The 48,989-nt window shown below is 70.5% G+C and carries 49 protein-coding genes, 1 tRNA gene and 2 pseudogenes (1 of these 52 running past the window's edge); 27 read left to right on the forward strand and 25 right to left on the reverse strand.

The features are described from left to right. Window positions 1-93, reverse strand: partial view of a hypothetical protein gene (locus tag HHX35_RS12110; RefSeq protein WP_139578541.1) — the start only. The gene continues 102 nt to the left of window position 1, outside the view; 93 of the gene's 195 nt are visible here — the first part of the coding sequence; the start codon lies at window positions 91-93; its stop codon lies beyond the left edge, outside the window. A gap of 274 nt (window positions 94-367) precedes the next feature. After that, window positions 368-961: a hemerythrin domain-containing protein gene (locus HHX35_RS12115; protein ID WP_240809291.1), complete on the reverse strand. Its 594-nt coding sequence runs from the start codon at window positions 959-961 to the stop codon at window positions 368-370. 199 nt (window positions 962-1,160) lie between these two features. On the opposite strand from HHX35_RS12115, the gene HHX35_RS12120 reads away from it, so the two are divergent. The 3 genes from HHX35_RS12120 to HHX35_RS12130 are packed head-to-tail and all read left to right on the forward strand — an operon-like array spanning window position 1,161 to window position 7,103. Then, complete coding sequence (locus HHX35_RS12120) at window positions 1,161-1,850, forward strand: response regulator transcription factor (RefSeq protein WP_182898896.1); 690 nt, start codon at window positions 1,161-1,163, stop codon at window positions 1,848-1,850. Window positions 1,851-1,874: 24 nt separating this feature from the next. Next, window positions 1,875-5,510, forward strand: a complete 3,636-nt coding sequence (locus HHX35_RS12125; protein ID WP_182898897.1) for a DUF4153 domain-containing protein — start codon at window positions 1,875-1,877, stop codon at window positions 5,508-5,510. Between the two features lie 12 nt (window positions 5,511-5,522). Next, window positions 5,523-7,103 (forward strand): amidohydrolase family protein, encoded by a 1,581-nt coding sequence (locus HHX35_RS12130; RefSeq protein WP_182898898.1) that lies wholly within the window; start codon window positions 5,523-5,525, stop codon window positions 7,101-7,103. 101 nt (window positions 7,104-7,204) lie between these two features. Here the strand turns inward: HHX35_RS12130 and HHX35_RS12135 are convergent, their stop codons facing one another. Next, window positions 7,205-7,885: a response regulator transcription factor gene (locus HHX35_RS12135; RefSeq protein ID WP_182898899.1), complete on the reverse strand. Its 681-nt coding sequence runs from the start codon at window positions 7,883-7,885 to the stop codon at window positions 7,205-7,207. A 4-nt stretch (window positions 7,886-7,889) separates the two neighbouring features. Next, a complete protein-coding gene (locus tag HHX35_RS12140; RefSeq protein ID WP_182898900.1) occupies window positions 7,890-9,023 on the reverse strand; it encodes a sensor histidine kinase in 1,134 nt (377 codons plus the stop codon). Window positions 9,024-9,253: 230 nt separating this feature from the next. On the opposite strand from HHX35_RS12140, the gene HHX35_RS12145 reads away from it, so the two are divergent. Further along, window positions 9,254-10,780: a nitrilase-related carbon-nitrogen hydrolase gene (locus HHX35_RS12145; protein WP_182898901.1), complete on the forward strand. Its 1,527-nt coding sequence runs from the start codon at window positions 9,254-9,256 to the stop codon at window positions 10,778-10,780. 119 nt (window positions 10,781-10,899) lie between these two features. Here the strand turns inward: HHX35_RS12145 and HHX35_RS12150 are convergent, their stop codons facing one another. Both HHX35_RS12150 and HHX35_RS12155 read right to left on the reverse strand, forming a co-directional pair. Further along, window positions 10,900-11,766, reverse strand: coding sequence for an alpha/beta fold hydrolase (locus tag HHX35_RS12150; protein ID WP_182898902.1), 867 nt, complete (start codon window positions 11,764-11,766; stop codon window positions 10,900-10,902). A gap of 117 nt (window positions 11,767-11,883) precedes the next feature. Then, window positions 11,884-12,573, reverse strand: a complete 690-nt coding sequence (locus tag HHX35_RS12155; protein ID WP_182898903.1) for a tetratricopeptide repeat protein — start codon at window positions 12,571-12,573, stop codon at window positions 11,884-11,886. Between the two features lie 107 nt (window positions 12,574-12,680). On the opposite strand from HHX35_RS12155, the gene HHX35_RS12160 reads away from it, so the two are divergent. From HHX35_RS12160 to HHX35_RS12170, 3 genes are read left to right on the forward strand one after another with little or no spacing between them, the layout of a single operon-like run. Further along, on the forward strand, window positions 12,681-13,940 hold the full coding sequence (locus HHX35_RS12160; RefSeq protein ID WP_182898904.1) for an alanine racemase: 1,260 nt from the start codon (window positions 12,681-12,683) through the stop codon (window positions 13,938-13,940). 13 nt (window positions 13,941-13,953) lie between these two features. Further along, window positions 13,954-14,340, forward strand: coding sequence for a Rid family detoxifying hydrolase (locus tag HHX35_RS12165; protein WP_182898905.1), 387 nt, complete (start codon window positions 13,954-13,956; stop codon window positions 14,338-14,340). 2 nt (window positions 14,341-14,342) lie between these two features. Continuing rightward, window positions 14,343-15,539: a hypothetical protein gene (locus HHX35_RS12170; RefSeq protein WP_182898906.1), complete on the forward strand. Its 1,197-nt coding sequence runs from the start codon at window positions 14,343-14,345 to the stop codon at window positions 15,537-15,539. A gap of 157 nt (window positions 15,540-15,696) precedes the next feature. Here HHX35_RS12170 and HHX35_RS12175 read toward each other — a convergent pair whose 3' ends face one another. Further along, window positions 15,697-16,335, reverse strand: coding sequence for a TetR/AcrR family transcriptional regulator (locus tag HHX35_RS12175; RefSeq protein WP_182898907.1), 639 nt, complete (start codon window positions 16,333-16,335; stop codon window positions 15,697-15,699). Window positions 16,336-16,371: 36 nt separating this feature from the next. Here HHX35_RS12175 and HHX35_RS12180 point away from each other — a divergent pair, with 36 nt between their 5' ends. After that, window positions 16,372-16,710 (forward strand): rhodanese-like domain-containing protein, encoded by a 339-nt coding sequence (locus HHX35_RS12180; RefSeq protein ID WP_182898908.1) that lies wholly within the window; start codon window positions 16,372-16,374, stop codon window positions 16,708-16,710. 13 nt (window positions 16,711-16,723) lie between these two features. On the opposite strand, the gene HHX35_RS12185 is transcribed toward HHX35_RS12180, so the two are convergent. From HHX35_RS12185 to HHX35_RS12205, 5 genes are all read right to left on the reverse strand, one after another. Continuing rightward, window positions 16,724-17,719: a LacI family DNA-binding transcriptional regulator gene (locus HHX35_RS12185; protein ID WP_182898909.1), complete on the reverse strand. Its 996-nt coding sequence runs from the start codon at window positions 17,717-17,719 to the stop codon at window positions 16,724-16,726. Beyond that, window positions 17,720-19,135 (reverse strand): GH1 family beta-glucosidase, encoded by a 1,416-nt coding sequence (locus HHX35_RS12190; protein ID WP_182898910.1) that lies wholly within the window; start codon window positions 19,133-19,135, stop codon window positions 17,720-17,722. Beyond that, entirely contained in the window at window positions 19,132-19,974 is an 843-nt protein-coding gene (locus HHX35_RS12195; RefSeq protein ID WP_182898911.1) for a carbohydrate ABC transporter permease, read from the reverse strand. The genes HHX35_RS12190 and HHX35_RS12195 overlap by 4 nt, the downstream gene beginning before the upstream one ends. Next, window positions 19,967-20,989 carry a carbohydrate ABC transporter permease gene (locus HHX35_RS12200; protein WP_182898912.1) on the reverse strand — a complete coding sequence of 341 codons (1,023 nt, stop codon included), beginning with the start codon at window positions 20,987-20,989 and terminating at the stop codon, window positions 19,967-19,969. The genes HHX35_RS12195 and HHX35_RS12200 overlap by 8 nt, the downstream gene beginning before the upstream one ends. A 63-nt stretch (window positions 20,990-21,052) precedes the next feature. Continuing rightward, entirely contained in the window at window positions 21,053-22,354 is a 1,302-nt protein-coding gene (locus HHX35_RS12205) for an ABC transporter substrate-binding protein (RefSeq protein WP_182898913.1), read from the reverse strand. A gap of 1,391 nt (window positions 22,355-23,745) precedes the next feature. Between HHX35_RS12205 and HHX35_RS45110 the strand changes: the two are divergent. Next, window positions 23,746-24,771: pseudogene (locus HHX35_RS45110) on the forward strand (glycosyl hydrolase); the annotation flags it as partial. A 65-nt stretch (window positions 24,772-24,836) separates the two neighbouring features. Here HHX35_RS45110 and HHX35_RS45115 read toward each other — a convergent pair. Then, window positions 24,837-25,307, reverse strand: coding sequence for a hypothetical protein (locus HHX35_RS45115; RefSeq protein WP_396780096.1), 471 nt, complete (start codon window positions 25,305-25,307; stop codon window positions 24,837-24,839). Here HHX35_RS45115 and HHX35_RS45120 point away from each other — a divergent pair. After that, window positions 25,204-25,617: a carbohydrate-binding protein gene (locus HHX35_RS45120; protein ID WP_396780097.1), complete on the forward strand. Its 414-nt coding sequence runs from the start codon at window positions 25,204-25,206 to the stop codon at window positions 25,615-25,617. The genes HHX35_RS45115 and HHX35_RS45120 overlap by 104 nt on opposite strands. A gap of 48 nt (window positions 25,618-25,665) precedes the next feature. On the opposite strand, the gene HHX35_RS12215 is transcribed toward HHX35_RS45120, so the two are convergent. Then, complete coding sequence (locus HHX35_RS12215) at window positions 25,666-26,634, reverse strand: AraC family transcriptional regulator (RefSeq protein ID WP_182898915.1); 969 nt, start codon at window positions 26,632-26,634, stop codon at window positions 25,666-25,668. Window positions 26,635-26,783: 149 nt separating this feature from the next. Here HHX35_RS12215 and HHX35_RS12220 point away from each other — a divergent pair, with 149 nt between their 5' ends. From HHX35_RS12220 to HHX35_RS12230, 3 genes are all read left to right on the forward strand, one after another. Beyond that, window positions 26,784-27,290 carry an anthrone oxygenase family protein gene (locus HHX35_RS12220; RefSeq protein ID WP_182898916.1) on the forward strand — a complete coding sequence of 169 codons (507 nt, stop codon included), beginning with the start codon at window positions 26,784-26,786 and terminating at the stop codon, window positions 27,288-27,290. A 25-nt stretch (window positions 27,291-27,315) separates the two neighbouring features. Continuing rightward, the gene (locus tag HHX35_RS12225) at window positions 27,316-27,876 is read left to right on the forward strand and encodes a hypothetical protein (protein WP_182898917.1); all 561 of its coding nucleotides are present in this window, start codon (window positions 27,316-27,318) and stop codon (window positions 27,874-27,876) included. Between the two features lie 316 nt (window positions 27,877-28,192). After that, window positions 28,193-29,581: a glycoside hydrolase family 16 protein gene (locus tag HHX35_RS12230; protein ID WP_182898918.1), complete on the forward strand. Its 1,389-nt coding sequence runs from the start codon at window positions 28,193-28,195 to the stop codon at window positions 29,579-29,581. Between the two features lie 57 nt (window positions 29,582-29,638). On the opposite strand, the gene HHX35_RS12235 is transcribed toward HHX35_RS12230, so the two are convergent. Together HHX35_RS12235 and HHX35_RS12240 are read right to left on the reverse strand one after the other, a co-directional pair. After that, window positions 29,639-30,223 (reverse strand): DUF5666 domain-containing protein, encoded by a 585-nt coding sequence (locus tag HHX35_RS12235; RefSeq protein ID WP_182898919.1) that lies wholly within the window; start codon window positions 30,221-30,223, stop codon window positions 29,639-29,641. A gap of 287 nt (window positions 30,224-30,510) precedes the next feature. After that, window positions 30,511-31,104 carry a TetR/AcrR family transcriptional regulator gene (locus HHX35_RS12240; RefSeq protein ID WP_182898920.1) on the reverse strand — a complete coding sequence of 198 codons (594 nt, stop codon included), beginning with the start codon at window positions 31,102-31,104 and terminating at the stop codon, window positions 30,511-30,513. A gap of 82 nt (window positions 31,105-31,186) precedes the next feature. Between HHX35_RS12240 and HHX35_RS12245 the strand changes: the two genes are divergently transcribed. After that, window positions 31,187-31,894, forward strand: coding sequence for an alpha/beta fold hydrolase (locus HHX35_RS12245; protein ID WP_259404965.1), 708 nt, complete (start codon window positions 31,187-31,189; stop codon window positions 31,892-31,894). Here HHX35_RS12245 and HHX35_RS12250 read toward each other — a convergent pair whose 3' ends face one another. Both HHX35_RS12250 and HHX35_RS12255 read right to left on the reverse strand, forming a co-directional pair. Beyond that, window positions 31,895-32,515, reverse strand: coding sequence for a LysE family translocator (locus HHX35_RS12250; protein WP_139578458.1), 621 nt, complete (start codon window positions 32,513-32,515; stop codon window positions 31,895-31,897). 74 nt (window positions 32,516-32,589) lie between these two features. After that, entirely contained in the window at window positions 32,590-32,958 is a 369-nt protein-coding gene (locus HHX35_RS12255; protein ID WP_139578658.1) for a response regulator transcription factor, read from the reverse strand. Window positions 32,959-33,107: 149 nt separating this feature from the next. Here HHX35_RS12255 and HHX35_RS12260 point away from each other — a divergent pair. The 5 genes from HHX35_RS12260 to HHX35_RS12280 all read left to right on the forward strand — a co-directional run bounded on the left by HHX35_RS12260 (window position 33,108) and on the right by HHX35_RS12280 (window position 37,451). After that, window positions 33,108-33,182 (forward strand) — tRNA-Arg (locus HHX35_RS12260). Window positions 33,183-33,569: 387 nt separating this feature from the next. After that, entirely contained in the window at window positions 33,570-34,733 is a 1,164-nt protein-coding gene (locus HHX35_RS12265) for a sensor histidine kinase (RefSeq protein WP_182898921.1), read from the forward strand. Next, window positions 34,730-35,395, forward strand: coding sequence for a response regulator transcription factor (locus HHX35_RS12270; RefSeq protein WP_182898922.1), 666 nt, complete (start codon window positions 34,730-34,732; stop codon window positions 35,393-35,395). The genes HHX35_RS12265 and HHX35_RS12270 overlap by 4 nt, the downstream gene beginning before the upstream one ends. Window positions 35,396-35,473: 78 nt before the next feature. Continuing rightward, window positions 35,474-36,607, forward strand: coding sequence for an alpha/beta hydrolase (locus HHX35_RS12275; RefSeq protein WP_182898923.1), 1,134 nt, complete (start codon window positions 35,474-35,476; stop codon window positions 36,605-36,607). Window positions 36,608-36,659: 52 nt separating this feature from the next. After that, window positions 36,660-37,451, forward strand: a complete 792-nt coding sequence (locus HHX35_RS12280; RefSeq protein WP_182898924.1) for a DUF4386 family protein — start codon at window positions 36,660-36,662, stop codon at window positions 37,449-37,451. A 295-nt stretch (window positions 37,452-37,746) separates the two neighbouring features. Here the strand turns inward: HHX35_RS12280 and HHX35_RS12285 are convergent, their stop codons facing one another. Continuing rightward, entirely contained in the window at window positions 37,747-38,352 is a 606-nt protein-coding gene (locus tag HHX35_RS12285) for a TetR/AcrR family transcriptional regulator (protein WP_182898925.1), read from the reverse strand. A 632-nt stretch (window positions 38,353-38,984) separates the two neighbouring features. Here HHX35_RS12285 and HHX35_RS12290 point away from each other — a divergent pair. The 6 genes from HHX35_RS12290 to HHX35_RS12315 all read left to right on the forward strand — a co-directional run bounded on the left by HHX35_RS12290 (window position 38,985) and on the right by HHX35_RS12315 (window position 43,235). Next, window positions 38,985-40,412, forward strand: a complete 1,428-nt coding sequence (locus HHX35_RS12290) for a hypothetical protein (protein WP_182898926.1) — start codon at window positions 38,985-38,987, stop codon at window positions 40,410-40,412. 12 nt (window positions 40,413-40,424) lie between these two features. Continuing rightward, the gene (locus HHX35_RS12295; RefSeq protein WP_182898927.1) at window positions 40,425-41,060 is read left to right on the forward strand and encodes a VC0807 family protein; all 636 of its coding nucleotides are present in this window, start codon (window positions 40,425-40,427) and stop codon (window positions 41,058-41,060) included. A 100-nt stretch (window positions 41,061-41,160) separates the two neighbouring features. Further along, a complete protein-coding gene (locus tag HHX35_RS12300; RefSeq protein WP_182898928.1) occupies window positions 41,161-41,595 on the forward strand; it encodes a serine hydrolase domain-containing protein in 435 nt (144 codons plus the stop codon). Next, window positions 41,592-42,224 carry a LysE family transporter gene (locus HHX35_RS12305; RefSeq protein WP_182898929.1) on the forward strand — a complete coding sequence of 211 codons (633 nt, stop codon included), beginning with the start codon at window positions 41,592-41,594 and terminating at the stop codon, window positions 42,222-42,224. The genes HHX35_RS12300 and HHX35_RS12305 overlap by 4 nt, the downstream gene beginning before the upstream one ends. Before the next feature lie 190 nt (window positions 42,225-42,414). After that, window positions 42,415-42,585 carry a hypothetical protein gene (locus HHX35_RS12310; RefSeq protein WP_182898930.1) on the forward strand — a complete coding sequence of 57 codons (171 nt, stop codon included), beginning with the start codon at window positions 42,415-42,417 and terminating at the stop codon, window positions 42,583-42,585. Between the two features lie 98 nt (window positions 42,586-42,683). After that, window positions 42,684-43,235, forward strand: a complete 552-nt coding sequence (locus tag HHX35_RS12315; RefSeq protein ID WP_182898931.1) for a TIGR00730 family Rossman fold protein — start codon at window positions 42,684-42,686, stop codon at window positions 43,233-43,235. 34 nt (window positions 43,236-43,269) lie between these two features. Here the strand turns inward: HHX35_RS12315 and HHX35_RS12320 are convergent. The 5 genes and pseudogenes from HHX35_RS12320 to HHX35_RS42575 form a co-directional block, all read right to left on the reverse strand. Then, window positions 43,270-43,602 (reverse strand): annotated as a pseudogene (locus HHX35_RS12320) (GNAT family N-acetyltransferase); the annotation flags it as partial. Window positions 43,603-43,675: 73 nt separating this feature from the next. After that, window positions 43,676-44,257, reverse strand: a complete 582-nt coding sequence (locus tag HHX35_RS12325) for a helix-turn-helix domain-containing protein (protein ID WP_259404966.1) — start codon at window positions 44,255-44,257, stop codon at window positions 43,676-43,678. Between the two features lie 279 nt (window positions 44,258-44,536). After that, window positions 44,537-45,418: a hypothetical protein gene (locus tag HHX35_RS12330; protein WP_182898933.1), complete on the reverse strand. Its 882-nt coding sequence runs from the start codon at window positions 45,416-45,418 to the stop codon at window positions 44,537-44,539. Between the two features lie 306 nt (window positions 45,419-45,724). After that, window positions 45,725-46,192 carry a hypothetical protein gene (locus HHX35_RS12335; RefSeq protein WP_220505271.1) on the reverse strand — a complete coding sequence of 156 codons (468 nt, stop codon included), beginning with the start codon at window positions 46,190-46,192 and terminating at the stop codon, window positions 45,725-45,727. Beyond that, window positions 46,189-46,365 (reverse strand): hypothetical protein, encoded by a 177-nt coding sequence (locus HHX35_RS42575; RefSeq protein WP_220505272.1) that lies wholly within the window; start codon window positions 46,363-46,365, stop codon window positions 46,189-46,191. Before HHX35_RS42575 ends, HHX35_RS12335 begins: the two co-directional genes overlap by 4 nt. Window positions 46,366-46,575: 210 nt before the next feature. Here HHX35_RS42575 and HHX35_RS12340 point away from each other — a divergent pair, with 210 nt between their 5' ends. Further along, window positions 46,576-46,914 carry an Imm51 family immunity protein gene (locus HHX35_RS12340; protein WP_182898934.1) on the forward strand — a complete coding sequence of 113 codons (339 nt, stop codon included), beginning with the start codon at window positions 46,576-46,578 and terminating at the stop codon, window positions 46,912-46,914. A 128-nt stretch (window positions 46,915-47,042) separates the two neighbouring features. Beyond that, complete coding sequence (locus HHX35_RS12345; protein WP_182898935.1) at window positions 47,043-48,110, forward strand: hypothetical protein; 1,068 nt, start codon at window positions 47,043-47,045, stop codon at window positions 48,108-48,110. 72 nt (window positions 48,111-48,182) lie between these two features. On the opposite strand, the gene HHX35_RS12350 is transcribed toward HHX35_RS12345, so the two are convergent. After that, window positions 48,183-48,512, reverse strand: a complete 330-nt coding sequence (locus HHX35_RS12350) for a hypothetical protein (RefSeq protein ID WP_182898936.1) — start codon at window positions 48,510-48,512, stop codon at window positions 48,183-48,185. Window positions 48,513-48,989 lie beyond the last annotated feature (477 nt).

Genomic DNA, 48,989 nt, shown 5'->3' on the forward strand with positions numbered 1-48,989 from the left:
GATCAGCCAGGCCAGGAGCGTCGGCACCGGAAGGATGAAGACCAGCACGGCCACCACCGCCGCGCCCACGTAGTACTTGCCCAGTGGCGACATCGTCAGGCCTTTCGTGTCGGGTCCCGTGCGGGACGTCGTCCCGCGTCGCCTGGGAGAACGTCCGAAGTCCCGGCGGAGTTCCGCGAACGCCCGCGGGGAGACGCCCGGTCCCGGTCGGCTCTCTTCCGCGCCGCGGCGCCGCGGCGCCCGGGAGACGAGTCACCGTCTCCGCCCGGCTCCGCGACGCCGCGCACGCTCCCCGGTCTCCGGCATGGGCCGCGCTCCCGATCTGGACGGGACGATCTCCGTTCCGTACGGCGGCCCGCCCGGGGACTCAGCCTTCGCCGGACTCCGACTTGCCCATCGCCTTGCGGATCAGGTCGCGGGCGCGATCCATGATCGCGACCGGCGTCCCCACCAGGATGTTCGCCGTCGCCGATTCGACCCCGGGGTGCGGGTGCGTGGGAGCCATCGCCTCGGCTGCCTTGACGCCCACGGCCATCGCCCTGCGCTCGCCCTCGGACGTGCTCGCCTTGAGCTCGGAGAACTCGTAGCGCTCCTCGGCGGCGGCGTGGGCGAACACCGCGGCCCGCAGTCTCTCCAGCTCCTGGGAGAACTCCGGCGTGGTCACGTCCATGTCGTCGAGGCGGCTGAGCATCTCCTTCGCCTCTTCCTCCTCCTGGAGGCGGTTGTCCACGATCGTGTCGCCGCCGACCAGCTTGCGCCGCGCGTAGGGGTGGACGATCTCCTCCTCCGCCGTCTCGTGGACGGCGAGCAGGCGGACAAGGCGGCTGAAGGCCTCCCTGCGCTGCTCCCCCTGGCATCTGTCGACCTCGTCGAACAGGTCCCGGATGAGAACGTGCTGCTGCGTCAGGAGATCGATCACGTCGTTCTCCCGCATGGTCTCCGGCCTTGACTGGCGGTCCATTAGCGCCTCCTTTCTGGTCATATCGGGGCTACCCGTAACCGGGGAGCGAAACCCCTGACCTGCGATTTCGGCTCACGGGGGCGGCGGCACGGCTTGCGGTCACGACACGCCCGGCGCGGGCGGCCGGCGTTCACCGATGCACGGGATCTGCACATTTCCGGACGACGGCTCTGCACAGAGGGCATCTACGCTTCCCTCCATGGCTACCCCTCAGCAACGTCGCGTCCTCGTGGTCGAGGACGACGACACCATCGCGAACGCCGTACGGCTCCGGCTCGCGGCGGAGGGCTTCGACGTACGTGTCGCGAGCGACGGCGAGGGGGCGCTCGCGGCCTACGCGAAGGCGGAGCCCGACGTCGTCGTCCTCGACCGGCTGCTGCCCGGCCTGGACGGGCTCGAGGTGTGCCGCAGGATGCAGGCCGCCCGGCCGGTGCCGGTGCTGATGCTCACCGCGCTCGGCGAGGAGACGGATGTGCTGGTCGGCCTGGGGGTGGGGGCCGACGACTACATCACCAAGCCGTTCAGCATGCGGGAGCTCGTCGCGAGGATCCACGCGCTGCTGCGGCGGGTGGAGCGGGCCAGTCTGCTGGCCCACGAGGACACGGTGATCCGGGTCGGCGACGTGGAGATCGACACGGCCGAGCGCCGCGTGTTCGTCCGCGGGGCCGAGGCCCAGCTCACCCGGACCGAGTTCGACCTGCTGCGGCGTCTCGCCGAGCGGCCCGGCCAGGTCTTCGAGCGAGAACGGCTGCTGTCGGACATCTGGGGCTTCTCGGAGGCCGCCGCGACCCGGACCGTGGACAGCCACGTCCGCGCGCTGCGCCGCAAGCTCGGCCCGGAGGTCGTCCGCACCGTCCATGGCGTGGGATACGCGCTCGTCCGCCCGTGACGCTTCAGTAAGGAGAGCCAGGCGTTGAGGCCGCTCGACTTCCTCGGCCGGATCAAGGTCAAGCTCGGCATCGTGATCGTGCTCGCCGTGGTCGCGGCGTTCGTCGTCAACGAGGTCGGCATCAACGGCGGCCTGTCCCGGGACCTCAGGATCGCGATCGCCGTCGTGCTCGCGCTGATCATGGTGCAGCTCCTCGCCCGCGGCATGACCCGGCCGCTGCGCGAGATGGCCGCCGCCGCGCAGACGATCGCCAAGGGCCGCTATGGCCTGCGCGTGAGCGCGACGTCCCGGGACGAGGTGGGGGAGTTGGCGCGGGCCTTCAACGCCATGGCGGCCGACCTCGCCGAGGTCGATCGCCAACGGCGCGAACTCGTGGCCAACGTCAGCCACGAGTTGCGCACGCCGATCACCGGCCTGCAGGCGGTGCTGGAGAACATCGTGGACGGTGTCACGCCGCCCGACCTCGACACCCTGGGCACGGCCCTCGCCCAGACGCAGCGGCTCGGCCGCCTGGTGGCCCAGCTTCTCGACCTGTCGCGGCTCGACTCGGGAGCGCGGCTGATCGAGCTGGAGGAGCTGGACCTGGCGTCGTTGTGCCGCCAGGCGGTCTCCGAGGCGGCTCTCGCGCGTGACGACGTCACGGTGGCGAGTGCGGTCACGCCGGGGACGGTGCTGTCCGCCGACGCGGCCCTGCTCGCCCAGGTGCTGGCCAACCTGCTCGACAACGCCGTACGGCACAGCCCGCCCGGCGGGACGGTCCGGGTGGAGGCGCGGCAGGCCGGGCCGAACCTGGAGATCAGCGTGACCGACGACGGACCCGGCATCCCGGCGGCGGAGCGGGCCCGGGTGTTCGAACGCTTCTCGCGGCTCGACGCCGGACGGGCCGCCGACGCGGGCGGGGCCGGGCTCGGGCTCGCCATCGCCAAGGAGATCGTCGAGTTGCACGGCGGGTCGATCGCGGTGTCGGACCCGGTCCCGGCCGCGATTCCCGCCGCGTTCACCGCCGCGAGACGGGCCGCAGGGGGAGGCCGGAGGACGGCCCCGGGGTGCCGGATGGTCGTCGTGCTGCCGCGTCACGGGGAGGCCGCGGCCGGGGAGAGCGCGGACGGACCCGTCCACGCAGGAAGGGGAGACATGGACGTCCGGAAAGCGGGCGCGGGCCGCACCGCCGGTCGGCCCGGCGGGAACGACTCAGCCGGGGACGAGGGTGCCGACCTGAGCAAAGGCGCCCTCGTCGCGGCCGAGGGGCCGGGGGAGACCGGTGCCGCGGTCGATCGGGCAGGCGGGGACGCGGAGCGGCACGCACACGGCACGCGGGACGAGGATGCCCGGCCGTCCGGGGCCCCGGACGGTGGTGAGCGACCGGAGGACAGCCAGGGGGAGAGACCGGAGCCCCTCGAACCGGAGCTCCTCAGGTCGGAGCCTCTCAGGTCGGAGCCCTTTCACGAGGGCTGGGCTCCGTCCCCGGGGACCGAGAGCGCGGAGACGGCTGCCTCCCAGTTCGGCGACCACGGCGGCTCTCCGGACGGCCCCGGTGCCGTCGGCGACGGCGAGGACCTGAAGGAGTCCCGGCGGCCCGACCTCGTCCACGCACGAGCCGACCAGCCGTACGCGGCCGCGCCGGCCGACGGTGCCGGCCCGCGGATGCCCGCGTCACATATGCCCGCGCCGCACATGCCCGCGCCGCACATGCCCGCGCCGCACATGCCCGCGTCACACATGCCCGCGTCACATCCCGGCTACGACCGTGCCGGGCACCTGGCGCGGACGGCGCTGGGCGCGGGCCTCGGCATGTTCGCCGGATTCCTCACCGGGCTGATCGTCTCGGTCATCCTCGGCTTGGGCGTCATGACGCTGCTGCTTTTCACCGTCGCCGGCACGATCGCGGGAGTGGTGCGCGGCTCGTCATCGGCCCAGCGAGCCGCGGCGGCGGGCGTGCCGCCGTCGCCCTGGCACGCCCCTGTGCCGACGCCTGTGCCGACGTCCGTGCCGACGCCCGCGCCGGTCGCTCGTATGGGCTCCGCCGGGGCCGTCGCCCAGGGCGTGGGCGACTCCCCGCCGCCCGCGGTGCTCACCGCCCCGGCATCCGCGGAGCAGCGGCCGGTCTCCCCGGAGCCGCCCATGACCGGCCCGCAGGGGCCGGGGCGATACCCGCCGCCGCCCGCGTACGTTCCGCCGCCGCTGTTCCCGCGGCCGGAGCTGCCGGACGCGCCCCGGTGGCTGCTGCCGGCCGCCGCGGCGGCCGGCCTGGTCGCCGCCGTCGCCCTGCCGTACGCGTCGCCCGGGCTGGGATTCGCGCTGACGGCGGTCGCGATGGGGGCGGCGGCGTTCCCGGCGGTGCTGCCGCTCCGGCGTGGCCGGATCACGCCGTGGACGGTGGCCTTCGGCCTCCTGGCGTACGCGCTGGTCTCCGTGGCGCTCTTCCGCGACGCCGACTGGCTGGTCGGGCCGGTGCTGCTGGCCGCGTTCGGAGTCGGGTCCCTCGCCGTGTCGGGCGGCGGACGGGGCTGGCTCGCGGTGATCAGGGGAGGGGTCTCGGTCGCGTTCGCGGTGCTGCCGTTGCCGTGGTTCCTGGCCGGGCCGCTCCGGACCCTGACGCGGCGGCGGCGGATGCTGCCCACGCTGGTCAGCGCCGTCGTGACCGTCGTCCTGCTGGCCGTCTTCGGCCTGCTGTTCTCCTCCGCCGACGCCGTCTTCTCGGCCTTCCTCAGCGACCTGCTGCGGACGCCGGACTGGGCGCAGAGCCTGCCCTACCGGGTCTTCGTGTTCTGCGTGTTCGCGGCGGCGGCCGGGGCGGCGGTGCTGGTGGGCCTGCGGCCGGTGGCCGAGCCCGCCGCGCCCGACCTGCGGATGTCTCTCGGCCGCCAGGTGTGGGTGATCCCGCTGCTCGGGCTGAACCTGCTGTTCGCGGCGTTCGTGACCGTGCAGATCACGGTGTTGTTCGGCGGCAGCCGCAGGGTGCTGACGACGGCGGGTCTCACCTACGCGCAGTACGCGAGGTCGGGCTTCTTCGAACTCGTCACGGTCAGCCTCTTCGTGCTCGGCGTCGTGGCGGGCGCGGTCGCCCTGCTGCGCCGTGAGAGCCGGGCCGACCGCTGGCTGCTCGCCGTGCTGCTCGGCCTGCTGTGCGCGTTCACGCTGGTCATCCTCGCCTCGGCGCTGCACCGGCTCGGCCTCTACACCGACGCGTACGGCCTGTCGCGGCTGCGGGCCTCGGTGGAGGCGACGATCTGGTGGCTCGGCGCGGTGTTCGTGCTGGTCCTGGCGGTGGGAGCGGTGCGCCTGTCCGGCGGCGGCACGTCCTGGTTCTTCCGCGCGCTCGTGCTGCTCACCGGGGTGTCGCTGCTGGCGTTCGCGGTGTGGGACCCCGACGCGCGGGTGGCCGAGACCCAGCTGACGGTCCGGGGTGTGGAGCGGCTCGACCACGGCTACCTGAGCGAGCTGGGCGCGGAGGCCGTGCCGATCCTCGACCGCCTGCCCGAGCCGGACCGCAGCTGCGTGCTGAGCGACGTGGTGGCGGTCAACGACCTGTCCACGCCGGACCCCTGGAACGGCTGGAACCTCGCCAGGGCCCGCGCCCGCGAGGTGCTGGAGCGGCGGCCCGTCGTGCGGCCCGACGACTGCCCCGGCTCGTCGCGTGTGCCCGGTCCGTACGACTGATCTAATCGAGACGTGACCTTCGATGTGCTGATCACCGGTGGCCGCGTCGTGGACGGCACCGGAGCCCCCGCGTTCCGCGCCGACGTCGGCGTGCGCGGGGGCCGGGTCGAGGCGGTGGGCCGCCTCGGCGCGGCCGAGGCGGCGGTGCGGATCGACGCGGCGGGCAAACTCGTGCTGCCGGGCCTGGTCGACTGCCACGCGCACGGCGACGCGGCCGTGTTCGACCCTTTCGTGCAGCACGCCGCGCTGAGGCAGGGGGTCACGACGTTCGTGCTGGGACAGGACGGGCTGTCGTTCGCGCCGACCACATCCCCGGCCGCCTTCGCCTACGCGAGCCGCTACTTCGCGGCGGTCAACGGCCCGCACCCGCACGTCGACGGGCCGGTGAGCGTCGCCGGCCTGCTCGCCGGATACGACGGCAGGGCCGCGCTCAACACCGTCTACCTGCTGCCGCACGCGACGATCCGGTTCGACGCGATGGGCCCCGCGGACCGCGCCGCGGACGGGGACGAACTGCGCGCCATGCTGCGCGCGGTCGAGACGGGCCTGGCCGAAGGGGCGGCCGGACTGTCGTCGGGCCTGGAATACGCCCCCGGCCGGTACGCCGACGCCGCCGAACTGGCGGCGTTGTGCGCGCCGCTGGGCGGCCTGCCGTACGTGACCCACATGCGCGCCTACGGCGCGTCCGCGTCGGTGGGGATGACGGAGGTCGTGGAGATCGCCCGGCGCTCCGGCGCGGCCGTGCACGTATCGCACCTCCACGGCCCGGCGTCCATCCTGCTACCGCTGGTCGAGGACGCCCGGCGGCAGGACGTCGACCTGACCTTCGACACCTATCCCTACCTGCGCGCCAGCACGATCCTGGCGATGGTGACGCTGCCGCCGTGGGTGCCCGCCGCCGACCCCGACCGCGCCGTGGCGATGCTGTCCTCCGAGCCGTCCTCCGAGCCGTCCTCAGAACTGTCCTCAGAACGCGAACGTCTCGCCGGGGAGTGGGCCGGGCGCGACGACCTGTGGCCGCGGATCACCCTCTCGCACGCCCCCGGTTTCGAGTGGGCCGAGGGGATGACCCTGCCCGCCGCCGCGGCCGAGTACGGCGTCACCCCCGCGGAGTTCTGCCGGGTGCTGCTGGTGAAGACCCGGCTCCAGGCGGGCTGCGTGCGGGCCCGCCCCGACGAGGGCCCGGCGGGGGAGGAGTCGGTGCGCGCCGTCATGCGCGACCCCGGGCACACCGGCGGCTCCGACGGCATCTACGTGGGCGGCCATCCGCACCCGCGCGGCTTCGGCGCGTTCGCCCGCTACCTGGGCCGGCACGTACGCGAACTCGGCGACCTCACCTGGGAACAGGCCGCCGTGCACCTGGCCTCACATCCGGCGCGCCGCTTCCGGCTGCCCGACCGCGGCCTCGTACGGCGTGGCCAGGTCGCGGACCTGGTCGTCGTCGACCCGGCCACTGTGGCCGACACGGCGACCTACGAGAAGCCCCGATCGCTCGCCGTGGGCGTGGACGACGTGCTCGTCGGCGGCGTGCCGGTGCTGCGCGGCGGCGAACTCACCGGCGCCACCCCCGGCCGCGCGCTGCGCCCCGCCTGAAGGCCCGCACCCTGCCCGCCCTCTGCCCGCCCTCTGCCCGTCCCCTGCTGCCCCCTGCTGCCCCCTGCCCGCCGCACTGCCGCTGCCTGGGCGCCGACTCGTCATCGTCGATCGGTGCAGGACACGTCCTGGTCACCGGCCACGACCAGGCCGGATTCGTACGCGAAGACGACGGCCTGGGCGCGGTCGCGCAGGTCCAGTTTCGTCAGCAGGTTGCTCACGTGACTTTTGACCGTGTGCTCGGTGACCACCAGATCCGCGGCGATCTCGGCGTTGGACCGGCCGCGTGCGAGCAGCCGCAGCGTATCCATCTCCCGGTCGGTCAGCTCACCGAGTCGCTGCCGCAGCCGGGGCCGGGCATGTCCACGCCCGACGAACTCGGCGATCAGGCGCTGGGTGATCGCAGGGGCCAGCAGTGACTCCCCCTTGGCGACCAGGCGGACGGCGCGTACGAGGTCGTCCCGCCGTACGTCCTTGAGCAGGAAGCCGCTGGCCCCGGCGCGCAGGGCGTCGTAGACGTACTCGTCGACGTCGTACATCGTCAGGACCAGCACCTTCGCGCCGGTCCTGCGGCACACCTGGGCGGTGGCCTCGACGCCGTCCACGCCGGGCATCCGGATGTCCATGAGCACCACGTCCGGCTCCAGTTCGACCGCCTTGGTGACGGCCTCGGCGCCGTCGGCCGCCTCGCCGACCACGGTGATGTCGTCATGGGCGTTGAGGATCATCGCGAAGCCGCCGCGGAACAGGTCCTGGTCGTCGGCGACGAGTACGCGCAGCATGCCGTCAGCCGATCGGCAGGGTCGCGATGACGGTGAGACCCGGGTTCCCCGGCCGGACGGCAAGCCGGCCGCCGCACGCCGTGACCCGCTCCCGCATGCCGATCATGCCGTGTCCTTCCCGTAGCTCCCGCCCGCCCCGGCCGTCGTCGGCGACCTCGACGTCCAGGGTGTCACCGGACCAGCGGAGCCCTACACGGACGGTGCTCGCTCCGGCATGCCGGATCGTATTCGTCAGCGCCTCCTGGATGATCCGGTACGCGGCGATGTCCACGTCGGAGGGAAGGCGCCGCGGCTCGCCACGCACGTCGGCGGAGACGTCCAGGCCCGCCCGGCGGGCGTTGTCCAACAGGCCGGACAGGGCGTCGAGCCCGGGCTGCGGCCCCCGGGCCGGAGCCGGACCACCGGGCGCCTCGCTTCCGCGCAGCGCGCCGAGGATCAGGCGGAGCTGGCCGATCGCGTCCCGCCCGGCCGCTGCGATCGCCTCGAAGACCGCATCGGCCTTGTCCGGTTGATCGCGCACCACCAGCGGGCCGGTCTCCGCCTGGATCACCATGAGGCCGACCGAGTGGGTCACGATGTCGTGCATGTCGCGGGCGATCCGGGTGCGTTCGCGTGCGACCGCGGCGGCGCGTTCCTCGCGGATGCGGGCTTCGCGCTCCCGTTCGGCGTCCCGGCCGGCCCTCCGGGCCCGTGCGCCGGCGCCTACGGCGTACGCGGCGACGATCGCGGTGAGGAGGTAACGGTAGGTCTCCAGATTCTCGTGCGGGACGACGAGCGACACGGCCACGCCGGCGACGAGCCCCGCGATGCCCCCGGCGCGCCGCACCCGGGTGAGATCCGCCGCCGCGAACGTGTAGGTGCACACCAGCACGCCGTATGGCAGCAGCAGCACCAGAGCCCCGGAGTGTGGCAGCGACTTCGCCGCGATCGCCAGGAGCGTCGTGGCGCAACCCACGACCGCCCCGACGGGGAGGACGGCGCGGCGCCGCCACAGCACGGGCACCGACATCAGGACGGCGAGCGCCACGGCCCACCACGGCTGCCGGTATGGGACGAGGACGGGCGTCACCGTCATCACGGTGACGACGACGGCGATCGCGACGTCGGCCCTTGATGGACTGAGGATGCTCGCCCGCATGACCGGCTCCGGGGGTGTCAGAGGGAACCCGGCAAGACTATGCGCGCGGCGCCCGCCGTCGCCTCCACCGCTCGGCTGATGGCCGTCTCACTCCTTCGAGTGAAACCCGGTGCCGCGACTCTCCGAGAGGTCCCGGTCCCTGCGAGTGATACCCGGATCGCTCCCGCCGGTGATGTGTGTCAAGGCCGGATGCCTGGAGGGTCGAGGCGGCTGGAGAAGGAGGCTGCACGATGAACTCACCGATTCGGCGTCTGGCCGTGGCGCTCGCCGCCACGGCGCTGTCGGCGACGCTGTTCCATTTCGGCACCGGGCTCACGCCGGTGCCCTGGCTCACCTGGCTCGCACCGCTGCCGGTGCTCGTCCTCGCTCACCATGTCGGCGCCCGCGCCGCGTTCCTCGCGGCGTCGGCCGCGTGGCTCGGCGGTGAGACGACGATGTGGGGCTACTTCCTTGACACGGTGCGGATCCCGCCGCCGATGGCCGTGTCGATGATCGTCGGGTCGGCCCTGCTGTTCGGGCTGGCCGTCCTGTTGTCACGGGCGCTGGTGCTGAGGGGACGTCCGCTGGCGGCCGCCGCCGTCGTGCCGGCGGCCTGGGTCGCCGTCGAGTACGCGTTGTCGGTGCTGTCACCGAACGGGGCATGGTGGAGCCTGGCCTACACCCAGGCCGACGTCCTTCCGGTCCTGCAGACCGCCTCGGTCACCGGACCGTGGGGAATCACCTTCCTGGTCCTCGGGGTTCCCGCGGCCACCGCCGTGTTCTTCGCACCGCGGGCGGCCGGGCGGCTGCGGGTGGCGGTCTCTGCCGCGACCATCCTGGCCCTGGCGCTGGGGTACGGCGCCTGGCGGCTGCGCGCGCCGTACGGTGAGGGCTCGGAGAAGGTGGCGCTGCTCGCCACCGACCGGATGAAGGACGGCTGGGTCCCTGCCGCCTCGGCGGAGGGACGTGACCTCCTCGGGCGGTACACGGCGCGGATCCCGGGCCTCGCCGCACGCGGCGCGCGGGTCGTGGTCATGCCGGAGAAGGTCTTCATCGCCGACGACGCGACGCTGCCCGTCCTGGCGGCGCCGCTGGCGCGGCTCGCCGCCGACCATCACGTCGACATCATCGTCGGGCTGATCCTCAAGCGGTCCGGCAGCCTCCGCAACGCGGCTGTCGACTTCCCCGCCGACGGGAGCCGGCCGGTCGAGTACTTCAAGCACCACCTCATCCCCGGACTGGAAAGCGACTTCCAACCCGGGAACCGCAAGGCCTTCGTGCCCGGTTCGGGCTCCCGCTGGGGGATCGCGATCTGTTTCGACCTGGACCTGCCCGGTCTGGTGCGCGACTACCGCAGGAGCGGCGCCACGACGATCTTCGTGCCCGCCTGGGACTTCGACCGGGACCGCTGGCTGCACGGCAGGATGGCGGTCACCCGGGGCGTCGAGACCGGGCTCACCGTGGCGCGCGCGGCGCGGGACGGCGACCTGGTCGTGAGCGACGCCAACGGCCGGATCCGGACCGAGGCGCACAGCGCGGACGCGCCGTTCGTGACCGCCCTCACCACGCTGCCCAGCGGCTCGGCCGACACGCTCTACACAAGGTTCGGCGACTGGTTCGCCTGGGCCTGCGCGCTCCTGCTGTTGCTCGCACTCGCATCCACGGCCCGCACCCGGGGTGCGGCAGGCGCCCGGCCTGCGCCGGTCGTAGGCGCCGCCGCGCCGGGCCACCGCGCCCCGTCCGGCGGTGGTCAGCGCGGCCACGGCGACGGCGGCTGACAGGGCCGGGGCGGACAAGGCGCGCGGGCTCATGGACGTTGGACGCCTAATCTCCTGGTGCAGTTCGCCGCCCAGCCCGGTTCTGCTCGCCCGGCGCCGTACGGCCGATCGCCTCCGGCCTACTCGGCCAGGACCTGGCGCAGCGTGACGGCGAAGTTGTCCGGGTCGCCCGGCGTGCCGAACGTGTCGTCGAGGAACCCGCCGTGGTTGCTGGGGAAGATCACGGGCTTGGCGCCGAGCCGCTCGGCGACCGCCTCGCCCGCGCGGCGGGCCATCTGCCCCTCCGACTCGACGCCGACGCCGACGACGATGCGGGTCGGGGCCGCGCGGAGCGCCTCGAAGTCGGGCTCGAAGTGTGTGCAGGTCATGAGGTTCTGCTCGAACATCACGTCGCCACGCGCACCGTCGTCCTCCGCCGGCAGCCCGAACTCGGCCGGGCTCCGCATGGGCTGATCGGCGAAGTCCGCCGGGATCTCGCCCTGGTGGCCGACGACCGCGATGAACTTCACCATCGCCGGGCCGAAACCCTCCCGGTCGTACGTCCGCCGGATGTCGGCCACGGCGGCCAGCGCCTGCTCCCGGTCCGGCAGCACCTGGGCGGCGGGCGGCTCGTGCGCCACGAGCGTGCGCACCTGCTCGGGATGCCGGGCGACGAGCGCGAGCCCGTTGACCGCGCCTCCGCTGCTGGCGAAGATGTCCACCGGCCCGCCTCCGAGCGCGTCGATCAGGCGGTGCAGGTCGTCGGCGTGCAGGTCGGGAGTCGACTCGGTGGTGCCGTCGGTCCGCGTGCTCCGGTCGCTTCCGCGCGGGTCGTAGGTGACCACCGTGCGGTCCTGGAAGTGCCGCGCAAGGGCGGCGAACCCGGCGGCGCCCATCGGCGATCCGATCAGCAGCAGGATCGGCTCGGTGGTTCCCTCGGCCTCGCGCACGTCGTAGTGGAGAACGCAGCCGGGCACCTCAAGGGTGTGGGTTTTGGGCTCGGTCATGGGGTCGCTCCTCTTCGACGCGTGTGAGGCAGCCCACCCTATCTCGAACGTGTCATCGAATGCCGGCCGACTCGCGGAACCGGCGTGGCGATGCGACGCGCCGCCGACCGGCCGTGGTCACATGGCCGTACGCGCCTGTTCCACGTGCCGCGCGATGCCCAGGGCCCCGCTCGCCTCGGCGAGGGCGGCCGCCTCGTCGAGCAGCCGCAGGGCGTCGTCCCGCCGGTCCTCGGCGGCGGCGATGTAGGCCAGCCCGACCAGGTTGGCCGCGACACCCGGATCGAAACCGAGCTCCCGGCGCAGCCGGACCGATTCCTCCAGCCGTTCCCGCGCCGCCTCCAGCCGTCCGGCCTTGTGCTCGGCGATGCCCAGGTGCCTGAGCGCGTAGGACATCGTCAGCCTGTCGCCGGCCCTCGCGGCGAGTTCGTACGACCGCCGCAGCGCGGGCCCGGCCGCCTCGTCGTCGTGCCGCACGACCTGATGGAAACAGCCGATCCAGAAGAGCGCCTCGCCCTCGCCGCGTCCGTCGCCGAGCCGCCGATAGAGATCGGCGGCCCGCTCGAACAGCTCGAGCTCGCGGGGGTCCTCCTCACGGTGTTCGAGGAACCGCGCGTGGACGACCCGGCCGCGGGCCAGTGCGAGCCCGGCCTCGACCGCGCCGATGTCCCGTCCCGTCCCCGCCGTGGCCAGGTCGGCCTCCACCGCGTCCAGCTCCCGGTCGGCCTCGGCGAGAGCCGAGGCGTCGCCGCGGAAGACCGCCTGCTCGTAGAGAGCCCCGGCCCGTTCGAGTCGTACGTCGCCGCTCATCCCGATCCCATCGTGATCACCGCGCTGAGAGGTCGCGAGTCTACCTCCGAGGCGGTGGTCCAGTACGATCCACGAGGTGATCTGAACCGGGACGACGAGGGGGCGGCGTGGGTTTCGCGGACGTCTCCCCACAGGACGGCGCGGAGCGTCCGCCGGCGTGGCCGCGAGGACTCCCGGAGATCGTCGTCGACGCGCGCACGCGTGGTTTCCTGTGGCCGGGCGAGCCGATCGGCGGACGGGAGTTCGCCGAGGCCCGGCACTCCCTGTTCGACGGCGCGTTCACCTGGCCGGTGATGACGGCGAGGCGCTCGGCCCTCGACCACAACATCGCGACGCTGGCGCGCTTCGCCGACCGGCACGGGCTGGCCTTCGCGCCGCACGCCAAGACCACGATGTCGCCGCAGCTCGTGCGGGCCCAGCTCGACGCCGGGGCCTGGGGGATCACCGCCGCCACGCCGGGCCAGGTGCTCGTCCACCGCTCCTTCGGCGTCCCCCGCGTGCTGCTGGCCAACGAGATCTTCGACCGCGGCGCGCTGCGCTGGCTGGCCGGCGAGATCGGGCGCTTCGACTTCCTCTGCTACGTCGACTCGGTCGAGGGCGTGCGCGTGCTCGACGAGATGGCCGGCGACGTGCCGTTCCGCGTGCTGGTCGAGCTGGGCCACCCGGGTGGCCGGACCGGCTGCCGCGGCCAGGACGAGCTGCTGGCGGTGGCCCGCGCGGCGCGGGAGGCCCGGGGAACCGAGCCGGCCGGGGTCGCCGGATACGAGGGGACCCACCACGAGGCCGCCGAGGTGCGCGGGTTCCTGCGCGACCTGGCCCGCGCGGCCCGGACGCTCGCTCCGGAGGTGGCCGGCCCCATGGTGGTCTCCGCAGGGGGCAGCTCGTGGTTCGACCTGGTGGCCGAGGAGCTCGCGCCGCTGACCGGGGAGCTGGGCGCCACCGTGGTGCTGCGCAGCGGCGCCTACATCGCCCACGACGACGGCTACTACCGGGAGCGCACGCCGTACAACCGGCTGGAGGGCGAGCTGCGGCCGGCGCTGGAGGTCTGGGCCCAGGTCCTGTCCGTGCCTGAGCCCGGTCTCGTGCTGGTCGGGATGGGCAAGCGGGACGTTCCGCACGACATCCACCTGCCGTTTCCCAGGGCCGTACGGCGCGGAGGCCGGGGTCCGGCCGAGCCGCTGACCGGGGTGACGGTCGTCAAGGTGCAGGACCAGCACGCCTATCTCGACGGCGACGCCGGGCTGCGCCCGGGAGACCTGGTGTCGTTCGGGCTGTCCCATCCGTGTACGGCCTTCGACAAATGGCGCGTCATCCCCGTGGTGGACGACGACGACATCGTGATTGATTTGATCAATACGTGTTTCTGATGGAGCGGTGACAATGGCTGGCAAGCAGGAGATCCGTACGACCGCCGGGGCCCCGCCGATCGGCGCGTACTCCCAGGGGCTCGTGGTGGGCGACTTCCTCTACACCTCCGGCATGGGGCCGCTCGACCCCGAGACCGGCGAGGTCGTGGGCGACGACGTGGCCGCCCAGACGCACCGGACCATGCGCAACCTCGGGGCGGTGCTGGAGGCTCGCGGCCTGACGTTCGACGACGTGGTGAAGGCGACGGTCCACCTGCAGAACCTCAAGGAGGACTTCGCCGCGTTCAACGAGGTCTACCAGTCCTACTTCACCCGGCCCTACCCGGTGCGCACCACCGTGGGCTCCGATCTCATGGACATCCTCGTCGAGATCGACTTCGTGGCGTACGCGGGCCGCTGACGATGGACAGCGCCCTGTACGTCTTCGTCGAGGACCTGCGCGCCGAGGGCGTGCGGGGGCTGCTCGACCGGGCCTCGGCGTACGGCGTGCGAGGCGTCGCGGTGGCCGCGGCCTACCACCAGGCCAGGGACGTGACCCCGCACGGCGCGTCGCGGCTGACGCTGCGTCGCGACGGCGTCCACTTCCCGCCTCCGGACGACCTGTTCGACGGGCTGCGCCTGACCCCGCCCGTGCAGCCGGGGGCACAGGACCGGCCGATCGACGAGCTCCGCCGCGCCTGCGCCGACCGGGGGATGCGGCTGCACGGCTGGACCGTGTTCCTGCACAACGCAACCCTCGGCCTGGCTCACCCCGACGTGACGGTGGAGAACTGCTTCGGCGACCACGGCTCCCCGTCCGACCTGTGCCCCTCGCATCCCGACGTGCGGGCGTACGCGGTGGCGCTGGCCCGGGCCGTCGCCCGTCAGGGGGTGGACACGGTCGTCGCGGAGTCGCTGCACTTCGGGGCCTTCGCATACGAGCGGTGCTTCGTGGCGCTCGGCCCGATGGACGCCTTCCTGTTCGGCCTGTGCTTCTGCGCCCACTGCATGCGCCGGGCCGCCGACCTCGGGGTGAACGCCGAGGTGGCCAGGCAGGAGTGCGCAAGGATCGTCGGGGGCGTGCTCGACGGCGATCCTCCCGCGGAGGGCGAGGTCACGCGGGCGGCCCTGACGGCCTACGCCGGCCCGGAGGCGGTGGCGTACGCGCGGGCCCGCTCCGAGAGCGTCACGTCGCTGGTGGGGGAGGTCGCGGCGGCGGTGACGGCCGAAGGCGCGCGGCTGACGTTCATGGACGCGACGGGCGCGGCCAAGGGCTACGCCCACGGGCTGCCCTCTGCCGGCCTGGCCGCGCACGACTCCTGGCAGCTCGGGATCGACCTGGTGGCGCTCGGCGACCTGGTTCCGTCGTTCGCGGTCCTCGGGTATGCCAGGGACCCCGCCAGGGTGGCCGACGACGTCGCGGCCTACCGCCGCTCCGTGGGCAAGAACCCGGAGCTCAGGGTCGTGCTGCGCCCGGGCGGCCCGGACACCGACTCCGCCGACCGGCTGGTCGCCAAGGTGCGCGCGGCCCGTACGGCCGGGGCCGGGGCCGCCGACTTCTACGCGTACGGCCTGGTGCCCTTCGAGGCGCTCGGCCGCATCACCGAGGCGCTCGCCTGAGCACGGGCTTCTCACCACGCGCGCCTGCTTTCTGAGCTGAGCACCGGCCGGACCTGCCCGCCTTCGCCGCCGCCACGGCCTGTGGTCACGGTCTTGTGGGTCACGGTCTTGTGGGTCACGGTCTTGTGGGTCACGGTCTTGTGGTCAGGGTCTTGGGTCACGGCTGGTCGGCGACCAGGGCGTCCGCGAGGACGGCCAGACCTGCGGCGACCCGTGCGGCGTCGCACTCGCGCAGCACGGCGGTGACGTGCTCGGCGGCCAGCGGGGCGAGCAGCGCGTGGGCGAGGTAGTCGGCGTCGGCGCCGGGCCGCGCCTCGGCCAGCAGGATCGCCAGGTGGCGGTGCCAGAAGCGATAGGAGCCGATCCGATATCGGGCTCCGGGGCTCGCGGTCTCTGAGACGCGCAGCAGGTCGAGGTGTGCGAAGAGGTAGTCGGCGTAGGCCGCGACGAACGCCCGCACCCGATCGCCCGGTAAGGCGCCGGGCCCCAGCGGCGGCGGCCCGGACAGGATCCGCTCCTGGAGTTCCCGTTCCTTGTCGTCGAGCAGGGCCGCCACGAGCCCCGACTTGTCTCCGAACCGGCGGAAGAGCGTGCCCTTGCCCACCCCGGCCGCCGCCGCCACCGTGTCCATCGAGACGGCTTCGACACCGTGCTCCCGGAACAGCTTCGCCGCCGCCTCCAGCACCCGTCGCCGATTACGGGCGGCGTCCGCGCGTTCACGGGGCGGGTCTGCCAGCAGGGAGGCGAGCTCTCTTGACGATCCGGACTGCGGTCCGGTAAGTTCCGAGCTGTTCACACAAACGGACTGTAGTCCACTTACTTGGAGGACGCAATGACCGCTCTCATCAGCAGGGACGAGCTCAAGGCCGCCATCGAGGCCGGCGCCGTCACCGTCGTCGACGCGCTGGGCGGCGACTACTACGCGCAGCAGCACCTTCCGGGAGCGATCCCGCTGACGGAGGCCGAGGTGGCCGAGCGGGCCGCCGAACTGCTGCCGGACAAGAACGCCGCGATCGTCACCTACTGCTCGAATCCCTCCTGCCCCAACAGTCAGGCCGTGGCCAACCGCCTGACCGCGCTCGGGTACACCGACGTGCGCAAGTATCGGGAGGGCATCCAGGACTGGGTCGAGGCCGGCCTGCCGGTCGAGTCGCTGACCACGGCGTCCTGATCGTTCCGGCCGCTCAGGCGGAGCCCCGGACGACGAGCTCGGTGGGGAGGATCACCGGGTCGGCCGGGCCGTCCTTGAACAGGCCCAGCAGCAGCCGGACCATCGCGGCGGCCTGCTCGATGATCGGGTGTCTGATCGTGGTCAGCGGGGGCTCGGTGTAGCGGGCCGCCTCGATGTCGTCGAACCCGACGACCGCCACGTCGTCCGGCACCCGGCGGCCCGCCTGGCGCAGGGTCTGCAGCGCCCCGATGGCCATGAGGTCGTTGGCGACGAAGACGGCGTCCAGGTCCGGGTCGTCCTGCAGCAGGTGGCGCATGGCGACGGCGCCGGACTCCCGGGTGAAGTCCCCGACGGCGACGATCGACCGCCGGTCGGACTCGCGCAGCGCGTCGCGGTAGCCCTTGAGCCGGTCCTGGCCGCCGATCATGTCCTGTGGCCCGGCGATCGTGGCGATGCGCCGCCGTCCGCTGTCCAGCAGGTGGCGCACCGCCTTCTCCGCACCACCCACGTTGTCGTTGTCCACGTACGGCAGGCGCACCGGCACGGCCGGCCTGCCGTACGAGACGACGGGGACGCCCATCCGCGCGATGGCGGAGGGCAGCGGGTCGGCGCCGTGCATCGAGATCAGCATGACGCCGTCGACGTGGCCGCTGGCGATGTAGCGCTCGATCCTCGCGTGGCTCTGGGCCGAGCCGCCGAGCATGAGCACGACCTGCTTGTCGGCGGCCTCGAGTTCCAGGCTGGCCGAGCGGATGACCGTGGAGAACATCGGGTCCTCGGAGAAGACCCTGGTCGGCGGCTCCGACACGACCAGCGCGATCGAGTCGGTCCGCTGGGTGACGAGGCTGCGCGCCGCCGAGTTGGGAACGTATCCCAGCTCGTCCACGGCGCGCATCACGGCATCCCTGATCTGCGGTGTCACCGTCATCTGCCCGTTGACGACCCGGGAGACGGTGGCGCGGGACACCCCTGCCCGCGCCGCGACCGCCTCCAGAGTGGGTCGCTTCATTCATTCCCCCATAAGCCCGTTGCGTTTGATGACGTCTCGATACCACAGCGCGCTGTCCTTGGGAACGCGTCGCTGGGTCTCGAAGTCGATGTACACGATGCCGAATCTCTTGTGGTAGCCGTAGGCCCACTCGAAATTGTCCAGGAGCGACCATACGAGATAACCCCTCAGGTCCGCACCGGCGGAGATCGCGGCGTGCGCCGCTCGCAGGTGGCCGTCGAGGTAGCCGATCCGGTCGTCGTCGTGCACTCTGTCCTTGGCGACGTCCCCGTCGACGTCACCGGTGAGGCGGTCGTCGAAGGCGGCCCCGTTCTCCGTGACGAGCAGCCCGACCTCGGGGTAGTCGCGCGACAGCCGTACGAGCAGGGTCTCCAGGCCGGACGGCTCGATGGGCCAGTCCATCGCGGTCGTCGGGCCGGTCGGCGGCTCGAACCGGACGCCCTCCGTGCCGGGGAAGGCGGGGTTGGCCGGTTCGCCGGGCGCGGCCGACACGAAGGACGGGTTGTAGTAGTTGATGCCGAGCAGGTCGATCGGCTGGTGGATGACGGCCAGGTCGCCGTCCCGGATGTGGTCGAGGCCGCCGTGGCGGGCGGCGATCTCCAGCACCTCCTCCGGGTAGCGGCCCCGCAGCGCCGGGTCGAGGAACTGCCGGTTCATCAGCGCGTCCACCCGTGCGGCCTCCTCGTGGCCGTCGTCCGTCTGGACGACCGGCGCGAGGTTGAGGGTGAGCGCGACCTCGGCGGCCCCGGCCGCGCGCAGGGCCCGCGCCGCCAGCCCGTGGCCGAGCAGCAGGTGGTGGGCGGCGCGGAAGGCGGCGGCCGGGTCGCGCCTGCCCGGGGCGTGGACGCCGGAGCAGTAGCCGAGGAAGGCGGCCACCCACGGCTCGTTCAGCGTCGTCCAGGTGCCGACGCGGTCGCCGAGCCGTTCGTGCACGACGGCCGCGAAGTCGGCGAAGCGCGCGGCGGTGTCGCGTACGGCCCAGCCGCCGGCGTCCTCCAGCGCCTGCGGCAGGTCCCAGTGGTACAGCGTCGGGTAGGGCGTGATGCCGTGGGCGAGCAGCTCGTCGACCAGGCGGTCGTAGAAGTCGAGGCCCGCGGCGTTGACCTGCCCCGCCCCGGCGGGCAGGATTCGCGGCCAGGCCACCGAGAACCGGTAGGCCGCCAGGCCCAGGCCGGCCATGAGCCGCACGTCCTCCGCGTAGCGGTGGTAGTGGTCGCAGGCGAAGCCGCCGGTGTGGCCGTCGGCCACGTTGCCGGGGACCTCGGAGAACGTGTCCCAGATCGAGGGGCCCCTGCCGTCCTCGGCGACGGCGCCCTCGATCTGGTAGGCCGCCGTGGCGGCGCCCCAGACGAAGCCGTCAGGGAAGACCATCTTCGACGATCCGGTCCCCCGAGTAGCCGTGGTCGTCGCCGTCATCCCTTGACCGCCCCTTGCATGATGCCTCCGATGATCTGTTTGCCGAGCAGGACGAAGATGAGCACCAGCGGCAGGGTCGCCACCGCCGTGCCCGTGAGGCCGAGCGTGAAGTCCCGCACGTAGCCGCTGGCGAGCTGCGACAGCGCGACCTGCACAGTGGGATTGTCCGGGGTGAGGACCACCAATGGCCAGAAGTAGTCGTTCCACGCCGTCATGAACGTGAGCATGCCGAGCACCGCCGCCGCCGGTCTGGCGGCCGGGATCACGACGTGCCAGAACAGCCGGGCCGTGCTGCACCCGTCGATCCGGCCCGCCTCAAGCAGCTCGGTCGGCAGCGCGCGGCTCAGGTATTGCGTCATGAAGAACACGCCGAAGGCGTTGACCAGCGCCGGGACGATCACGGCGTACATCGTGCCGGTCCACTCCAGCTTGATCATCAGCATGTAGAGCGGGATGATGCCGAGCTGCGTCGGGACCATCATCGTCACGACGGTCATCAGCAGGAGCACGTTGCGCCCGCGGAAGCGCAGCTTGGCGAACGCGAAGCCGGCCAGGGTGGAGAAGAACATCACCGACACGGTGATCGTCCCGGCGACGACGAACGAGTTGAGCAGCGCCAGCGCGAACGGCGCGGTGTCGAAGACCCGCTGCACGTTGGCGAAGAAGTTGCCGCCGGGCAGCAGCGGCGGAGGCACCTCGGCCAGCGCCGCGTTGTCGTGCGAGGCGACGATCACGCTCCAGTAGACCGGGAACGCCGAGAAGAACGCCACCGCCACGAGAGTGAGATAGGTGAGCGGATGCCCGCGCAGCGCCTTGACGACCGTCCGGGCCCTAGACATCGAGTCCTCCACGCATGCGCCGTACGACGAGGTAGTTGAACGCCACGACCACGACCACGAGCAGGAACATCATCCACGCCGCCGCCGAGGCGTAGCCGAACTCGAAGCTGCGGAAGCCCTTCTCGTACAGGTAGAGGGCCAGGGTCTGGAACTGGCGGTCGGTGCCGCCCGTGGCCGCCGCGCCGTTGCTGACCTGCGCGCCGAACAGCAGCGGCTCGGCGATGATCTGCATCGACCCGATCGTGGTGACGATGACCGTGAAGATGACGGTCGGCCGGATCATCGGGAGCGTGATGCCCCACAGCTGCTTCAGGCTGGACGCGCCGTCGAGGGTCGCCGCCTCGTAGATCTCCTTGGGCACGGCCTGCATGGCGGCGAGGTAGATGAGCGCGTTGTAGCCGGTCCACCGCCACATGATCATTACGGCGATGGCGACGTGCGAGGTGGCCACGCCCGCCTGCCAGTTGATCCGGCCGAATCCGAGCCAGTCGAGCACCATGTTGATCAGCCCGAAGTCGCGCCCGAAGAGCTGGCTGAAGATGACCACCACGGCCACGACGCTGGTCACGTTGGGCAGCAGGAGCGTGATGCGGAACAGCGTCTGCGCCCGCAGCGGCCGGTTCAGCAGGTGTGCCAGCACGAGCGCGAGCAGCAGCTGGGGCACCGCGGACAGGACGCCGATCGACAGCGTGTTGAACGCCGCGTTCCAGAAGTAGCCGTCGGCGAACAGGGCCTTGTAGTTGTCCAGGCCGATGAAGGGGTTGTCGCTGCTCAGCAGGTTCCAGTCGTGCAGCGACACCCAGGCCGTGTAGATGAGGGGGAAGACGCCGAAGGCCGCGAAGAGCAGGAAGAACGGCGCGACGTACGCGTACGGCGAGCCCTGCCGGTCCAGCCGGTGCAGGCGGGAGCGCCAGCCCGACGCCGCTCGCGCGTGCGCCGGCGGGCGCAGGGCGGACGGGGGGCCGCCGGGGGAGGGCGCCACGGTCCGCAGGGACCCGCCCGGGGGTGATGCCATGGGAGATCCTCCTTCGGGCAGGGCCCCCGGAGCGGATCGCCCGGGGGCCCTGGCTGCGACGGACTACTTGATGCCTTCCACGTCCTTGAGGACCTGGGCCCACGCCTCGTCGGGCGACTGCTTGCCCTGCTCGACCCGGCCGATGCCGTTGCCGACCGCCGTGCGCACGTCGCCCTCGCGGGGACCGAGGTGCTGCGGCTTGAGGTTCTTCGCGGCGTCGGAGTAGATCTTGCCGACGGGGGCGTCGTTGAAGAAGTCCTTCGTGAAGTTCTGGATGTCCGGCTGGTCGTACAGCGAGGGGATCGACGGGAAGTTGCCGATCGCCTTGAACACCGCGGCCTGGTTCTGCGCCGAGGTCAGGAAGTCGATCAGCTCGGCCGCCTCCTTGGGGTGCTTGCTCTGCTTGGGCACCGTGAGGTGGGAGCCGCCGGAGTTGCCCGCGCCGCCGGGGACGGTGGCGATGTCCCACTTGCCGGCCGCGTTCTTGGCCTGGTCCTGGATGTAGGCGGTCATCCACGCGGGGCAGATTACGGTCGCGAACGAGCCCTTGGCGAAGCCGGTGTTCCACTCCGGCGTGAACGCGCCGATCTTGGCGGAAAGGCCGGCGTCGATCATCTGGACCGACAGGTCCCACGCCTTCTTCACGTCGGGGTTGGTGGCGACGACGATGTTGTTCTGCGCGTCGTACACGCCGACCGGGGCCTGGGCGATGATGGCCCGGAAGATCTCGCCGGGGCTGTCGAAGAACTTGGCGTCCTTGGGCGCCTTGGCGGCGAACTTCCTGCCGGCCTCGATGTACTGCTCCCAGGTGGGCCACAGGGCCGACACCTCGTCGCGCTTGCTCGGCAGGCCGGCCTTCTCGAACAGGTCGGTGCGGTAGCACATGGCCAGGCCGCCGACGTCGGTGCCGAGGCCGATGAGCGCGCTGTCGGGGGCGAGGCCCTGCTGCCACTTCCAGTCGAGGTACTCGCCCTGGCGCTTGTCGAGGCCGTACTGCTTCAGGTCGTAGAACTTGTCGGGCTGCGAGGTGAACTGGCTGATGTAGCCGACCTCGATCGCCTCGACGTCCGCGGCGCCCGCTCCGGTGGCGAGGTGTGCGGCGAGGTTGGTGTGGTGGTCGGCGTACGCCGCCTGGCGCTCCTCGATCTCGACGTTCGGGTGCGTCTTCTTGAACTCCTCGTAGAGCGGCTTGAAGCCGAAGTCGCCGAAGAGCCCGACGCTGAGCTTGATCTTCTCCGTGGACTGGCCGCCACCGGTCTTGGTGTCGGATCCGCCCCCGCCGCACGCCGTGAGGGTGAGCAGGGAGGCGGCGAGCATGGGGGCGACGAACCGGACGTACCGGCGGCCCGCGTGGGGAGTGCCCATGAACCCTCCTTGGGTTCCGCATATGAAATCGATCTTGAAGAGAGCGCTCTCGCACAAGAGTGGGAGTCGGTCGTGAGGCCGTCAAGGGGCGGATCAGTAACGATTCCCGTTATGTCGAAAGGACGTAACCGCTGGTGAGAGCGCTCCCACGGGCATCGGCGCAGCGTGGGAGGGGCGTCGCGCCGGGCGTGGGGGAGTCGGGCGGAGTCTCGCCGGAGAGTCGGAATCGTGAGAGCGAGCCCTGAAAGAGAGCGCTCTCGCGATCTTCGAGAAACTTTCTCTTCGCGTTGACACGGAGTTGTATCCCGCTTAGCGTCAGCGGCGCTGAGAGCGCTTCCAGCGTCGCTGCCGGGTTACGGACCGGCAGAAGTTCCGCCTCCCGCAGTCGTTAACCCCCCCAGCGGAGGTCGCACATGCCACTCCGTCCTGTCAGGATCCTCGGCCTCGCCGTCCTGACCGCCCTCACTCTGTCCCTGCCCGCGCTGCCCGCCCTGCCCGCCGACGCCGCCGTGGTCCCCGTCGGCGCGGGTGGCTACACCACCGACCTGCCCGCCGGAGCGAGCGGTCCCGCCAACTCCGACGGCGCCCCGGTCACGCCCAAGGTCACCTCGAACGTCACCCGCAAGGTGCCCACCAACGACTGGTGGTCGTCGCTCGCCTTCCAGCGGTACGCCGGAAACCCGTATTCCGAGAACATGTACGGCCACCCGCTGGCCTTCCACGCGGCGGCCGGCGGGCTGGAGGTCAGCTACCCCACCACCCCGCTGATCAGCGGAGACGGCCGTATGTACGAGTTCCCGCACGCCCGCGACCTCACGCTGGGCGTCACCGGCCTCAACTCGCCCGACACCAAGGTGGACGACTGGTCCGACTGGACCGTCACGCCATACTGGTCGGACGGCGCGCGCTCGCTGAAGGCCACCATCGGGCACGGCCTGCCGTACGTCTACGCGACGCCGAGCGGCGGGGACGCCCGGGTCGCGTTCGTGGCCACGCCGGCGGTCTGGGCCGACCGGGGCAACGTCCTCGGCGTCACCGTCAACGGCCACCACTACGGGATCTTCGGGCCGTCCGGCACCGACTGGAGCCTCGCCGGCACGGTGGCGACCGACGCCCTCGGCGGGAAGAACTACTTCTCCGTCGCCGTGCTCCCCGACGCGTCCGCCGCGACGCTGGACCTGTTCGCCAAGTACGCCTTCAGCTTCGTCACGGGCACGAGGGTGACCTGGTCGTACGACGAGCCGTCGGCGCGGCTCACCACGACCTACACGGCGACCACCACGGCCAGGGAGGGCACGCAGACCGGCACGCTGCTGGCGCTCTACCGCCACCAGTGGCTGGCCACGAGCAGCACGCTGACGTCGTACACCTACGTCTCGCCCCGGGGCACGATGAAGCTGCGCGAGGGCACGTCGTTCAGCACCGTCCAGACGTTCCACGGTGTGCTGCCGTCGCTGCCCGACCTCGGCGCGTACGACAGGACGAGGCTCGGGAACTACGTGAGGCAGGAGGCGGACGCCGCCGACCCGTGGAAGGGCGCGACCGACACCTACTGGACCGGCAAGGCCCTCGGCCGCCTGGCCCAGCTCGTGCCCATCGCCGACCAGCTCGGCGACACGACCTCACGCGACAAGCTGCTCGGCCTGCTGAAGGGCAAGCTGGAGAGCTGGTTCACGGCCGGGGGAGCCGAGCAGTTCCGCTACGACTCCACCTGGGGCGTGCTCACCGGCTACCCGGCCTCGTACGGCAGCGACACCGAGGTCAACGACCACCACTTCCACTACGGCTACTACCTGATGGCCGCGGCGACCGTGGCGAGGTACGACTCGGCCTGGGCGGCGAACTGGGCGCCGATGGCGAAACTCCTGGCCGCCGACGCGAACAACGGGGACAGATCGGAGACCCGGTTCCCGTTCCTGCGCAACTTCGACCCGTACGCCGGCAACGGCTGGGCCTCCGGCCACCAGGGGTTCGCGGCGGGCAACAACGAGGAGTCGTCGTCGGAGGGGATGAACTTCGCGACCGGGGCGATACTCCTCGGCGCGGCCACGGGCGACACCGCCCTGCGCGACCTCGGCGTCTACCTCTACACGACCCAGTCGTCGGCCATCGCGCAGTACTGGTTCGACAAGGACGACGCGGTCTTCCCTGCCGGGTTCGGGCACGACACCGCCGGCATGATCTGGGGCGACGGCGCGGCGTACTCCACCTGGTGGACCGCCAACCCCGAGGAGATCCACGGGATCAACATGCTGCCGATCACCGGCGGGTCGCTCTACCACGGGCTCTACCAGGCCGACGTGAAGCAGAACCTGTCCGAGATGGAGGCGAACAACGGCGGCCCGGCGGTCGAATGGAAGGACGTCATCTGGGAGTTCCGGGCACTCGCCGACCCGGCGGCGGCGAAGAGCGCGTGGGACGCCGGATACGCGGCGCTGGCGCCCGAGTCGGGAGAGTCGCTCGCGCACGTCTACCACTGGATCTACAACCTGGCCAGGATGGGCACGGTCGACCCCGGTGTGACCGCCGACAGCCCGACCGCCGCCGTCTTCGTGAACGGCTCCGCCCGGACGTACGTCGCGCACAACTTCGGCTCGTCGGCCAGGCTGGTGACGTTCTCGGACGGCAGGACCCTGACCGTGCCGGCCCGGTCCACGGCGACCAGCGCGGGCGCGTCTCCGTCGCCGTCGCCGTCTCCGTCTCCGTCTCCGTCTCCGTCTCCGTCTCCGTCCCCGTCTCCGTCTCCGTCTCCGTCTCCGTCCCCGTCTCCGTCCCCGTCTCCGTCCCCGTCTCCGTCCCCGTCGTCCTCGCCGTCCCCGTCCCCGTCTCCGTCGCCCACTTCCGGTGGGGTGGACGCGCGCTCGACCATCCAGGCCGAGGCGTACCAGGCGCAGAGCGGCACGCAGGTGGAGACGACCCAGGACGTCGGAGGCGGGCAGAACGTCGCCCACATCGGCAACGGCGACTGGCTGCGGTACGACGACGTCGATTTCGGCGCGACGGCGGCGCGGCAGTTCAAGGCCAGGGTCGCCTCCGGCGCGGCGGGCGGGGCGAGCGGTCTGGTGCAGGTGCGGCTCGACAGCCTCACCGCCGCCCCGATCGGCGACTTCGCCGTCGGCGACACGGGCGGCTGGCAGAGCTGGCGGACGATCCCCGCGAACATCACGGGCGTCACCGGCAGGCACACCGTCTATGTCACCTTCAGCAGCGGCCAGCCGGCCGACTTCGTCAACCTCAACTGGTTCACGTTCGCCACCTCCTGACCGGCGGCCCACGGTGGGCGGCACGTCGTCGACGGCGTGCCGCTCCACTCACGCGTACGTGGAGTCGTCCCGAACGGATTTCCGGCTCAGGCCCTCGCGGTACCGCTGGGGGCTCACGCCGCGTTCCCGCTTGAAGGCCGAGCTCAGCGCGAACGCGGTGCCGTAGCCGACCCGCCGGGCCACGGCCTCCAGCGTCGCGTCCGTCTCGCGCAGCAGGTCGGCCGCCTGTGCCAGCCGCAGCCCGGTCAGGTAGGCCATCGGCGGCTCGCCGACCAGTTTCGCGAACCGCTGTGCCAGCGCGGCGCGGGAGACTCCCGTCCGGCCCGCCAGCTCGGCGACCGTCCACGGGTGGGCCGGGTCGGCGTGCAGCATCCGCAGCGCCGGCCCGACCACCGCATCGCCGTGCGCCCGATACCAGCCCGGGGCCTGCGCGTCGGGGCGGGAGAACCACGTCCGCAGCACGGCGATCAGCAGCAGGTCCAGCAGGCGGTCGAGCACCACCTCCTGGCCGGGTTCGTCCTTGACGATCTCTCTGCCGAGCAGCGTGACGAGGGAGCCGTCCCAGGAGTCGCCGCGCAGCACCAGCAGCGTGGGCAGCGCCGCCAGCAGCCGCTGGGTGACCGCGCCGCGCATCTGGTAGGTGCCGATGAGCATCACGGCCGACCCGTCCGGGTCGTTGCCCCAGTTGCGGATGCCCAAGTCCATCTCCGCCGACAGGGCGCGGCCGTCCGGCGTGGTGCAGACCTGCCCGGGGTGGATCACGACCTGCGGGGCGGTCGCCGGGTCGTCGGCGACCGTGTAGTGAGCGGGACCGCGCACGACCGCCACGTCGCCGGGCCCCACCCGTACGGCCCGGTCCTCGTCCGGGGTGATCCACGCCTCGTCGCGCACCATCGCCACCAGGCACAGCGGCGCCTCGTCCTGGATCCGGACCGACCAGGGCGGGCTCAGGGTCGCCCGCAGCAGGAAGGCCCCCCGCGCCCGGGGCCCGTCCAGAAGATCGGCCAGCGCGTCCATGCCCAGATCGTAGACGGCCGGATATGCGGTCGAGCGTCTCGGCGATGTCGCCCGGAGCGGTCCGCCGGTTGACTGATCGCCATGACGACGACAGCGCACATTCTGGTCACCACCGCCGGCATCGGCGCCCGGGCCGCGGCGGAGGCGTCATGACATATCTTCTGGCCGCTGTCGCGGCGGCCCTGTCCATGCTCATGACCGCCGGGATGGCGGGCACCTTCTTCGGGTTCTCTGTCGGGGTCATGCCGGGCCTGAACGCGGCGTCGGCCTCCTCGGCGATCGACGCGATGAACGCCGTCAACGTGAAAATCCAGAACCCGGTGTTCCTGGCGGCGTTCGTCCTCGCCCCGGTCGCCGCCGCCGGGGCGGGGGGCCTGTTGCTGGCCACCCCTCGCTCGGGCGCGGCCTGGCCGTTCTTCGCGGCGGCCGCGGTGTACGTCGTCGGCGTGATCCTGATCACGGCCGCGGTGAACGTGCCGATGAACGACGCCCTGGCCGCCGCGGCGGCCCACGGCGACCCGGCCGGGGCCGCCGCCCGGATCTGGTCGGACTACTCGGCCCGGTGGACCACGTGGAACTCCTGGCGGGCCGTGGCCGGCGCGGTGAGCCTGCTGCTGATGGGTTACGGCGTCTACCGGTGGGGCCGGGGCTCCTGACCCCACGCCGTCCCGTCCGTGCGCAGTGAGCCCCGACGCCGGCGCGCTGATCTGCTGCAGAGCCCTGCAGGGCCTGGGCGGCGCACCACTCGTGCCGCTGGCGATCGGCCTGCTCATCGGGGAGGGCGGAGCCGCGACGGGCTCGAGTGGCAGGGTGCCGCTCGCCGCGGGTCTCGAGTTCTTCGCGGCGCCCGCGCTCGGCGTCTTCCTGGGCGGCCTGCTGATCGGCGCGTACGGCTGGCGCTCGATCTTCCTGATCAACCTGCCGATCGGGCTGCTCGCCCTGTCCGGTGCGTTCGCGGCGTACCGGGCCGGTCTGGGCGTCCGGGGCGACCGCGCCGTACGCCCGGACCTGCCGGACGCCAACACGCTGTTCAGCGTGGCGCAGCGGCTCGCGGGATCGTTCGGGATCGCGCTGCTCGTCACGTTCTTCACCACCCGCGGCGCGGCGACGGGCTCGCCGCTCACGGGCTTCCGCGAGACCGCCCTGGTCCTGGCCGCGACCGCACTGCTTGGAACGCTGGGCGCGACGGGGCTCCGCCTGGCGTCGGCGACCGGACGCAGGGTGGGACCGGACTCCACCTGACGCCGGCGAGGGGGTGCCGAGGCCCGGGCCGGGGCTCCCCCTCCGGCGCCAGTTTGGAGAGCGCTCTCTCATCACTGCTCGCACCGGGCAGTACTCGCTGAGAACGCTCTCTCAGATTTCACAGATCCCCTTGACGCGAGTGAGATTCAGAGGGGAAAGTGTCGCTCAAGCGGTCCGCGATCGCGGTGCGCGGGCCCTCACGACCTCTCCGGACACCGTCGTCCGGCCTTCAGACGTCCACCGTCTTCGCTCCGTGAGGCCGCCCGCACCCCCCAATCCCCCCGCCGCGACGACCGGACCGAGGAGAGAGGTACTCATGCGTGTGCTCCACTCCCCATGGCGGCGCTCGTTGCCGGCGCTGCTCGCCGTGGCCGCCGCGGTCATGGCCCTCGCCGTACGGCCCGCCGACGCGTCGGTGCCCGGGACGCCGTCCGGCTGGTCGCTCGTCTGGTCGGACGACTTCAACGGCACGGCCGGAACGCTTCCGTCGTCCACCAACTGGATCATCGACACCGGCCACTCGTACCCCGGAGGCCCGGGCAACTGGGGCACCGGCGAGATCCAGAACTACACGTCCAGCACCTCCAACCTGAGCCTGGACGGCAGTGGCAACCTGCGCATCACCCCGATCGGCAGCGGCCAGAACTGGACCTCCGCGCGGATCGAGACCCGCCGCGCCGACTTCAAGCCGGCCGACGGCCGCATCCTGCGCATTGAGGGCCGCATCCAGATGCCGAACGTCACGGGCGACGCCGCCCTCGGCTACTGGCCGGCCTTCTGGGCGCTCGGCGCGCCCTACCGGGGCAACTACCAGAACTGGCCCTCCATCGGCGAGCTCGACCTGATGGAGAACGTGAACGGGCTCAACACGGTCTGGGGCACCCTGCACTGCGGGGTGAACCCCGGCGGGCCGTGCAACGAGACCAACGGCCTGGGCAGCAGCCGGGCCTGCCCCGGCTCGACCTGCCAGTCGGCCTTCCACACCTACCGGTTCGAGTGGGACCGCAGCGTCAGCCCCAACCAGCTCCGTTGGTACGTGGACGGCCAGCAGTTCCACAGCATCAGCCAGAGCCAGCTCGACGCCACGACGTGGTCGAACATGACCTCCCACGCCGGATACTTCATCCTGCTCAACGTCGCCATCGGCGGCGGCTTCCCCAACGGCGTGGCCGGGTTCTCCACGCCCACCTCCGCCACCGTGTCCGGGCGGCCGATGGTGGTCGACTACGTGGCCGTGTGGCAGAGCGGCGCGACCACCAGCCCGCCGCCGAGTTCGCCCCCGCCGGGCGGCGTGGACGCCCGCTCCACCATCCAGGCGGAGAACTACCAGGCGCAGAGCGGCACGCAGGTGGAGACGACCCAGGACAGCGGCGGCGGCCAGAACGTCGGCTACATCTCCAACGGCGACTGGCTGCGCTTCGACGGCGTCAACTTCGGATCGACGGCGGCGCGGCAGTTCAAGGCCAGGGTCGCCTCCGGTGCGGCGGCCGGCGTGAGCGGCCTCGTGCAAGTCAGGCTCGACAGCCCGACGGCGACCCCGATCGGCGACTTCGCCGTCGGCAACACCGGCGGCTGGCAGAGCTGGACGACCGTCCCGGCCAACATCACGCCGACGACCGGCACCCACACCGTCTACATCACCTTCAGCAGCGGTCAGCCGGCCGACTTCGTCAACCTCAACTGGTTCACGTTCGCCACGTCCTGATCGTCACGCCATGGGCGGGGGCCGCTGCGGGTCCCCGCCCATGGGCAGCGCTCGGCGTCACCCCGTGGGCGAGACGGTCTCCGGCGACGGCGATCCGCCGGGTGTGACGGACTCGCCGGGTGTGGCGGGCGCGGACGGGGTCTGCGGGGTCTGCGGCGGAGGTGCGCCGCCGCCGTGCCCCGGCAGCGTCGGGCGGCTGGCGTCCGCGACGATGATCGCCCTCGGGCTGCCGCCGGTCGTGCCCACGACCCAGACCTGGTCGCCCTGCTGGATCCCCTGCAGGCCCTTGTAGTCCGCGACGATCCTGGTCGACTCGTCGATCGCGTAGGTGCGGCCGTCCACCGTCAGGGAGCCGCTCTGCACCGAGTCCACCGCACCCGTCTGGCTGGTGAAGGTCTGGTAGTCGCGGGACGTGCGCGGCTGCTGGGGCTGTCCGAACTGGAGCAGGCCGAGCTCGTTCATGCCGAACTGCTCCGGACCGGGCCGGAGCTGTCCCCCCTGGGCGTACCGCGGCTGGTCGTGGCCCGGCGCGCCCGCCGCGGCGAGGCCGGCGCCGGTGGCGAGGGCGAGCGCCGCGGTGATTCCGAGGAGCAGCCGGGGCCGCTTGCCGTGAGGTTTGGGCGGCTTGCTGGACATGGTCATCGGTGTGCTCCCTCCACTCGGCGCTGGGGCACGACATGACACGGTGCGACATGACACGGTGCGACATGACACGGTGCGGCCTGACGTGGCCGGCGCGACTGGGATGTGCGCGAATGACATGAGCGGACGTGACCGTCGCAGGTCATGGAACGTCCGCGGGAACGACGCGCCGGGCCTACTCGGCCGCGCATGGAGCGCGCGGCGCCGCGAAACCCGTCGCGGAGGGCCGCGGCCAGTGGCGCTCCTGGCCGGGCCGTCCGGTCGATCTGTTCGGTCGATCCGTTCGGTCAGCCGCCGGTCCGCGCCGGTCGGCCCGCCTTCGGATCCCCTGGCCGCCCTACCCCATCGACTACGGCGTTCACCGCCCGCTCGGTAAAGCCATCGTCCAGAGGCAATTGCCGGAATACGACCCGTAGCCAGACCGCGCCGGCGAGCAAATCGATGATTGTCATCGGGTCGGCGGAATCGCCGATATCGCCGCGCTCACGCGCCCGTTCGAAGATCGACCGCTCCCGGGCGAACCGGTCGGCGAAGAAGCCTCTGGCCGCCTCCGCGAGCTCGGGGCTGTTGGCGGCGGCTCCGAGCGCCGCGACGGCGATGTCCGCCGCCGGGGGGGTGGTGAGCAGCCGGGCCAGGCCGTCCAGCAGCGCGCGCAGGTCGCCCCGCAGGCTCCCGGTGTCGGGCACCTCGAAGTCGAGCGCCCGCGCCTCGACCAGCGCCGTGCCGAGCAGGGCGGCCTTCGACGGCCACCACCGGTAGATCGTCGTCTTGTTGACCCCCGACCGTTCGGCCACGCCCTCGATGGTCAGGCCCTCGTAGCCCTTCTCCGCCAGCAGGCGCAGTGCGGCGTTCAGGATGTCGTCCTTCTTGCGTGGGGCCATGGTGGGAGCCTACTGCAACGCACCGTTGTGTTTTAATGGCATATGCAACGCAACGTTGCGTTGCTGTCGAAGGAGGTGCGTCATGAGCATGCCGGTGGTCTTCGTCCACGGCACCCGGTTGAGCGGCACGATGTGGTCCCCGGTCCGGGCGCTGCTGCGGGCCCCGTCCGCCGCCCCCGACCTGCCCGGCCACGGCCGCCGCCGCGGCCTGCCGTACGGCACCGAGGCGGCCTGCGACGTCGTCGCGGAGGCGATCGCGGACCTGGGCGGACGGGCCCTCGTCGTGGGGCTGTCCCTCGGCGGCTACGTGGGCATCGCCGCCGCCGCGCGGCATCCGGACCTCGTCGCCGGCCTGGTCGCGATGGGCTGCACGGTGCGGCCGGACCGGCCCAGGATGCACGCCTACCGGCTCGCCGGGCGTCTGGCCGCCCGAAACCCCGCGCTGGCCGACCGGGTGAGCCGCTTCGCGCTGCGCCGGGTGCTGCCCGGGGCCGCCGGAGACGCCATGATCGAGGGCGGGCTGAGCGGCGAGGTCGTGGCGTCCGTCGTCGCGGCGGTCACGGCGGAGGACCCCCTCGCCTCGCTGGCGGCCTACCCCGGCCGGGTCTGGCTGCTGAACGGCACCCGCGATCCCTTCCGGGCCGACGAGCAGGCGTTCCTGCGGGCCTGCGCCGACGGCAGTCTCACCCACGTGCCGGGCCGGGGCCATCTGACCGTGCTCGCCGATCCCGCCCGGCTGGCCCGCTTCATCGACGAGGCGGCCCGGGACCTGTCCTCCTGCGCGGCCTGATCAGCCCCGCGCCGTACGCCCGGCCCCGCTCAGCGCGGCGACGAGGGCGAGCGCCAGGTAGACCAGCCCTGAGGCGTACCTGAGCGTGCTCGCGCGCAGGCGGCGGCCGAGCGACCCGGCGGTGAGCGCGTACGCGAGGTCCGAGGCGAGCCCGATGACGGCGAGGACCAGCCCGAGAAGGAGGACCTGCCCCGGCACGTCGCCGAAGGGATCCACGAACTGCGGCAGGAACGCCAGGAAGAACAGCACGGTCTTGGGGTTCAGCACGTTGACCACGACGCCTTCGAGGAAGACCCGGCGTAGCGGCTGCGGCCGCGGCTCGTCGCCGTCGGAGCCCCGGCCGGTCAGGGCGCGGACGCCGAGATAGGCGAGGTAGGCGACGCCGGCCCACTTCACCGCCGCGAACAGCTCCGCGGACCGCGCGAGCAGATAGGACAGGCCCGCCGCCGCCGCGGCGATGTGGAGCAGTGTGCCCGTCTCCACACCGAGGGCCGAGGCGATCCCGGCGCGGCGGCCCTGGGCTACGCCCCGGGCGGCGATGTAGAGATGGTTGGGGCCCGGCACGGCCACCACCGCCGCCGAGGCGGCCGCGTACACCAGCAACGTCGAGGCATCGATCACGCTTGCCGAGGCTAGAAGCGTCCCGGCTCGGACACCCGGGCCAATCGGTGCCCGTGTCCGTGGACCAATGCGGCTCAGAGTGCCTCGGGGCCCTTGGCGAGGTCCCGTACGATCTGGATCAGCTCGGCCGGGTCGAACGGCTTGGTGAGGTAGGCGTCGACGCCGATGTCGTAGCCCCGCCTGCGGTCGTCCTCCTGGGCCCGGGCGGTGATGAGCATGACCTTGATGTGCCGGGTGCTCGGGTCCTCCCGCAGCCGCGTGGCCGTCTCCCATCCGTCCAGACGCGGCATCATCACGTCGAGCGTGATCACATCGGGATCCACGTCGTGGACGCGGTCCAAACAGTCCTGCCCGTCGTACGCGGTCTCGACCTCGAACCCCTCCAGGGTCAGGTTGACCGCTATGAGCTGCCGGATGACCTCGTCGTCATCCACGACCAGCACGCGTCCCAGAAGCTCGCCCACGGCGGCAAAGTTAGCCAATGAGACGGGGTGGGCGCGCGGTTTTCGCTGATCCACATGCCCGCGCCCTCCGGCGGCCGTATTGATGTCACGAACGGCCTTCAAGTGCTGGTAGCCTTATCAGCGGTTGAGCCCCCTTAGCTCAGGGGATAGAGCACCGGCCTCCGGAGCCGGGTGCGCAGGTTCGAATCCTGCAGGGGGCACCAGACCTTGACCAGCGGATCAAGCCGCTGACCAGGGCGAACAACGGATTATCGGGCGGGTCTCCAGTCTCACGGAGTCCCGCCCGTTCTCGTTGGCGCTCGCTGGCTGTGGGCCAGTTGTGGACCGGCTCTCACGGGTCGACGCGGCCTCGATGCGGGGGTTGTTCTGCTCCTGGCGGCCGTCGAGGCACTTGGCGTAGCGCTTCAGGAGCATGCGACAGCCGCGCTCCATCTCGGCTTCGTCCGCGCATGACTACCCGCACGAACTCTGGGAGCAAGGCTCCCGCAGCCGGCGCCTCATCGTTGGCCTGTGATTCGGCAGGGGCGCAGCTCGGCGAGACGTTGTCCGGGAGGTAGAGAGCTACGGTGTCCTGTGCGTACGGTTGGCGCATGCTTGAGCTGCGGCCCGCTTTACGGCGCTGGATGGTCGACGCTGCCGTGGCGGTCGTGGTGCTGGCAGCGGCGGAGATCGCCATCGCTACCGGTAGAGAGGCGCACTCCGTTTCCCGTGACTGGTTGGCGTACGTGCTCGGGGTCGTGATGGCCGCGCCGTTGCTGCTGCGGCGGCGGAGTCCCGCGGCCGTGCTGTACATCGTCTCGGCGGTGCTGTTGCTGTTCTACGCGCTGGGTTATCCGGGCTTCCCACCATCAGTGGTGCTGGCTGTGCCGCTTTACGATGCGGTGCTGGCAGGTTACCTGTGGCGGGCGCTGCCGGTGCCGGTCGCGTTTCTGTCCATGGGCTACGTTGTGGCGGTGCGGGACGGCATGCCGCCGCTCGACGCGGTCGCGGTGTTCCTGCCATCGATGGCCTTGGCCGTGGTCGCGATGCTGCTGGGCGCGCTCGTGCGCAGCCGGCGTGCGTACGCCGGGGAGGTGCGCCAACGGCTTCGTCTGGCCGAGGAGCAGCGCCGGCGCGAGGCCGAGCGCCAGGTGGCCGAGGAGCGGCTGCGCATCGCCAGGGAGTTGCACGACACGGTGGCGCATGCGATAGCCACCATCACAGTGCAGTCCGGCGCCGCGCTGCACCTGATCGACCAGGATCCGGCGCGGGCGCGGGATGCGCTCAAGGCCATCCGGCAGACCGGCAAGGCGGCGCTGGGTGAGATGCGCACGACGCTGGGCGTGTTGCGGGCCGACGGCGAGTCCGTCCTGGTGACCGATCGCGACGTCGGCCTCGACCGGTTGCCGGATCTTCTGGCCGCAGTGCGGGCGGCGGGTCTGGAAGTGGGGCTCGACGGCGACATGTCCAGCCGGCGGCTGCCCGGACCGGTCGATCGCGCGGTGTACCGGATCTTGCAGGAGTCGCTGACCAACGTGCTGCGCCACGCCGGGTCAGCGGCGCGTGCCCAGGTCCGTTTGGCTTGGGAGCCGGAGTGGATCGCGATCGAGGTGACCGACGACGGTGTGAGCGCCGAAGCGGAAGCGTCGGGGGGCGGGCATGGCCTGGCGGGGATGCGAGAGCGAGCTGAAGGGCTGGGCGGGTGGTTCGAGGCGGGGCCGCTGCGCGGGCGCGGTTTCCGGGTGCGGGTGAGGCTACCGCTGGAGGCAGCGTGATCCGGGTGCTGCTGGCCGACGACCAGGCCCTGGTGCGGGCCGGCTTTCGATCGTTGCTCGACAGTGCGGCCGATATCGAGGTGGTGGGCGAGGCCGCCAACGGTGGGCAGGCGATCGCCTTGGTACGCGAACTGCGGCCTGACGTCGTGCTGATGGACATCCAGATGCCGGAAGTGGACGGGGTGACGGCGACCCGGAGGATCACCGATGACCCCGGGCTCTGTGGGGTACGCGTGGTCGTGCTCACCACGTTCGCGGAGGAGGCGAATGTCTTCGCCGCGCTTCGTTCCGGCGCGAGCGGATTCCTGGTGAAGGACATCGAGCCTGATGAACTGCTGCATGCGGTGCGGATCGTGGCGCGCGGCGACGCGCTGTTGTCGCCCAGCGTCACGCGGACGGTGATCGCCCGGTCCCTCGGCGTCGGCCCGGCGGCCAGGCCACGGCTGGAGCCGCCGGAACTGGTCCTGCTGACCGGCCGGGAGCGCGAGGTGGTAAGGCTGGTGGCGGCCGGGCTGTCCAACGATGAGATTGCGGCGCAGTTGGTGGTCAGCCCGTTGACCGCGAAGACGCACGTGTCACGAGCCATGATCAAGGTGGGCGCGAGGGATCGGGCCCAGCTCGTGGTGTTCGCTTACCAGACGGGGCTGGTCACGCCCGGTTGATACTCCCGCTGGAGTACGCCGACGCAGTACCCGGGGCTGGAAGGTGTCTGCCTACGGCGGACGCGCCACCTCCTCGCGGTGGCGATCATTGCGGGCATGTCTGATGCCGCACTGGGCACCGGGGCGTTCTCCGGCCCGATAGGGAACGCGGAACCCGCCACGGCGAAGAGAGGGCCGCTGCTGATCACCGCGTTGTTGGCGGCGTCGGGTGGCACCGCGATCTATCTGGCTCCGCTCGCCGCGGTGTGGCGTATGTCCTGGCCGTACGGGCTGCGGTTCCTCGCCCTCGGAGCGGCGCAACTGGGCACCGGTGCCGGTGTGCTGGCGCGGCCGGTGCCGCGGCCCGCCGACGCTGTGGAGCCATCGAACCTGCCCGCCGGACAGCGCAGCACAGTGGAATACTGCCGCCCTGCCGGCATGCCCCTGGCCATGGATCTCTACATGCCCTCCCCAGCCGCGAGGCCCGGTCGGCCGATGCCTGTGGCGGTGTACATCCACGGTGGCGGCACCATCCTTGGCGACCGCAAGACCACCGGGCTCGGCGCGACACTGGCCAACCATGAGGGCGCCCTGTTCCCCCCGCTGCGACGCCAACTGAACGCCCGCGGATTCGTGGTGGCCTCGATCGGCTATCGAATGCCCCCGGGCGCGCCCTGGCCGGCGTCGATTCAGGACGCCAAATGTGCCGTGCGTTTCCTGCGCGCCCATAGCGCCGCCCTGGGCATCGACGCCGACCGGATCGGAGCCTGGGGCGGTAGCGGCGGAGGGCAACTCGCGTCGCTGCTCGGCCTCGCGGGGCCGGGCGCAGGATTCGACGACGGTCAGTACCTCGACCAGTCCAGCACCGTCCAGGCCGTGGTGGACATGTTCGGCCCCGCCGACCTCAACGACTTCGACGACGCCCCGCCGTTCATCCGCTTGTGCCTGGCGATCGGCGTCGGGGACTCTGCCGAGACCCGCCGCGCCATGAGCCCCAACACCTACGTCACCGCCAACGCCCCGCCGTTCCTTGTGCTCCATGGCGACCGCGACGAGGACGTCTTTCCCCGCCACTCCTTCGGCTTCGCCAAGCGCCTGCGCGCCGCCGGCGTGCCCACCACCTTGATCGAGGTCCACGGCACCGGGCACACCCTGGACACCCCCGGGCAACGACCGTCCCCTCGGCAACTCACCGACACGGTGACCGCCTTCTTGGTCAACACCCTGGGCTGAGCGGCCCGATTTCACCTGCATCGACCACGCACATTCACATGGGAGACCCATCATGACGCTGCCCAACGCGACCGGCTTCGCAGCCGGTCAGCGGGCTACCGCCCATAACCTGAAGATCGGCGGTGTATGCACCGTCCTCGGCGCCGTGGTCTTCGCCACGGCCCGCCTCTTGCACGGCGACACTCCAGCGGCCGACGCCGAAGCCGCACTGGATTTCGTTGCGTCACGACCGATCTACGCCGCAGTGCACCTGGTCGCCGTCTTCGCCTCGATGATCGCGATGGCGGGACTGATCTCGCTGATCAAGTCGCTCACTCACCCTACGGCCCGGATGCTGGGCCGAGTGGGGCTGGCGAGTTCCGCCGTCGGACTCGCGGTGTTCAGCGTCGAAAGCACCAGCGAGGGCCTGGCCCTACCCGAGCTGGCCGAGGCGGCCGCGAAGGCCGCTCCCGGCGGGCGGGCCGAACTGGTGCGTGCCGCGCACGCGGTGGCGATGACGACCCACGGCCCCTCCCTGGTCGCGATGGCGCTACTGTACGGCGCGCCACTGATGCTGTTCGGAGTCGCGATGACTCTGGACGACTACCCTTCCTGGCTCGGCTGGGCCGGGACACTCGTCGGCACCGTGACACTGCTCGCCGCGACGGGCCTGTTCCTGTCGCCTCCCCTGTTCCCCGGCGCGTTGTTGTACGGCGTCCTCGGCTCCATGATCGTGCAGCTGTGGTTGCTCGCTGTGGGCGTGACAATGCTGCGCCGTGCGGCGGCCTATGGCCGCCTCGGCGAAGAGCCCTCCGCCCGCATCACCGCCGAAGCCGACCCCATCCAGCGCGGCCGTTCCCGCTGACCTCAACACGGCGATTGGTCGCTCAGCCCGCCTCAGGTTCATCCCCAGAACGGCGGTTGCGCCGTCGCGACATGCCACAACAACTTTCCCGTCGTGGACGCCCCAGCGTCCGAAGGTCGGCTGTGAATGAAAGGCCCTGCTGTCCCAGCGGAGCAGGAGCGCCTGGGGATCGCGGTCGTCGCCGTGTCGCGCCCCACGGATGAGGATGCGGTCAGCCATGGAAACTGACGCGAGCTTCGACGGCCAGTCTTCGTCCGGATACAACCGCTGGTGGAGCCGGCACAGATCAGTGCGTCTAGCCAAGCCGCACCATGGGGAGAAAGACTTGGTCGACGATCTCGGTCAGTATCTCCTCGGAGATGCCTGCCTCCGGGTTCATCAGGAATTCCTGGCGGAGGAGGACGACGGGGACGGTCGCCACGCGGGGGCGCAGGGAGCCAGGTCTGGCCTCGCCTCGCGCGACCGCTCTGCCCAGAATGGTCATCATGGCGCCGGGCTCCTGGGCGAGTTCCTCGCGTATGTGCTTGAACAGCTCTGGATGGGCGTGCATCTCGGACATCATGCCGCGCAGGATCTCGCCGCCAACCGCGGACTCCATCCGGGTCGCCGCTCCTCGCAACAGTTCCAGCACGTCCGTCCGCAGGTCTCCGGTGTCGGGCAAGGCTGTCGGTTGGGCCACGAAGTGGCGATAGGCGGCAAAGGCGAGAGCGGCGCGGTGCGGCCAGCGGCGGTAGATCACTGACTTGTTGGTCCCTGCCCGCTGTGCGACGCGGTCAATGGTCAGCTGCGCGTAGCCACGCTCGACGAGCTCGTCGACCGTGGCCTGCAAGAGCGCCTCTTCAAGCTCCGCGCCGCGTCGCCTGGAGCGCTTGTCGCCTTCCGTCCTTGTCTCGGATGCCACGGCCCCTCCAGGTAATTACGATACTCCAGACTCTTATTTAGGTCTAAATAAAACCTATATAAGATTCTCTAGTATCTTAACATGAGCTCCCTTTCTCTGGTACTTCAAGATCGAACCTTTCGGAACCGATGAGGGGAGTCGTGTCAGGTGAACCGGACCCGCCCGATGGGATGGGCACCGCTCTCGGCCGCATCCTGGAGTCGCCTCCCCGGGAGCTTGATTGACCACGTCGGCGGGGTCGTGGTGCGGAACAACTACGGGACCGTGGAGGGCGACGCCTCGATATGCGGCGGGAAGGCGTGACAAGGTGAGCCTCGCCGGCCTGCCGCGAGACGGGCTGTGTGCGGAGCTCGCCCTGGCCGGAGACGCCTGCTCGCCCGGGTGGACTTCATCGGCACCGCGAGCGATGTGCAACCGATGGCCGGCGCCGGGTGCATGCTGCCGGACCTGATGAAGCGGCTGCTCGGCCTGGAGCACCTCGACCTGCGATGAGTCCTCCACCGGATGGAGCTCGTACGCCTTGACGTCCGAAATAAGGTCCTCATCGTCCCCTATTGCGATCCTAGATGTTAGGGTTAAGGTACTTGAGTCTCTTAAAGAGAGACTGTCCTTCACGTGAGGTGGTAGACGAGATGGACGTTCTGGATGACATCCGCACGGGCGTCAATCGCGGCGGCACCTATGGCCTATTCGGTGCTCCCGAGCAGTTCATGCACCATGCGCGGGCGCTCGGTGCCCGGTTCGTCAGGGTCAATCTCTTCTGGTCCCAGGTCGAGCCCGAGCCGGGCGTGTTCGACTGGGGAGCGGTGGACACCCTCGTCGATCAGATCGAGGAGGATGACGAGGTCTGGGTCACCGTATGCGCCGGTTCGCCATGGGGCACCAGGCGGGCGACCCGATTTCTTCCCGCCTCGCCGGCCAAGGAGCCGGCGACCTATGAGAGGTTCGTCAGCGCGCTGGTTCGGCGGGCCCGCGGCCGGGTTCGCTTCTGGCAGTGCGAGATCGAGCCGAACATCCCCATGCTGTGGTCTGGTGCGCCGGATGACTACCTGGCACACCTGCATACCTTTCACCAGGCCGTCAAACAGGTCGATCCGCGGGCCCTGGTCGCCCTCGGCGGGGCGGTTCCCAGTGTGATGACCGGCGACGAACAGGGCGGCGGCGCCGGCTGGATCAGTTACTTCGACCGTGTTCTGGCGGGCGCTCGTGATCGCTTCGATGTCTTCGACATCCATCCGTACGGCGATCCGTACCAGATTCCGGCCATGATCGATGCCTGCCGCCGGCTGATGGACGCACACGGATACTGCAAACCGGTCGTCGCGAGCGAGTTCAACGGCCCGATGCCCACCGGTTTCCCCGGCAATCTGCCGTACCTGATCGAGGCGTTGGCCGCACACCGTCGGCAGGCCCTCGGCGAGACCGCGATTCCGGAGGGAGGTCCGCTCGAAAGCAAGGCCCAACCCGGCGTGGCGGCCCTCTACGAGCGCATGGACGAGTTGCCCGAGACCCTCCAGATGTTCTTGTCCGGGTGTTCGCCCGAGCTGGAGGCCAAACGCTTCAGAATGAGCGGCCGCGACATCGTGACGCGCACCTTGCTGCTGCTGGCCGGCGGCGTACGCAGAACGGCCGTCTTTCAGCTCGCCCCCGAATCGCCCCACGAAGCCGACACCCGTACCACCAGAGCGTTGATGTTCGGCACGTTCGCCCTCACAGACTACGACGGCGAGGAGGTCGGGCGGCGTCGCCCGACCGCCGCCACCGTGGAACTGCTGTCGCACCACCTGCGTGGAGTGACCGAGGTTCACAGGATCGACATGGCAGGCGCTCCCGACGTCTACCTCTTCGACATCCGTCGCGAACCCCTCGGGCCGCTCATCGTCGTCTGGCGGCAACCCGCCGACTTCTCCACCGAGGACGAGCCGTCCGTCCACTTCGACTGGCCGTGGCCGCTGCCCTGCGCGCATGCCGTCGACGCGTTCGGCGCCGAGGTGCCGATGAAGATCGCCGACGGCCGAATCCGTCTGCCCCTTTCCGGCACTCCAGTTCTCATCTCCTGAAGGGAGCCACTCATGAACAAGACAACCCTGCTCAAGGCCCTCGTCCCGGACGTCGTGCTACCCATCGCGGTCTACTACGCATGCCGCAGGTTCGGGCTGCACGAGACGATCTCGCTGTTGCTCGGCGCGGGTGCCGCCCTGGTCCGCGTCTTGCTGGTGGCGGTCGTCTCGCGCCGGTTCAACGGCCTGGCTACCCTCGTGTGCAGCGGCTTCGCCGTAGGCCTGCTGTTGACCTTCCTGACCGGCGACCCCCGGTTCCTCCTGGCCAAGGAGTCCGTCCTGTCTGGGTTGCTCGGCCTTCTCATGCTCGGCTCCTGCCTGCTGGGGCGCCCTCTCATGTACGCGCTCATGCGCCGGCTGAGTGCCGACGACCCGCGGAAGCTCGCCGAATGGGAGCGGCTGTGGCGGTTCGAGCCCCAGTTCCGCAAGGTGTTCCTGACCCTGACGCTGGTCTGGGGCATAGGGCTGCTCGCCGAGTCGATCACCAGGATCCCGCTCATCTACCGCCTGCCGCTCGATGTCATGACCGGCCTGTCCACGGCGCTGCAGCTGGGCACGTTCGCACTGCTGATCGGCTGGTCCCTGCTCTACCGCCAGCGGCGGCTCGGCAAAGCAGCAGCCTCGGGCACCGTCAGGGCACTGCGCTGAGGGTCGGTATGCGAGTCGTCGTGGCCTTGCTGCCTACACACATGCTCCTGCCGATGTCCGGCCCCGCCGATGACGGACAAGGATCCGGCGCGGCTGATCGATGAACCTGACCAAGGGGTCCGGTCGCCGTCAAGGAGCGGAAGATCGCGGGGCACGCCTCCCGCACCGGGTTTCCACCCTGTCGCCGGCCAAGACGTTCACCGCCGCCGCAGCACTCCGGCTCGTCCAGGAAGCCAGGCTCAAGCTGGATGACGACATCAACTTCTACCTCACCGATCTTCGGATCCCCGACACCTTTCCCGGACGGCTGATCACATTGCGCCACCTGCTGACCCGCACCGCTGGCTCCGAGCCCAACCCCATCGGCACCTCATGGTCGGATCCCGCCGAATCCGAGCCGCTCCAGGCGGTCGTCAAGCACGACCTGCCGGAGCGGGTACGTGCCGCCTGTACCGTTCCGCCCGTCACCGCTGCGGCCGACATGGCGGTGCCGGGCCGGCAGCAAAGCCGCCGGCCGATGCTCATCCGAACATGATCGCCGCACTGGTGGCGGGGCTGCTGGCCGGCTATGGCATCGCCATCCCGGTCGGCGCGGTCGCGACCTATCTGGTAGCTCTCACCGCTCGAACGTCCTTGAAGACCGGAGCTTTCGCCGCGCTCGGGGTGGCGACCGCGGACGGTCTGTACGCCTTGATCGCGACCCTCTGCGGTGCCGCGCTCACTCCATTCGTCCAATCGATCGTGGCCCCGCTACGCCGGGGTGCGGCGCTGATCCTCATCGCCCTTGTCCTACGGGGCGCGACGACGGCGATCAGGCATTACCGTCGACGCCACCACTCTGCGACGATGGATGACCGGCCGCTCGCTCCGGCAGGTGCCTTCTGGGCGCTGTTGGGTCTCACGATGCTGAACCCCCTCACCGTGATCTACTTCGCGGCGTTGGTGCTCGGCATTCAGACCGCGACAACCGTGCGCGTTCTTGACCAGGCCATGTTCGTCGTCGCCGCATTCGCTGCCTCAGCGAGCTGGCAACTCCTCTTGGCGGGAAGCGGCGCACTGCTCGGTCGGTTCATCACGGGCAGCCGCGGGCGGCTGGCCACCGCGCTGATATCGAACGCAGTGATCCTCTTTCTCGCTCTGCACATGTTCTCGTTGGCGACGTAGCGATTCCGGCGCCGGAGGAGATCACCCGCGTGAGCCGGTCAGCGCCGCGCGGCGCGTGGACGCATGATGAGCGCCGCCACGGAATAGTCGCAGGGGACGCCGGCGTCGGCGTAGCCGTGTTCGACGCCGGCGAAGTAGGCCGAGCACGACGATGGTCGGCGCCTTGTGACCGCGCTCGACCGGGGACACCATGCTCACAGCGAAAGGGCGTGCTCGAGGGCTCGAAGGCGTCGGCCATGTGCCGCAGGCGACTGGCGTGGTCGAAGTGGAACAACACGCCGCCGAGGTCGACGACGACTACACGTGGGCGGCTCATGTGCTGTCCTTTGCACGCTGCGCCATGCTGAATCCCTTGCCGTGAGGTGGCAGCTGTCCCTCGAATCTATCTTGCTTCCCGATCATGGGATATTTCCCGTATATGAGACGGGACTTGTCGCCCGTTATCGGGGGAGGAGCCCCATGAAGCGCATTGCCATCTTCACTGGTTCATCGCCCGGCGCCGACTCCGGCTATGCGGAGGTCGCCGCCGATGTGGGTCGCGAGCTGGCTCGCAGAGGGATCGGTGTGGTGTACGGCGGCGGCCGTGCCGGGCTCATGGGCGCGGTCGCCGATGGGGCACGCCAGGCCGGTGGCGAGGTGATCGGGGTGATTCCGCGGGAGATGGTCGATCGGGAGTGGGCGCACCATGGCATCACCGAGCTGCACGTCTGCGAGACGATGCACGAGCGCAAGGCGATGATGGCGGAGAAGGCCGATGCCTTCCTGGCTCTGCCCGGAGGCCTCGGCACGCTTGAAGAGATCTTCGAGGTGTGGACCTGGCGGCAGCTCGGTTTTCACCGCAAGCCGGTGGGTTTTCTGAACGCCAACGGCTTCTGGAGCCCCTTGCTGCGGGCCTTGGACGCCATCGTGGCCGGCGGGTTCCTGTCCGTCGTTGCTCTGGAGGACATCGTCGTGGAGCAAGAACTGCCTGCTGCACTGGAAGCGCTCTCTCACCGCATCGTCGCCGCCTGACGATCCAGACTGATCCGGCTCGGCCACCACCGCGTCAGGTGAGGTCCGGCCGGACGGGCATGCGAACCTTGTGCGGCTTGGCGATGTGTCGCCCGTCAATGATGACCGCCCGCGGCTCGCGCCCCCATACCTCGAACCCGCACGAGCCGTACAGCCGATCGGCAGGGAGGCCGCCTTCCGACATGGTCAGGACGACCTGGGTCAGCCCGTCGACGGCCGCGGCGATCTTCAGGACTCGCTGGATCAGCAGCTTGCCGATGCCGTGGCCGGCGACGTGCGGAGCGACCGCCATGCCGAACAGCGTCGCCTTATGGCGCTCCTGGACGCGCGCGGGAACGGAGAAGCCGGCGATACCGACGAGGCAGTCCCTGTCCCCCGCAACGCGGCCAGGCGAAACGCGCGGTACTGCTCGGCGTCCGCCACGCCGAGTTCGCGAATAGTCATGCTTTCATCCCCGACGCCGGTCGGCCGGCCGACGGCAGGACGATCAGTACGGCGTAACGGACCGGGTCGGGGCCCGGGTTCTGAAATCGTGAGGACCCCCACAGCCGGAAGCGTAGGCAGTCTCCCTTATGGAGTTCGTGCGCCTCGCCATCCACGGTGATCCGCAAAGCGCCCTCCAATATCCAGATGTGCTGTTCCTGGCCCGGGACCGGCGGTTTGTCGTACGGGATGTCCGCGCCGGGCAGGAGGAAGCCCTCGAGGATCTCGCCGTTCAGACCGGGGTGGGGCGGGGACACCGACCGCCGACTGAAGCCGGACTTCTCATCACGCCACTCCAATTGCTGGCCCGATCGCACCAGTTGCGGGGGCTCCGACTCCACTTCGGCCAGCAACTGCGACATCGTCCGCCCGTACGCTGCACACAACTTGCCCAGCACCGCCGCGGTCGGGCTGATCTCCCCGCGCTCCAGCCGCGACAGGGTTGAACGGCTCACGCCCGATTGCTGTGCCAGCTCATCCAGCGACCAGCCGTGGTCCGTACGCAGTTCGGCGAGCCTCCTCGCCAGCCGGGCCTCCATCTGGTCGGCGCTCTGCGGCCCTCGATCTACAGCTCGTCTCATATGTGGGAGGTTATCCCTGACTTGAGAGAACGCGCCAGCCTGCTCGAGGAGACGGTAGTCGGCGAGCGCCGCCGGTACGTATCGACACCTGGGCAGGCGTACCAGGCCGGGAGCGAGAGTTCAGCGGCGTCGTCAGGCCCGAGTGACGTAAGTCCTCAAGGCAATCACCGTTCTACGACTTAAGCGATGTGCCGGCTCGCAACCAGCAGGCGCACGGTCAGCGGCGTGAGCGGACGTCTATTGGTCTGGACGGCCGCCGGCCAGGTGGATGTGACGTAACCCCGGGCTGAAGCCGGCGACGTGATCGGCGGTGCCGTGGTGCGCTTTCGAGGGTGTGAAGCGGCCTTCGCTGACTGCGACGTCGTAGGCGCCGCCGTGAGGGTACTCGGCCAGGATCCCGGTCACCTGGTGCTCGGCTGCCCAGGCGAGTCCGGCGTCCAGCGTGTCGAACACCCCGGAGGCGTGTCGGGCGTTGTAACCCTGGAAGATCCAGACGACCGGCCTGAGCGGATCGCGCTGGTCGTCGCTGGGCCTGCGGCGCAGGCCCTCGGGCGTGAACGAGAAGGCAGTTGAGAAAGGGCCCTGCCGATGACGTACGGCGAGCACCACCGGTTCGGGGTGGACGCCCCGCGAACCGGTCTCGGGTGCGGTGTTCGCGAAGGCGTTCCACAGGTGAAGGCAGATCACGTCGTCGTCGCGATCGGCGGTGACGTAGGCAAGGGTCTTGGAGTAGAAGGGGTTGGTTCCGCCGATCCACAGCGACGGGGGCCCGAACGTCTCAATGACCTCGGACAGCGTGCGATCCCGCGTCACCCACCCGCCGATGTCGGCGCTCAACCGCTGATACTCCGCCGCCGGCAGCGCCCGATCCAGCTCCAGCCAGCCGAGACGATGAGCGATCTCGGCGTAGACGGAGGCCGTGGCATCACGTAAGGCGTCGGCGGGAAGGATGTCGTCGAAGGCGCCCATGACGCCCGTGGCAGTGAATGCGCCGCGTTCGCGTAGTCGATCGCACTCCGCCCACCACCGCGTCAGGTGCCCGTCCACGGCGGCCATCGCCTCCAGCAGAAGGCGTTCCGCCGTCTCATCCCTGCCGTACATGCCAGGGCGACGAAGCACACCGTTCACCTGATCCAGGTGGTGCCGGCGAGCCTCACCCAGAACGGAATCGGAGTCCCCTCCAGTGCTCATCGCATTCGATCATGACACACCAACGCGATCCGCGATAACGGCTTATCGGTATGAGTAGACGTATGCCGCTCCCGCGCTGCCGAAGCATGCCAGCCGACGGTGAAGCGACTCTCGAACACGTGGCGACCAGCGCAGATTCGCATGTCATGCCTCCTTTCCACCTGTATGGCGTTCTCCCGAGAAAAACACAGGAACCGGTAACGTCATTGGCGGCAATGAGGACGAGCATCGCTGCTATCGGTGGCGCTGACAGTACTCAACGTGTAGCTCCGCCCACGGGCGGCGGCGGTCCGGGTACCCCATCCGCATCCGGCCCAGGTTGATTTCAGCGCAGCAATGCGCGTCGGGACTTTCCGCGAGATGCCCCGGACAATCTTCCGCCAGGGCACGCACCGGGTCCGCCTCCACCTCGAAGGCCTCGCGACTGCCGATCAGGAAGAGGGTGTCCGCGGCGATGTCCCAGCGGAGATGATCGCGGAAGTCCTGATGGGTCCACCGTCGCCGGTCGCCATCGGAGCGCCGACGAAACGCCTGAGGCGGAAGTCTCACGCCATGCGGCCTACCCGGTCCCAATCGGGCGCGGACCTGTTTCCAGCGGGAGACCGGGAACGCCAGGCGGTGATGCAGCAGGACCAGATCCAGCAGCCGTTCCCGGTTGGTCGAGTCAGCCGGGCGTGCCGTGCGTAGCGGCAGGTAGATCAAGCTGTGCGGGGAGCGGGCGGCCAGCCCCAGGCCATCGCGAGCACCACGGCTGCTCGCTTGTCCACGCTGAGCTCCGCGCCGAGCCAGCCTTCGTACAGCATCGCGTGCTTCACGGCTCGGGCCTGCCGGACCACTCGGTACTCGTCGCGGCCAAGGCGAACCTTGCTGATCAACGTCGACCATGTCTGCTCCGAAAGGCGCACTCTCACCCCGTCTCTCGTGTCTCGTTCGGGAAAGCATGCTAAGAGCGACGCACCGGCTTGGCGAGGTGTTTTGTATGGCACCGATCCGCCGTGATTACAACCACGGCGCTCAGTGGCAGAAGAATAGGTGGTCAACAGGCGTGCCTTGCGGCCCGGGATCGAAAGTGGCAGCATGCGCCGATGCATCCATTGCGGCTGATCGAGTCGGCCCCGGGAGAGTACTCGCTGTTGCTGGACGCGGGAACCACGCAGGTTGACGATGTGATCGAGGAGCTTGGTCACACGCCCAACGGATATTTCTGGGAAGGCGTCGCGCAGCTGCTCGTCAGCACCGAGGCCCCCGCTCTGGACGGCCGGTTCTCCTACGACCCCGAAGGCGGCATGTTCTGCGCGTACGGAAGAGACCGCGGCGCGCTGGAGGAGCTGGGCACCCTGATGGCGGCCGTCGCGACAGACGTCGACCGCATGCGGCGGCTCGCCGCCGCCGCCGAGGCGGACGGTTTCGAGTTTGACGATTGATCCGCCTGCTGCTGAGCAGCGGACGGAAAGCCCGCTGGCGTCGGCGCGCGCTCGGTCCGGCGTATGACCTTTGCGCATGCGGTAGGCCGAGCGGTCAGCAGTGACAGGTAGTGGACAAGGGAGCATCGGTGACGGGCATTTGGCATGACGAAGGGAATGGGCTGGTACCTCTTCCAGCGCAGCCGTATGCGAACGAGCAGGCGCTTCACAGCAGCATCGAACGCGCTCCCGCAATGCTGCCGCTTCCCGGTCAGCCAAGACTGGTGATCCTGGGTCGGGAGGTGCAGCTCGGCAATGGCTACGCCGATCTCGTGGCCGTGGATGCCGATAGCGGGCGACCAGTGGTCATCGAGGTGAAACTCGCTGCCAATTCAGATCGGAGAACCGTCTTCGCACAGGTACTCGGATGCGCGTCCTATATATTCCGGCTGTCGGCGACCGCGTTCGAAGAGCTGATGCAGCCTCATGTGACCAAACGTGGACACGCGACCGTCGCCGATGCCGTGGCTGCGGAGGTCGGAGATGGGTCGTTCGACATCGAGGCCTTTCGCAACGGCATGGCTGAGGAATTCGAGAAAGGCAATGCCCGCTGCGTCGTGGTCCTCGACGCCGCGCCTACCGACTTGATCGAGCTCGCCGGGTATCTGCAGACCGTCACCAACGATCGCCTGGATATCGACCTGGTGACGGTGATGGCCTACGACGTGCGCGGCAGCCAGGTGCTCGTCCCACAACTGGTCGAGCCGGAGCGCGCTTTGGCGGCCTCGGTTTCGCCATCGAGGATTCAGCGGGAGGCCAAGCCGACCTCGGGATCGGATTCCTTCCGCGACAGCATCGACAGCGCCGATCCCTCCCATCGCGAACTGCTCCGCCGGCTGTATGACTGGGCAGAGCGATTGCAATCAGACGGTCTGGCCACCCTCTTCACCACCGTGGGCAAGGGCCGCTGGATCCTCAGGCCGCATCTTCCCGGCCAGGGCCGTGCGATGTTCACGATCTGGAACGACCGAAGCGCCTATATCAGCCCGCAACGCACCGTCATCCAAGCCGAGGCACCGAACACGCTGGCCCGCATGGACGAACGGCTTCCCGGCCAGATCGGTCAGAACAACACTCTGAAGTGCGACATCAGTGACGAGGTGCTCGCGCTCATGAGGAGTGCCTACGAGGAATCTGCCAACCGCAAAACTGCCTAGTAGCGCGGTCAGCGGCATGACCCGACGTGGGCGGACCGTCTACAGATAGCCGTTCAAGTAGAACTGATGGCGTCAAAGCCGATCATGCTGCGAACGCGCAGCACCCACCAAGGCCAGCACACCTGCAACGAGGATCGGAAGGCCGATGGAGAGAATGCCAAGGATTCCGACCACCGTCAGTATTACGCCCGACACTGTTAGCGCCAGTCCCCGCCAGAGCGCCGTGCGGATTGCGCTGTAGATCGCAAGAAGTGCGGCCAAGGCCAGTGCGCCGAGGAGCCAGGCCAGCACCTGACCGTCTTGCTGAGCAACGAATCCAACGTACAGGCCCATCATGATCAGAACGATCAGAGCCGTGACTGCTGCCAGGGGGTCCCATCCCCTACGCAACCCGGACGCCATGGTTCATCCTTGCAGATCTCGATGCTGTTCAGCGAGCGGCAGATTCACTCGAACCGGTATGGCGAGAGACACTTGCGCCACCCGGGTTGACCAGCCGTTGCGCCGCAGCAGATACCACACCCCCTGCAGGGGTAGCCGAAGTGGAACATTCTGCCGATTGCCGTCTGGATCCGCATCAGCGTCCAGCGTTGGGCGGCGAACCCGTGCGCCAGCGGACCGCGTTCCAGTTCGGCCTGCAACCGGGCGAACTGCGCCGGGGTGAGCCGGGGCAGCGCGTCCGGACCTGCTGAAGCCAGCGCCATGCCACGGGAGTTCCCTACTCAACGGACGTATACATCCGGCCCGTAGGCGGTGACGTCCCCTCGAGTGGTGTAACTCCAAGCTGTTGATGCAAGCCCCGGACATGGGGCGAGCCATCGTGTGACGGTCAGCGAGTTCCCGACCAAAGGTTCTCGCGGAGGACACCACACGATGGCT

It is taken from the genome of Microbispora sp. H10830 (genome assembly GCF_014161375.1).
GTDB classification, from domain to species: Bacteria; Actinomycetota; Actinomycetes; order Streptosporangiales; family Streptosporangiaceae; genus Microbispora; species Microbispora catharanthi.

What these genes read in the sequence shown, in the direction of transcription:
- HHX35_RS12115 (WP_240809291.1), bottom strand. Translation starts at nt 961, where the DNA reads ATGGACCGCCAGTCAAGGCCGGAGACCATGCGGGAGAACGACGTGATC.
- HHX35_RS12120 (WP_182898896.1), top strand. Translation starts at nt 1,161, where the DNA reads ATGGCTACCCCTCAGCAACGTCGCGTCCTCGTGGTCGAGGACGACGAC.
- HHX35_RS12135 (WP_182898899.1), bottom strand. Translation starts at nt 7,885, where the DNA reads ATGCTGCGCGTACTCGTCGCCGACGACCAGGACCTGTTCCGCGGCGGC.
- HHX35_RS12140 (WP_182898900.1), bottom strand. Translation starts at nt 9,023, where the DNA reads ATGCGGGCGAGCATCCTCAGTCCATCAAGGGCCGACGTCGCGATCGCC.
- HHX35_RS12145 (WP_182898901.1), top strand. Translation starts at nt 9,254, where the DNA reads ATGAACTCACCGATTCGGCGTCTGGCCGTGGCGCTCGCCGCCACGGCG.
- HHX35_RS12150 (WP_182898902.1), bottom strand. Translation starts at nt 11,766, where the DNA reads ATGACCGAGCCCAAAACCCACACCCTTGAGGTGCCCGGCTGCGTTCTC.
- HHX35_RS12155 (WP_182898903.1), bottom strand. Translation starts at nt 12,573, where the DNA reads ATGAGCGGCGACGTACGACTCGAACGGGCCGGGGCTCTCTACGAGCAG.
- HHX35_RS12165 (WP_182898905.1), top strand. Translation starts at nt 13,954, where the DNA reads ATGGCTGGCAAGCAGGAGATCCGTACGACCGCCGGGGCCCCGCCGATC.
- HHX35_RS12170 (WP_182898906.1), top strand. Translation starts at nt 14,343, where the DNA reads ATGGACAGCGCCCTGTACGTCTTCGTCGAGGACCTGCGCGCCGAGGGC.
- HHX35_RS12180 (WP_182898908.1), top strand. Translation starts at nt 16,372, where the DNA reads ATGACCGCTCTCATCAGCAGGGACGAGCTCAAGGCCGCCATCGAGGCC.
- HHX35_RS12185 (WP_182898909.1), bottom strand. Translation starts at nt 17,719, where the DNA reads ATGAAGCGACCCACTCTGGAGGCGGTCGCGGCGCGGGCAGGGGTGTCC.
- HHX35_RS12190 (WP_182898910.1), bottom strand. Translation starts at nt 19,135, where the DNA reads ATGACGGCGACGACCACGGCTACTCGGGGGACCGGATCGTCGAAGATG.
- HHX35_RS12195 (WP_182898911.1), bottom strand. Translation starts at nt 19,974, where the DNA reads ATGTCTAGGGCCCGGACGGTCGTCAAGGCGCTGCGCGGGCATCCGCTC.
- HHX35_RS12200 (WP_182898912.1), bottom strand. Translation starts at nt 20,989, where the DNA reads ATGGCATCACCCCCGGGCGGGTCCCTGCGGACCGTGGCGCCCTCCCCC.
- HHX35_RS12205 (WP_182898913.1), bottom strand. Translation starts at nt 22,354, where the DNA reads ATGGGCACTCCCCACGCGGGCCGCCGGTACGTCCGGTTCGTCGCCCCC.
- HHX35_RS45115 (WP_396780096.1), bottom strand. Translation starts at nt 25,307, where the DNA reads ATGTGGGCGACGTTCTGCCCGCCTCCGACGTCCTGGGTCGTCTCCACC.
- HHX35_RS12215 (WP_182898915.1), bottom strand. Translation starts at nt 26,634, where the DNA reads ATGGACGCGCTGGCCGATCTTCTGGACGGGCCCCGGGCGCGGGGGGCC.
- HHX35_RS12220 (WP_182898916.1), top strand. Translation starts at nt 26,784, where the DNA reads ATGACATATCTTCTGGCCGCTGTCGCGGCGGCCCTGTCCATGCTCATG.
- HHX35_RS12230 (WP_182898918.1), top strand. Translation starts at nt 28,193, where the DNA reads ATGCGTGTGCTCCACTCCCCATGGCGGCGCTCGTTGCCGGCGCTGCTC.
- HHX35_RS12235 (WP_182898919.1), bottom strand. Translation starts at nt 30,223, where the DNA reads ATGACCATGTCCAGCAAGCCGCCCAAACCTCACGGCAAGCGGCCCCGG.
- HHX35_RS12240 (WP_182898920.1), bottom strand. Translation starts at nt 31,104, where the DNA reads ATGGCCCCACGCAAGAAGGACGACATCCTGAACGCCGCACTGCGCCTG.
- HHX35_RS12245 (WP_259404965.1), top strand. Translation starts at nt 31,187, where the DNA reads ATGAGCATGCCGGTGGTCTTCGTCCACGGCACCCGGTTGAGCGGCACG.
- HHX35_RS12265 (WP_182898921.1), top strand. Translation starts at nt 33,570, where the DNA reads ATGCTTGAGCTGCGGCCCGCTTTACGGCGCTGGATGGTCGACGCTGCC.
- HHX35_RS12280 (WP_182898924.1), top strand. Translation starts at nt 36,660, where the DNA reads ATGACGCTGCCCAACGCGACCGGCTTCGCAGCCGGTCAGCGGGCTACC.
- HHX35_RS12290 (WP_182898926.1), top strand. Translation starts at nt 38,985, where the DNA reads ATGGACGTTCTGGATGACATCCGCACGGGCGTCAATCGCGGCGGCACC.
- HHX35_RS12295 (WP_182898927.1), top strand. Translation starts at nt 40,425, where the DNA reads ATGAACAAGACAACCCTGCTCAAGGCCCTCGTCCCGGACGTCGTGCTA.
- HHX35_RS12300 (WP_182898928.1), top strand. Translation starts at nt 41,161, where the DNA reads ATGAACCTGACCAAGGGGTCCGGTCGCCGTCAAGGAGCGGAAGATCGC.
- HHX35_RS12305 (WP_182898929.1), top strand. Translation starts at nt 41,592, where the DNA reads ATGATCGCCGCACTGGTGGCGGGGCTGCTGGCCGGCTATGGCATCGCC.
- HHX35_RS12310 (WP_182898930.1), top strand. Translation starts at nt 42,415, where the DNA reads ATGCTCACAGCGAAAGGGCGTGCTCGAGGGCTCGAAGGCGTCGGCCAT.
- HHX35_RS12315 (WP_182898931.1), top strand. Translation starts at nt 42,684, where the DNA reads ATGAAGCGCATTGCCATCTTCACTGGTTCATCGCCCGGCGCCGACTCC.
- HHX35_RS12325 (WP_259404966.1), bottom strand. Translation starts at nt 44,257, where the DNA reads ATGGAGGCCCGGCTGGCGAGGAGGCTCGCCGAACTGCGTACGGACCAC.
- HHX35_RS12340 (WP_182898934.1), top strand. Translation starts at nt 46,576, where the DNA reads ATGCATCCATTGCGGCTGATCGAGTCGGCCCCGGGAGAGTACTCGCTG.
- HHX35_RS12350 (WP_182898936.1), bottom strand. Translation starts at nt 48,512, where the DNA reads ATGGCGTCCGGGTTGCGTAGGGGATGGGACCCCCTGGCAGCAGTCACG.